We start from the raw sequence: 55,416 nt of genomic DNA on the forward strand, positions 1-55,416 counted from the left end.
GCGTGACCCGGAACGACGAGCCCGGCAGGCACCGCTCACACCCTCATCGGCTGCGGGGACTCCCGAAGCGCCGGGTCGGGGCCGTCGTACTCGCGGATGATCTCGTAGCGCGTGTTGCGTTCCACCGGGCGGAAACCCGCATCGCGGATGAGGTCCAGCAAGTCCTCGCGGGTCAGCTTGTTCGGCGTGCCGTAGTTGTCCGCGTCGTGGGTGATCTTGTACTCGACGACCGAGCCGTCCATGTCGTCCGCGCCGTGCTGCAGCGCGAGCTGGGCGGTCTGGACGCCGTGCATGACCCAGAAGACCTTGACGTGCGGGACGTTGTCGAACAGGAGCCGGGAGACCGCGAAGGTCTTCAGGGCCTCCGCGCCCGTCGCCATCTGCGTGCGCGCCTGGAGGCGGTTGCGGACCTTGCCGTCCTGCATGTCCACGAAGTCGTGCTGGTAGCGCAGCGGGATGAAGACCTGGAAGCCGCCCGTCTCGTCCTGGAGTTCACGCAGGCGCAGCACGTGGTCGACGCGGTGGCGGGGCTCCTCGATGTGGCCGTACAGCATGGTGCACGGGGTCTTCAGACCCTTCTCGTGCGCCAGACGGTGGATGCGCGACCAGTCCTCCCAGTGGGTGCGGTGGTCGACGATGTGCTGCCGGATCTCCCAGTCGAAGATCTCCGCGCCACCGCCGGTGAGCGACTCCAGCCCCGCGTCGATCAGCTCGTCGAGGATCTCGGAGGCCGACAGCCCGCTGATCGTCTCGAAATGGTGGATCTCCGTCGCCGTGAAGGCCTTCAGGGAGACGTCCGGAAGGGCTGCCTTCAGCTCCCGCAGGGAGCGCGGGTAGTAGCGCCACGGAAGGTTCGGGTGCAGCCCGTTGACGATGTGCAGCTCGGTGAGGTTCTCCGCCTCCATCGCCTTGGCGAGCTTGACCGCCTCCTCGATGCGCATCGTGTACGCGTCCTTCTCGCCCGGCTTGCGCTGGAACGAGCAGTAGGCGCAGGACGCGGTGCACACGTTCGTCATGTTGAGGTGGCGGTTGACGTTGAAGTGCACGACGTCGCCGTTCTTGCGCGTCCGCACCTCGTGCGCGAGCCCGCCCAGCCAGGCCAGGTCGTCCGACTCGTACAGCGCGATACCGTCCTCACGGGTCAGCCGCTCACCGGCCCCGACCTTCTCCTCCAGCTCGCGCTTGAGCCCGACGTCCATGCCCACACCTTTCTCCGACGACGTCTCCCACCGTACGTCTACGCCTCCTCGGGGAGCTCCCCGACCCGGTTCTCCCACTTCGTGGACAGCACGATCGTGGTACGGGTCCGGGACACGCCCTTGGTGCCGGACAGCCGCCGGATGATCTTCTCCAGGCCGTCCACGTCCGTCGCCCGCACCTTGAGCATGTACGAGTCGTCGCCCGCGATGAACCAGCAGTCCTCGATCTCCCCGAGGTCCTTCAGCCGGTGCGCCACGTCCTCGTGGTCGGCGGCGTCGGACAGCGAGATGCCGATCAGGGCGGTGACGCCGAGGCCCAGGGACGCGGCGTCGACGGTGGCGCGGTAGCCGGTGATGACACCGGCCGCCTCCAGCCGGTTGATGCGGTCGGTGACGCTGGGTCCCGACAGGCCGACGAGGCGCCCCAGCTCCGCGTACGAGGCCCGGCCGTTCTCCCTCAGGGCCTGGATGAGCTGCCTGTCCACCGCGTCCATGCGATCGAAGCCTTCCACTGAAGAGGTCTGAAGTGGTTCTGAAGTGGTTCTGAAGTGGTCTGAAGAGGTCCGGAAGTTGGTGTTGCGTGATGCTCACTCGGGGCGTTCGGGGCGGGTGCCGCCCAGTTCGCCCGCCCAGCGGCGGTACAGCCGGTGCTCGACGCCCGCCGCGTCGAGGACCCGTCCGGCGACGAAGTCCACCAGGTCCTGGATGTGTGTCGCCCCGGCGTAGAAGCCCGGCGAGGCCGGCACGACGCTCGCGCCCGCGTCGTCCAGGGTGACGAGGTGCCGCAGCGTCTGCCCGTTCAGCGGGGTCTCCCGCACGGCCACGACAAGGGTGCGCCGCTCCTTGAGCGTGACGCTCGCGGCGCGCTGCAGCAGGTCCTTGGAAAGTCCCAGCGCCACTCCGGCGACACATGCCGTCGACGCGGGCACGATCAGCATCCCCTTCGTGGGGTACGACCCCGAGGACGGCCCGGCCGCCAGGTCCCCGGCACCCCAGTGGCGTACGCCGGTGAGGTCCGCTTCGAAGCTGCCGGGCTTGCCGTCGGCTCCTCTGGACAGCCATTCGCGCAGGTCGTCCCGCCAGTGCGCGTCCCGGAACGAGATGCCGGTCTCATCGAGGAGGGTGAGCCGGGAGGCCCGGGACACCACGAGGTCGACGCTCTCGCCTGCGTCCAGGAGCGCACGCAGCACCGCGGCCGCGTACGGCGTACCGGACGCTCCCGACACCCCCACGATCCAAGGCGTGCGCTGCGTTTCTCCTGCGTTCACACCCTGAGCCTACCGGCGGGTCAGCGGACGTTCAGGACGGGCCGCCCAATACGGGTCGGCCGAATGGGACGAGAACGCTCCGGTTTCTAAGCAGGCCGGGCCAAGTCCGCTACGGTTCGGCAACGCCCTGAAGGGGCGCGGGGAACTGCGCGACCAGCCACGATGGCGCCGCAGACGGCCGACGACGCATCGCGGCACTTCCAGCGGAGCGCTTAGAGCGTCAGCCCGCGGACCAGCAGGTCCAGCAGCGCGCAGCCGAACAGGGCGATCCCGATGAACCCGTTGACGCTGAAGAAAGCCCTGTTGAGGCGGGACAGATCGTGGGGGCGCACGATGTTGTGCTCGTAGACGAACGCGCCCGCGACGATCATCAGGCCGACCCAGAAGAAGCCGCCGGCGTCGGTGGCCACCGCGTACCAGACGAACAGGGCCGTCGTCACGGCGTGGCAGGCCCGCGCGCCCCAGATTGCCGCCGGGACGCCGAAGCGCGCCGGGACCGACATCACGCCGACCTCGCGGTCGCTCTCGACGTCCTGGCAGGCGTAGATCAGGTCGAAGCCGCCGATCCAGATGCCGACGGCGAGGCCCAGGATCACCGCGTCCCACGACCAGGTGCCGGTGACCGCCAGCCAGCCGCCGACCGGGCCCATCGCCTGGGCGATGCCGAGGATGGCCTGCGGGAAGTTCGTGAACCGCTTGCCGTACGGATACACCACCATCGGGATCACCGCGATGGGGGCGAGGGCGAGGCACAGCGGGTTCAGCAGGGCCGCGGAGCCGAGGAAGATCACCAGCGCGATCAGTGCGCCCGTCCAGGCGTGTCGCACGGTCATCGCGCCGGTCACCAGCTCGCGGTGCGCCGTACGGGGGTTCCGGGCGTCGATCTCACGGTCGATGATCCGGTTGACCGCCATCGCGAAGGTGCGCAGGCCCACCATGCAGACGGTGACCAGCAGCAGCCGGCCCCAGTGGATGTTCTTGTCCCACTGGAACATCGCCGTGAGCGCGGCGATGTAGGCGAACGGCAGGGCGAAGACGGAGTGCTCGATCATCACCAGGCGCAGGAACGCCTTGGTTCTTCCCGGTTGCGGGAGAGCGGCTGACGCGCTGCTCACAGCCCGTACTCCTTCCAGCGGCGGTCGACCTTCGCCGCCGTATCGGGGTCCGACAGCACCATGTCGGGCCAGCCGCCGTCGCGCGTATAGCCCTCCTCGGGCCACTTCTTCGTCGCGTCGATGCCCGCCTTGCCGCCCCAGAACTGCTGGTAGGAGGCGTGGTCGAGGTGGTCGACGGGGCCTTCGACGACCGAGAGGTCACGGGCGTAGTCCGTGTTGCCGAGGGCCCGCCAGGCGACCTCGTGCAGATCGTGCACATCGCAGTCGGAGTCGACGACCACGATCAGCTTGGTCAGGGACATCATGTGTGCCCCCCAGATCGCGTGCATCACCTTCTGGGCGTGCTTGGGGTACTTCTTGTCGATCGAGACGATCGCGCAGTTGTGGAAGCCGCCGGCCTCGGGCAGGTGGTAGTCCACGATGTCCGGCGCGATGATCTTCAGCAGGGGGAGGAAGAAACGCTCGGTCGCACGGCCCAGCGGTCCGTCCTCCGTCGGGGGCCGCCCGACGACGATCGACTGAAGCAGCGGCCGCCGACGCATCGTCACGCAGTCGATCGTCAGGGCCGGGAAGGGCTCCTGCGGTGTGTAGAAGCCGGTGTGGTCGCCGAAGGGGCCCTCCGGGAGCATCTCGCCGGGCTCCAGCCAGCCCTCCAGGACGACCTCCGCCTGTGCCGGCACCTGGAGCGGCACGGTCCTGCAGTCGACCATCTCGATCCGCTTGCCCGCGATGAACCCGGCGAACAGGTACTCGTCGATGTCGCCGGGGAGCGGGGCGGTGGAGGCGTAGGTGACGGCGGGCGGGCACCCGAAGGCGATCGCCACCGGCAGGCGTTCCCCTCTGCGCGCCGCGACCTGGTAGTGGTTCCGGCTGTCCTTGTGGATCTGCCAGTGCATGCCGATGGTGCGCCGGTCGTGGCGCTGGAGGCGGTACAGCCCGAGGTTGCGGGTACCGCTCTCCGGGTCCTTGGTGTGGGTGAGCCCCAGATTGAAGAAGGAGCCGCCGTCCTGCGGCCAGGTGAAGAGGGCGGGCAGCGTGTCGAGGTCGACGTCGTCGCCGGTGAGGACGACGTCCTGCACCGGCGCGTCCTTCACCTTCTTCGGCGGTACGTGCGTCATCGCGCCGAGCTTCCCGAAGGCCTCGCGCACTCCGACGAACCCGTGCGGCAGCTCCGGGCGCAGCAGCCCGCCGATCTTCTCGGAGATCTCGCCGTACGACTTCAGTCCGAGGGCCTTCAGCAGCCGGCGGTCGGTCCCGAAGACGTTCATCGCGAGGGGCATCGCGGAGCCCTTCACGTTCTCGAACAGCAGCGCGGGACCGCCGGACTTCTGGACACGGTCGACGATCTCCCCGACCTCCAGACACGGGTCGACCTCGGCCTTGACGCGCTTGAGGTCGCCCTCGCGTTCCAGGGCCCTGAGCAGCGAGCGAAGATCGTCATAAGCCATGCGCTCCAGTATCGCCGAGTCCCCCGAACACCCACCCCCCACCCCACACGGACACGCCCACCGCCCTGTCGTCACTGTGCGTCTGTCGTCCCTGTGCGTCGCTCCCTCGACGTGCGGTGCGACGTTTTTTCGCCAGCCGCTACCCTGACCCCGTCCCCGGGGCCGTCCGCGTCCCGTCGCCTTCTTCTGGGGGAACCCGCCACCATGCTCCGGTATCTGCCCTTCCTGCTGGTCCTGGCGCTGTGGATCTACGCCTTCATCGACTGTCTGAACACCCCCGAGGAGGAGGTGCGCGGTCTGCCGAAGGTGGTGTGGGTGATCATCATCCTGCTCTTCGGCGAGGTGCTGGTCGGCCCGATCGCCTGGCTGGTCGCCGGCAAGATCCGCCACGCTCCCGCGAACGGCTCCACGCCCTCCGAGTGGCACCGCAACCACCGCACCGAGTACGTCGCGCCCGACGACAACCCCGAGTTCCTCAAGTCCCTCAAGGAGGACAGCAAGAAGGACGAGGCGCTCCTGAAGGACTGGGAGGCCGACCTGCGCCGCCGCGAGGAGGAGCTGCGGCGCAAGGAGAACGGCGACGACCCGAAGGCCGGCTGATGGAGCTGCGGCTGCTGGTCACCTTCGAGAAGGTCGCGACGGTGCTGAGCTTCACCCGGGCCGCGGCCGAGCTGCAGTACGCGCAGTCCAGCGTGACCAGCCAGATCCGCGCCCTGGAGTCCTCGCTCGGCACGGAGCTCTTCGACCGGCTCGGCAGCCGTATCCGCCTCACCGAGGCGGGCGAGCGGCTGCTGCCGTACGCCCGGCAGATCATCGAGCTGACGGAGGAGGCGCGGGCGGCGGTCGTGGCCGCGGAGGAGCCGTCCGGCACGCTCACCGTCGGCACGATGGAGTCGCTGACGTCCTATCGTCTGCCGCCGCTGCTGGAGTTCTTCCACCACCGCTATCCGAAGGTGCGGCTCGCGCTGCGCACCACCCTCGGTGACGAGACCCGGCAGGCGCTGCTCCAGGGGACGTACGACCTGGGCTTTCTGATGGAGGCCGGGACGGAGCACGCGGGGCTTCAGAGCACGGTCCTTGCGGTGGAGCCGCTGGCGCTGGTCGCGTCCCCTCAACACGCCCTGTCCGGCGTGGAGTTGGCCACGGACGATCTCCTCGGACAGCCCCTCCTCGCGACCGAACCCGGCTGCGCCTACCGGGACTTGTTCGAGCGGGAGCTCGACTCGCTCGGCGGGCCCGTGGAGTTCATGGAGTTCGGCACGATCGAGGCCACCAAACGCGCGGCGGCGGCCGGCCTCGGGATCTCGCTGCTGCCCGAGGTGACGGTCGCCGCCGAACTCGCGGAGGGTTCTCTCGTACGACTGCTGTGGGAGCCGCCGTTCACGCTTCGCACGCAGCTGGCGTGGCGGGCCGGGAAGCGGCTTCCGGCACACGCGCGGCTGTTTCTGGAGCAGGCGCGGAGGCTGGTGTCCGAGCAAGGGTGACCTTCAGGCTCGCCGTCACGATCAGCGGAACGCCCAGCGCCTGCACCAGCCCGATGTGGTGGCCGTACACCGCCCAGTCCATGACCATCGCGACCGCCGGATAGGTGAAGGCGAGGACGGCGATCTTCGAGGTGGGGAGCTGGGCGTAGGCGGCGTACATCAGGACGTACATCAGGCCCGTGTGGATGACCCCGAGCCCGACCAGCCATCCCCAGTCCGCGCCCGTCCCCCGCATCGCGCCGAAGTCGGCGAAGGGCAGCAGGAGGGGGATGCCGACGAGGACCTGGACCAGCGCGATCAGGTGCGGACGGACGCCGGTGATGCGCTTGGTGACCAGGGTGGACAGGCCGTACAGGAGCGCGGCGAGCAGCGCCTGACCGACACCGGTGACATACGATCCGCCGCTCGCGAAGTCGCCGGGCGTGACGCCGGAGACCAGGACCAGCCCCGCGAAGGCGACCACGATCCAGCCCACCTTGGCGGCGGTCAGCCGCTCGCGGAACAGCAGGGCGCCCAGCAGCACCACATAGAACGGCTGTGTGTGGTAGACGACCGTGGCGACGGAGATCGACGTGTTCTCGTACGACTGGAACAGGAACACCCAGTTGAAGACGATGAAGACGCCGCCCAGCACGGCCAGTCCGAGCGTGCGCGGGGTGAAGCCGTGACCGCGCAGCCAGCCCCGGGCGACGATGTACGCGCCCAGCGCCAGGGCGCCGAACAGGACGCGGAAGAACACGACGTCGAAGGGCGGGGCGCCCGACTCGACGACGAAGACCCCGAGGGTGCCGGAGAGCACCATCGCGGCTGTCAGCTGGGCTGTTCCCTTGCGGTCCGTTGTCATACCCAGGACGCTACGAGCGCCCACCGGGCCCGGTCCACGTGCCAGTGGGGCGTCCTGCCGATGGGGGTATCGGCACCGCCGATGGACGGGTCCGCCTGATCAAGAGCTGGCGGGGCACATTGCCCTCCCGTTCCGTCCGCCCCAGAGTGGGAGGCATGCAGCGCATGGATCAGGCACAGGCGCGTGGCCGGCTCGCCGCCGCCGTCGAGGAGGCCCGCGCCGGTCTGGCCGAGGGCGGCATTCCCATCGGCGCCGCCCTCTACGGACCCGACGGCACCCTCCTCGGCCGCGGCCGCAACCGGCGGGTCCAGGACGACGACCCCTCGATGCACGCGGAGACGGCGGCGTTCCGGGCGGCGGGACGGCAGCGGTCCTACCGTGGGACGACCATGGTCACCACCCTCTCGCCGTGCTGGTACTGCAGCGGTCTGGTCCGTCAGTTCGGCATCGGCCGGGTCGTGATCGGCGAGGCGTCCACCTTCCACGGCGGGCACGACTGGCTGGCGGAGCACGGCGTGGAGATCGTGCTCCTCGACGACCCGGGGTGCGTCGAGATGATGCGCGACTTCGTCAAGAACAATCCGGCCCTGTGGAACGAGGACATCGGTGAGTGACCCCAGCATCCCGACGATCGATCTGCGGCCCTGGCCGGACGGTGACGAGCAGGCACGCAGGGCCATCGCGCGCACCGTCGACGAGGCCCTGCAGACCGCCGGATTCCTCCTGGTCACGGGGCACGGCGTGGACCCGTCCCTCCGCGCGCGCATCCGGGAGGCCGCCCGTGCCTTCTTCGCCCTCCCCGAAGCCGTCAAGCAGCCGTACGCCGCCAAGGTCGGCGGCCGCGGCTGGCTCGGCCCCGGCGCCGAGGCGAACGGGTACGCGGAGGGGACCGAGACGCCGCCGGACCTGAAGGAGTCGCTGACCTTCGCGACGCACGAGCCGTTCGAGGACCCGGTGATCAACGCGGAGTGGTACGCGCCGAATGTCTGGCCGGCCGAGGTGCCGGAACTCCGGCCGCTGTGCGAGGAGTACCTGGGGAGGATGGGCGAGCTGGAGAACCGGCTGCTCGCCCTGCTCGGCGAGGCCCTCGGCCTGGAACCCGACTTCTTCTCACGGCACATGGACCATCCGACGTACGGCTTCAACATCAACTGGTATCCCGGCATGGAGGTCATCGGCGCGCCGCAGCCGGGGCAGTTCCGCATCGGCCCGCACACCGACTTCGGGACCGTGACGATCCTCGACCGGCAGGCCGGCAAGGGCGGGTTGCAGATCTGGACGGACGAGGGCGGGTGGGAGGACGCGCCGTACGATCCCGAGGCCTTCACCATCAACATCGGTGATCTGATGGCCCGTTGGACCGGCGACCGCTGGCGGTCGGGACGCCACCGGGTGCTGCCGCCGCCCGCCGACGCGCCCGCCGAGGAGCTGATGTCCCTCGTCTACTTCGGCGAGTGCACCCCGGGCACACTCGTGGAGTCCGTCCCGGCTCCGGTGGGACGCGTGGCGTACGAATCCGTCGACTCGCATGTGTATCTGCGCGAGAAGCTGAACTCGATCACGGTCGGCTGACATCCGGAAATTTTCGTGACCCAACGGACATCACCCCGCGACGCCGGCATGATCCAAACGACACCCCCTAGTCCGAAACAACTCCCCCTACCTACCCTGAAGTTGGGTACCACGGTCGCAGGGGGGAGACGCGGTGGGCAGACGGTTGCACGGACGCGGGGCGCTGTTCGACACGGATCCGGCCGGTCTTGCTCCGCGACTCGTGGGACTGCGCCCGCACCAGCATCGCGCCCATCAGGTCGAGCACGCCCAGGAGCTCCCCTTCGTCGTGCTCACCGGCGGCCGGGGGCTCGGGAAGAGCGCCGTGCTCGTCGAGTTGCGGGACGCGTACCAGGGGCACACCCCGGTCGCGCTGATCGACTGCGAGGACGCCCAGTTCGCGGCGCCGCCGAGCGGCCGGCCCGCCGAGGCCTGGTCGCCCGTGGCGCAGGCGCTGCTGGTGATCGCCGAGCAGCTGGCCGAGCCGGTGACCGGCGCCGGCCGCATCCAGTTCCCGCGGCTGATGTCGGGGCTGGTCGCGGTGGCCGCGGGCGGCTGGGGCGACGCCGACTCCGAGCGCATCCGGCGCGAGGTCGAGCGGATCCTGCTGCTGAACGAGAGCGGATCGTGGATCGCCCACTTCGCCGGGAGGTGGGCGGGGCGGGTCGCCGCCAACGTTGTGGCCGCCGCCACCGGCACCGGGGCGCTGGTGTCGTCGGCCATCGAGGCGACCCTGGAGTCCATCTCGGACAGCTTCGTGCACCGGCGCCACCAGAAGGCCGCCACCTGGTGGCGCGACCACCCCAACGCGGGCGGCAACGCCCGGCGCGGACTGATGCTGCTGTCTGGGCACTTCAGGGCCGAGGGCAGCTCGCGCGAGCACGCGGAACGGTATCTGGTGCGGGCGCTGCTCGCCGACCTGGCCGAGGCCTACGCCGGAATGCTGCCGCGTATGCAGCGCCTGGGGCGCCCGCTCGTCCTGCTCGACAACTCCCAGACGGCGCCCGGTCCCGGTCTGACCGACGCGGTGCTGCGCGACCGTGCCGACGGCATCGCCGACCGGGTGGCGTTCATCGCCGCCCTGCGCGGCGACTCGCGCCCCGCCCTGCGCAACGCCGTACGGCGCACCCTGCCCGAGGTGGCCCGGCGCAGCGAGTGGGCGCCGGACCCGGCGGCCTGGTCCTCGCGGGCGCTGCTGGTGTCGCTGCCCCGGCTCGGCCCCGACGACACCCTGCACCTCGTGGGCGCCGCCTGCGCCGGGACACCGGCGCCGGCCCGGCTCCCGCCCGCCACACACCGGTTGACCGGCGGCAACCCGCTGGGGATCACCCTGCTCGCGGAGGCCGCCGCGCAGCACTTACCGGGCGCCGCCTCGCTGGGCGAGCTGCTTGTGGCGGACGTACGGCTGCACGCCGAACGCGACAGGACGCCCGCCTATCTGGAGCTGCTGGACCGGCTGGTGCCCGCCGAGCACCTCGACGAGCTGACCGTGCTGGCCGCCGCCCACGACCACGACTCGGCCTGCGCGCTCGCCGCCGCCCTGCTCCCGGACGACTTCGGCCCGGCGGACATTCGGTCCCTTCAGACCCGGCTCCGCCAGGAGGGACTGCCCGCCGTGCCCGGCCGGTTCGTCGGCGACCCCTTCGTGCGGACGCTGCTGCTGCTCAGGCTGCACCACCGCGACCCCGACCACACGCAGTGGCGCACGGCGCACGAGACGCTCGTCGAGCACTACGCGCCCACCTGCGACGAGACCGACGCCCCGGCGCGTGCCCGCTGCCGGCTGCACCACCAACTCGCCCTGGGCACCACCGACCCGGCGGTGGACCATCTGCGCGACACCTTCCCCACGCTGGACACCCGCACCTGGCTGCGGTCGCTGCGCTTCATCGCGTCGGCGCCCTACTTCCACGCGCACGACGACCAGGGCCGTGACTTCGACGGGCAGGACGACCGGCGGGCCGCGGTGGCGCTCGGCGGCACGGACGCCGCAACCCGGCCGCCGGACGGCGTGGACCCCGCACTGCATCTGCGGATACGACGGCTGCTGCACGCCGTGTGGCAGCTGACCGATCCGCTGGCGCTGCCCGACCCGACCGTGTGCCACCGGCTGCGGTTCGAGCTGGAGCAGTTGTCCAACCTGCGGCCGGCCGGCAACGCGCTGCTGTGGCGGGCCTCGCGCGACTGGCCCGAGGACGCGCTCGCCGGGCGGCCGCTGCGCATACCGGACGACGACGAGGACGGTGAGGCGTGATGGCACGCGGACCGGGCGGGTGGCTGCGGGAGAGCGTCTGGGAGATCCCTCTGCGCCGCTATCTGGCCCTGCTGCTCGGCCTGGCGTTGGTGACCGGCCTGTTCTTCACCGTCCGCGCGCTGGCCCACGACGACCGCTCGTGCGCGCCCGGAGTCGTACGGCCCGAGAACAGTGAGGAGTGCGTGGGCGTCGCGACGACGGCGTACGACTTCGGGCATCCCCAGCTGCGGGACGCGGTGCAGGCGATCGACCGTGAGAACGACCGGCTCAGGCCCGGGAGTTATGTGACCGTCGCGCTGATGCTGCCGTACACCGCGACCACCCCGTCGACGCTGAGCGACATTCAGCACGAGCTCCAGGGCGCGTATCTGGCGCAGTACGAGGCCAACCACAGCTCCAACGGTCAGTCCCCGGCGATCCGGCTGGTGCTCGCGAGCCCAGGGGCGACCGGCGCCCACTGGGTGCGGATGGTCGACCAGCTGGAGCGGATGACGAAGAGCGCGGACCGGCTGCGGGCGGTCGCCGGCGTCGGCATGAGCACGGACGGCAACAAGGCGGCCGTCCAGGAGCTGACCGGGCGCGGTATCCCGGTGGTGGGCAGCTCCATCACCGCCGACGACCTGGCCAACGGCCACCAGGGCAAGGACCCCTTCCCGGGGCTCGCCCGGGTCTCCCCCACCAACACCGACGAGGCCCGTGCGCTGGCCTCCTTCGCCAAGGTGACGGCGGGCAAGGCACTGCTGGTGTACGACAAGCCGGGCGACCCGTACACACGGACGCTCCAGATGTCCTTCGCCAAGCTGATCAAGGGCTCCCCCTACGAGCCGCAGCCGTTCACCCCGCCCGCCGACCGCAGCCAGGAGGGCACGACCGCCAACACCTTCCGGCAGATCACCCACCTCGTGTGCGACACCTCCCCCGAGACCGACACGATCCTGTTCGCGGGACGGCACACCCAGCTGCGGCAGTTCATCAACGCGCTCGGCGGCCGCGGCTGCCAGGAAAGGAAGTTCACGCTGCTGACGGGCGACGAAGGCTCGTACCTGACCGGGGAGAAGGACCTGGACCGCAGCGCTCTCGAACACAACCTCTCGGTGCGGTACACGGCCCTCGCCCACCCGGACGCCTGGGTGAAGGACCCGGCGAGGACGGGCGGCTCCGCCGAGGACGCGCGGGTCCTCACCGATCTGCTGGCGAAGAGCGGGCGCGCACCCGTCGGCCCCATCGGTTCGGTCGGTCTGGAGGACGGCCAGCTGATCATCGCCTACGACGCCATGCGGCTGGCCGTGCACGGTATCCGCGAGGCCACCGCCGAGGGCAGGGTGGTCCCGCCGCTCGCCGACGTCGGACTCCAGTGGCCGCAGGTCAAGGGCTCACTGCGGGTGAGCGGGGCGAGCGGCTGGATCTGCCTGGACGTGCACGGCAACCCGTACGACAAGGCCGTGCCGATCGTGGAGCTCACCCCCGAGGGCCGCTCCCGCTTTGTGAAGATCGCCTGGCCGGAAGGGAAGGCCCCGGGGAAGGAGTGCTTGCCGCCTTCCTGAGGCCCATGCCTGGTCCCTGCCTGGTCTAAGCCCCCAGGAAGGCGATCATCCGCTCGAAGCGCGCCCGCCAGCGTGCCTCCGTCTCCTGCTCGCCCTGGAACTCGTGGGTGAACCGTAGGATGCTCGCGTCGTCCCCCTCCCGCTCCAGATGGAAGCGGAGGCGACCGGCGTCGTCCATCGTGTACTCGGCGACCCGGTCCACGTCCCACGCGGTGACCCGTCCCGCGCCGAGATCACGCAGGGTGACCGCACCGCCGAGCCGGGGTTCCAGGACGTCGACCGAGGTGAACCAGGCCTCAAGCCCCTCCGGGGTGGACAGCACCGGCCAGACCGTCTCCATGGGCCGCGGGATCCGCACCAGGAAGTGGAGGATGTGCGTGCTCCCGTGGACCTGGCTGGCGCCCTGCTCGATGGAACCGGTCATGACACCAGCGTGACGCGGGACGGAGGGTTGTGCACGCGGTTACGGCAACCGTCTGGCCAGGTCCTTTTCAGAACCCGACGGACTGGAGCGCGCCCAGGCCCACGTCGGCGTAGGAGTGCTTGCCGGAGACGAAGATGTTCACGCCGTAGTAGTTGAACAGCCAGCAGCCGAAGGCGATCAGCGCCAGGTAGGCGGCCTTGCGGCCCTTCCAGCCGGCGGTGGCGCGGGCGTGCAGATAGCAGGCGTAGGCGACCCAGGTGATGAAGGCCCAGGTCTCCTTGGGGTCCCAGCCCCAGTAGCGGCCCCAGGCGTCGCCCGCCCAGATCGCGCCCGCGATGATCGTGAACGTCCACAGCGGGAAGACGGCGGCGTTGACGCGGTAGGAGAACTTGTCGAGGGACGCCGAGGCGGGCAGCCGCTCCAGGAACGAGGTGGCGAACCTGCCGGGCCTGCCGCCGCTCGCGAGCTTGTTCTCGTACGAGTCCTTGAAGAGGTAGAGCAGCGTGGAGACGGCGCCCACGTAGAAGACGGCGCCGCACAGGATCGCGGTCGAGACGTGGATGTACAGCCAGTACGAGTGGAGGGCGGGAACCAACTGGTCGCTGGCGGTGTACAAGACAGTGACGGCGACGCCGAGATCGAGGAGGACCGTCGTGACCAGGAACAGGCCGAGCCAGCGGACGTTCTTCTTCAGCGCGAGCAGCGTGAGGTACACACCGACGGCGACCGTGGAGAACGTGATGTTGAACTCGTACATGTTGCCCCACGGCGCCCGCTCCACCGAGGCCGCGCGGGCGGCGACCCCGCCGAACTCGACGAGGAAGGCGAGCACGGTGAGGGACACGGCGATACGCCCGTAGAGGTCGCCCCGCTCGTCACCCCCATGGGCGCCGGGCCCGTCGGGCACGTCACGCGCACCGGCCGCGGACCGCACCACGACCTTCGGCCGCTCCAGCACGGCGGTCGCCCCGGCCTTTCTGACCGTGACGGCCGGCGCCTCGGCCTCCTTCGCCCCGGGGGTGAGCGCGGCGGCGGTGCGGCCGATCTTGCTGCGGCTGCCGAAGATCCATTCGGTGATGTAGGCGAAGAAGGCCAGCGTGTAGACGGCCATCGCCGAGTAGATCAGCGTGTTGCTGATGTTCGCGAGGTTTTCGTTGGTCGCGGCGGCGAGATCGGTTGCGGCGGCGAGAGTCACTGCTTCTCAGCCCCTTCGGCAGGTACGGCTTGGGGGTCGGGGGAAGGGTCGGGGGAGTCTGAAGGATCTGCGGAGTCGTCCTCGGGGTCGGGCGCGCCCGGCGCCTGGTCGTACAGGATTCCGGCGAGGTCGCCGAGTTCCTCGGGCACCTTGGCGGACTCGCTGCGGCCGAGCCCGGCCATCTCGACGACGGTGACTCCGTCGGCGCCCTTGACCGCCCGCACCCACACACGGCGGCGCTGGATGAACAGGGAGGCGGCCAGACCGAAGATCGCGGCGAAGGATCCGGCGAGCGCCCAGCCGCTGCCGGGCTGCTGGGTGACCTGGAAGCCGGCCCACTCCTTCACCCCGTCGAAGGTGACCGAGCCGGCGCCGTTCGGGAGTTTCATGGTCTCGCCGGGGTTCAGGTTCTCCCTGAACTGTGCGCCCTTGGAGTCCTTGAACATCGTGAGGTTCTTCTTGTTGAGCTGGTAGACGCTCTGCGGGATGCCCGAGTCGACGCCGAGGTCGCCGTGGTAGGGCTCCAGGTTCAGCACCGGGTTCATCAGCGCCGGGAACTGCGAGACGACCGAGGTGCCGCCGCCGTAGGTCGGCAGGAAGGCGGCCTGGAGGCCGAGCTGTTCCTTCTCGCCCTTGGCGTTGCGGTAGCCGTCCATGACCTTGATCGCACCGGAGGAGGTGACATTGGAGTCGAGCGGCAGCAGCGGCACGGGCTGGTGGTCCATGACGACATTGCCCTGGGCGTCCTTGACGGTGACGACGGGCGCGTAGCCGTGGCTGACGAGGTAGACCTTGGAGTTGCCGATCCGCAGTGGCTCGTTGACCTTGACGGTGGTCCTCTTGTCCTTGCCGAAGGCGCCTACGCTGTAGGTGAGGTCCGCCTGGAAGGTGCGCGGGGTGCCCCGGTTCGGGCCGGTCGGCTCGTAGGTGCCGGTGAAGCTGTTCAGGGAGAAGCTGAACGGGTCCAGGTCGTCCTGGGTGAAGAGGTTGCCGGACTTGAAGTCGTCGTACTGGGTGAGGGTGTTGGAGAAGCCGCCGCCCTCCACGATCAGTTTGTTGCCCTCGGACTTGTAGAGCTGCCCCCAGGCGAAGGCGACCAGCATCACGATCAGCGCGATATGGAAGGCGAGGTTGCCGGCCTCGCGCAGATAGCCCTTCTCGGCGGCGACGGCATCACCGGTGACCCGGGCACGGAAGCGGCGCTTCTTCAGCAGCGTGAGCGCCGCATCGCGGACCTGCTCGGGGTCGGCCCCGGTGCGCCACGTGGTGTAGGCGGGCAGCCGGGTCAGACGCCTGGGCGCACCCGGTGGGCGGCCGCGCAGCTGGCCCACGAACTGCCAGGTGCGGGGCACGATGCAGCCGATGAGGGAGACGAACAGGAGGATGTAGATCGCGGAGAACCACACCGAGCTGTAGACGTGGAAGAGGCCGAGCTTGTCGTAGATCGGTGCGAGGGTCTGGTGGGCGTCCCGGAACTCGGCGACCTTCGTCGCGTCGACCCCGCTCTGCGGGATCAGCGAGCCGGGGATCGAACCGAGCGACAGCAGCAGGAGCAGCAGCAGCGCGACGCGCATGGAGGTGAGCTGCCGCCAGAACCAGCGGGCCCAGCCGATGACGCCCAGGGAGGGCAGATGGGGCGGCTCCTCCTGGGGCGCGGTGGTCAGCTGGGAGCCGGCGGCGCCCAGGTCCTGGTCGTCCGTCCGGTCCGGGGTCGTGTCGGTCCCCGTCTTGGAAGTCGCGCTCATCGATTCAGATCCCCACAGTGAAGCCGTCGGACCAGACCTGCATCTCCTGCACGATGCGGTCCCAGGCACCGGTCAGGAGCAGCACGCCGGTCACGACCATCATGGTGCCGCCGATGCGCATGACCCAGACGTAGTGGCGCTTGACCCAGCCGAACGCGCCGAGGGCCTTGCGGAAGGCGACCGCCGCGAGCACGAACGGTACGCCGAGACCCAGGCAGTACGCGATGGTCAGTATGGCCCCGCGGCCCGCGCTGCCCTCGTTGAAGGAGAGCAGCTGCACGGAGGCGAGGGTCGGACCGATGCAGGGTGTCCAGCCGATCCCGAACAGTGCGCCGAGGAAGGGGGCGCCGGCCAGTCCGGCCACCGGCTTGCGGTGGAAGCGGAACTCGCGCTGGGTGAGCCAGGGCATCAGGCCCATGAAGAACACGCCCATGAGGATCATGAGCACGCCGAGCACCTTGGTCAGGACGTCCTTGTGTTCCTGGAGGTTCTGCCCGAAGTAGCCGAAGAAGGCGCCGCCCGAGACGAACACCGCGGTGAAGCCGAGGACGAACAGCGAGGCGCCGGCGACCATACGTCCCCGGCGGGCGTCGGCCAGGTCGGTGCCGCTGACTCCGGTGACATAGGAGAGATAGCCGGGGACGAGCGGCAGGACGCACGGCGAGAAGAAGGAGACGAGGCCGCCGAGCAGGGCCACCGGGACGGCCACCAGCAGGGCCCCGTTGAGGACCGTCTGGTTCTCCGCGGCGAGCGTGGAAAGACCGGTCACGTCACTTCTCCGCGACGACCGGCTCGACCATGCTGCGCAGCTTCTCCTCGGAGAGCGGCTGCAGCGCACGGGCCGCGACCTTGCCGTCCCGGTCGATGACGAGCGTGGAGGGGATCAGCTGCGGGTTGAGCGTGCCCTTCTTGAAGCGGAGCATCAGCTTGCCCGTCGGGTCGTACAGGCTCGGGTAGCTGATCCCGTAGTCCTTCTCGAAGGCCTTGGCCGGACCGGTGCTGGTGTCGCGGGTGTTGATGCCGACGAACTCGACGCCCTGGTCCTTGACGTCCTGGTAGACCTTCTGGAAGTTCTTGGCCTCGGCGCGGCACGGCGGGCACCAGGAGCCCCAGACGTTGACGACGACGACCTTGCCCTGGTAGTCGCCGATGTCCAGCTGGGTGCCGTCGACGGTCTTGCCGGACAGTTCGGGGGCGGAGTCCCGGTCGCCCTGCTTGGCGGTGGCGATGCCGTTGGAGCCGGTGACGAAGTTGGTGTCGCCGCCTCCGCCGGAGGTGCCGCCGGACGTGCACGCCGCCAGGGTCAGCGCGGCGGCCGCGGCACCCGCGACGAGCAGGGCGGCGCGGCCGCGGTCGCGTGTCGTGCGGTTCCTGCTGTCCGTGCGGTTGGAGCGCTGGGGGGCGCGGCTGGCGGCACACATGTGAAAAGTTTCGCATGCCCGTTCTGGGGATCTTGCGCACCCCCCTTGCGGGTGGAGACCCGCGTTTCAGGCGGCCTGCCCGGAGGCCGTGGAGCTGTCCGCGGCGGGGTCCGCCAGGAACTCCTTCCAGCCCCCGGCCGGCTGCTGCCCCACCTCGAGAGTGCGCAGCTTGGCGAGCACCTCGGGCTTCTGTACGTCCATCCAGTCGACGAACTGCCGGAAGGAGACCAGGCGTACGTCCTCGCCCTTCTCCTTCTCCCGCGCGATGTGCTTGAAGGCCTCCTCGACGGCGTCCATGTAGATGCCGCCGTTCCACTGCTCGAAGTGGTTGCCGACGAAGAAGGGTGCCCGGTTTGTCTTGTATGCCCGCTTGAAGCCGGCTATGTAGGAACCCGCCGCCTGCTGCCGCCAGCCCGGGTAGTTGTGGGCGGGCGCGTTGGTCGAGTTGATCGACTGGTTGGCCAGCATGTTGTAGTCCATCGAGAGGACCTCGAAGCTGTGCCCGGGGAAAGGTATCTGCTGCAACGGCAGGTTCCAGATGCCCTGCTTCTTGTCCGGCCAGATCTGGCGGCCGCCGGGCGAGGAGGCGTCGTAGCGCCAGCCGAGGTCACGGGCGGTGGGCAGCAGATTGTCCTGGCCGAGCAGACAGGGCGTGCGTCCGCCGACGAGTTCCTTGTCGTAGTCGAAGGGCAGCGACGGCAGATCGGTCCAGCCGGTGTTGGTCCGCCACTTCTTCACGAAGGACTTGGCCTGGTCGATCTCGCTGCGCCACTGCTCGGGCGTCCACTTGCCGACGGAGCCGGAGCCGTCGCCGCAGAAGTGGCCGTTGAAGTGCGTGCCGATCTCATGCCCCTCCAGCCAGGCGCGGCGGATGTTCTTCAGCGTCTCCTTGATGTGCTCGTCGGTGAGGTAGCCGATGTCGGAGGCGCCGCGCTGGTTGTTCGGGGGGTCGTACAGGCGCTTCTTCGACTCGGGCAGCAGATACAGCCCGGAGAGGAAGAAGGTCATGTGCGCGTCGTGCTTCCGGGCGAGGTCGAGGAAGCGGGAGAAGAGACCGTTGCCGACCTCGCCGGCGCCGTCCCAGGAGAAGACCACGAACTGCGGCGGGGTCTGTCCCGGCTCCAACGGCTCCGGCTTTGCGGGCTGGTGGGGCTGCTTGCCCGTGAAGGAGGTGGACCCGTCACCGAGGGGACGCGCGGGACGGGACCTCTTCGGGCCGCCCTTGGCGGAACCTCCGGCACCGGACGACCCGTCTGACGGCATGAGGGTGCCGCATCCCGAAAGTCCTACGGCGGCCGCGGCACCCGCACCGAGACCGAGCATTCCCCTACGAGTGAGAGCGCGCATTGCCTCCCCCTTCGTCACGTTCCTCGATTGGTCACCCAGTCAGAGGACGCGACGAAGGGGCAGGTTCCTGATCATTACCTCTGTTTCGCAACAAATGTCACGAACGTGTCATAGCGCAGCAGTGTGCGTGATACAGGCGGGAGTTACGCGCCGAACGCCTTGCCCTGCCCCTTCACCGGCTTGGCGCCGGCGAGGAGATGCGGGGGGACGAGGTCGCGGGCCGGCTCGGTGTAGCCGACGGACACGATCTTGTCGCCCTGGTAGGTGAAGGTCGTCAGGGACGCCAGCGTGCACTGCCGCTTGCGCGGGTCGTGCCACAGCCGCCGCTTCTCGACGTACGACCGCACGATCCAGATCGGCAGCTGATGGCTGACCAGCACGGCCTCGTGTCCGCGGGCCGCCTCCTTCGCCGCGTCCAGCGCCTGCATCATGCGGACGACCTGGTCGACGTACGGCTCGCCCCACGACGGCCGGAACGGGTTGACCAGGTGCTTCCAGTTCCCGGGCTTGCGCAGCGCCCCGTCGCCGACGCCGAAGGTCTTGCCCTGGAAGACGTTGCCGGCCTCGATCAGCCGCTCGTCGGTCGCGAGGTCCAGGCCGTGCGCCTTGGCGATCGGCGTCGCCGTCTCCTGCGCCCGCTCCAGCGGGGAGGCCACGACATGGGTGACATCGCGGGGGGCGAGGTGCTCGGCGACCCGGTCGGCCATCTGGCGGCCCAGTTCGGAGAGGTGGTAGCCGGCGAGACGGCCGTAGAGGATCCCGTCCGGGTTGGCCACTTCGCCGTGCCGCATGACATGGACGACGGTGATGTCGCCGTTGGCCGAGGTGATCACGCGGTCGCCTCCGCTGCCGCTCGGGCCGCCGCCGGAAGGGCGTCGGCGATCCTCTGGACGGCCCGCTCGTCGTGAGCCGTGGACACGAACCAGGACTCGAAGGACGAGGGCGGCAGATACACGCCCTGCGCCAGCATCGAGTGGAAGAACGCGGTGAAGCGGAAGGAGTCCTGCTTCTTGGCGTCCTCGTAGTCACGGACCGCGCGGTCCGTGAAGAACACGGAGAACATGTTGGAGGCGTTCTGCATCCGGTGCGCCACGCCCTCCTTGGTGAGGGCCTCGGTGACCAGCGCCTGGATCTGCGCGGAGACGGCGTCGACCCTGTCGTACGCGGCCTCGTCGAGGAGCCGCAGCTGGGCGAGCCCGGCGGCGGTGGCGACCGGGTTCCCGGAGAGGGTGCCGGCCTGGTAGACGGGCCCGGCGGGCGCGAGGTGCGCCATGACGTCGGCGCGGCCGCCGAACGCGGCCGCGGGGAAGCCGCCGCCCATCACCTTGCCGAAGGTCATCAGGTCGGGCCCGACCCCGTCGATGCCGTACCAGCCGGCGCGGCTGGTACGGAAGCCGGTCATGACCTCGTCGGAGATGTAGAGGGCGCCGTTCCTCTCGCACGCGTCCTTGAGCCCCTGGTTGAACCCGGGCAGCGGCGGCACGACCCCCATGTTCCCGGGCGAGGCCTCGGTGATCACACAGGCGATCTCGCCCGGGTGCCGGTGGAAGGCCTCCTGCACGGCTTCGAGGTCGTTGTACGGCAGCACGATCGTGTCACCGGCCTGGGCACCCGTGACGCCGGGCGTGTCGGGCAGGGCGAAGGTGGCGACACCGGAGCCCGCGGCGGCGAGGAGGGAGTCGACGTGACCGTGGTAACAGCCTGCGAACTTGATCACCTTGGTGCGCCGGGTGAACCCGCGCGCGAGCCGGATGGCCGACATGGTGGCCTCGGTCCCGCTGGAGACGAGCCGCACCTGCTCCAGGGGCTCGATCCGGCCGGTCATCTCCTCGGCGAGCGCGACCTCGCCCTCACCGGGCGTACCGAAGGAGGTCCCGCGCGAGACGGCCTGCTGCACGGCGGCGATCACCTCGGGGTGCGCGTGCCCGAGGATCATGGGCCCCCAGGAACACACCAGGTCGACGTACTCCCGCCCGTCCGCGTCGGTCAGGTACGGGCCGCTGCCGGAGACCATGAACCGGGGCGTGCCGCCGACGGCGCGGAAGGCCCGCACTGGGGAGTTCACACCACCGGGTGTGACGGCCGCCGCACGGTCGAACAGTGACTGCGACCCTGGTGCTTCATATGCATATGGCAGTTCGCTCATGACCTGCGACTTCTCCGACTTCTCGGACTCCGGTTGCCAGTGACCTCCTCAGGGTAGGCCAGCGCTGCCGGGCCGCCGGGGGCGGTGGCGGGCCGCCTTGCTGACCGGACGGACAGTTCCGTTCCTCCGCTATCTGCGAAACTGGATCCGATAAGCACAGCTCACAGGGACCATGGTGATCGCGGACTCGTTCAGAGGCTGCGAAGATCCTGCGGACACGTGTTTCAACGCACGTTTCGGCGCGTGGCCGTGGGGGAGGTCACTGACACGATGATCGGGTTGCGCGGCGGGTGCCACGCGTCCTAGAAAAGCAGTCGGGTGGAGATATGCATCGCGGTGGCGGACTGGGCGAGGGGACTGATGACCTGGGTCCTCGACGTGCCCGGCGGGGAAGGCACCGGCGCGACGCGGAAGAAGCCGCCGAAGCACGTCATGGACACGGTGTACCGAGCGAGTCCGAGCGGCTGGACCGACGGGTCGAGCGGTTCAGGGCCGAGAGCAGGAATGGTGGTCGGGTGGGGGTGACGTACAAGTACTTCGGCGCGCCGGACGGCGCGACCGCGGCCCGCGTCCCGATCTCGATGCGCCCCGAGGAACTCGGCGGCGACGAGCTCGGCATGAACGGCATGTTCACCAAGATCAAGCCGGAGACGATGGCCGCCATGGTCCTGACCGGCATAGAGGGCGTGCCCCTGCACAAGGTGCCCCCGCTCGAACTGGTCGTCCTGCACCCCGACTACGCCGTGGTCAAACTCCCGATGACCGTCGTCGACCCCCTCCGCGGCATCGGCGAGGAGGCGGTGGGCGCGGCGGCCTTCATCTGGTCGACGGTCCCGGACCGCGGCGGACCGCGGGACGCGTTCAATGTGTACCAGTTGCTGCACGAGTGGCAGGACTTCAGCCATCGGTTGCATGAGGCGGGGCATCAGCCTTATTGCTTGGTTTGGCCCTGATCCGGGGTTTCACGTGTTCGGGCGGGGCTTTCGGGCTCCGCCCTTGTCATGCGCCGGGTGGGCCGTCAGGCGGCGGGGCACATTACGCCCACCACCTGCAGCAGGCGGGTCCCGGCACGCGAAAGCATCTTGACCCACCCCGCCTTGGGGTGCCCTGGCCACGGTGCTCGACGAGTCGGAAGCTGCCGGCGACCGCGATCCTCACCGAGCCCTCGCCCAGCGCACGCTGGGCGACGCCCACAGCCCCACACCCCTGACCTGGCGCATCCGCCGCCTCGGCGAAAGACACGCGCCCGGCCCACGCGCTCAGGCAGCCAATGCGCCCTGCGTCGAGGGGCACCCCGCCGCTCCGCGCCCGCAGCAGCCTCAGGCGCGGCGGCGTTGATCACCTCTGTGCGCGGCCGCCACCTTCCGTCCTGGGCGCCTGGGGTTTGCGGTGCTTGCCGGTGCCGGAGCCGAGCGGCTTCGGCACCGTCCCTGGGGGTGAGGGCTCGTTGGCCTCCGGGTACAGGATGGCTTGAGCCTCGGCCAGGCTCGCGGCGAACCCGTACGGCTCCCATGTGTGCCCGTTCCAGCGCTCGATAGCGCGCGGCGCCTCCGGATTCAGATGCGATGCCCTGGGCCCGTCGCCGGGCACGACAGGCACGGCGCGAAGTCGGCCGATCTTCGCGTCACGGCGTTCCGCCCAGTCCTTCAGCGGTTCGTCGTCCATCCTCGCGTTCCTTGCGTCGGTGGCGGCTGTCTCAGGAGGGTAGCGGCCACTCCGGCCCGTCCGGGTTCCCGAGCCAGACGGCCTGCTGGTCGCGGGAGACGGTCACGCCGAACGCCGCGGTGTTCGGTGAGCCGTGCTCCTCCCAGGTGGCCACCGCCGACTCGATCGCGTCCCCGTGCGGGAAATCGTCACCGAGTACGAGGCGAAGGAGTCCGCCGAGGCGCTCTGCGCCCGGGACGCCGACAAACTGGAATGAGCAACTCCATCGGCCTTCTGCAGATGGACAAGGGCCAGAGATGGACAAGGGGCCGGTCCGGTCGGCAGGACGCTGCGCCCCAGGTCCCACCGACGCCGGACGTGCTGGACACCTTGACGCCGGACCCCTCAGACCACCCCCAGGTCCAGCATTGTGTCCGCCACCTTGAGGAAGCCCGCGATGTTCGCGCCCATGACGTAGTTGCCCGGGGCCCCGTACTCCTCCGCCGTCGCGAGGCAGGTGGTGTGGATGCCGGTCATGATGGCCGCGAGGCGGCGGTCGGTGTCCTCGAAGGTCCACGCGTCGCGGGTGGCGTTCTGGCGCATCTCCAGTGCGGAGGTGGCCACGCCTCCGGCGTTGACCGCCTTTCCCGGGCCGAACGCGACGCCGGCTTCCTGGAGCAGTCGTACGGCCTTCGGGGTGGTGGGCATGTTCGCGCCCTCGGCGACCGCCACGACTCCCCCGGCCAGCAGGCTCCGCGCCGCGTTCTCGTCGAGTTCGTTCTGGGTGGCGCAGGGCAGCGCGACCGAGCACGGTACGTCCCAGACGCAGCCGCCCTCGACGTACCGGGCCGGGGTCGCGGTGCGGGCGTACTCCTCGATCCGGCCGCGGCGGACCTCCTTGATGTCCTTGACCAGTTCGACGTCGATGCCGGACTCGTCGACCACATAGCCGCCGGAGTCGGACATCGCGACGACCTTCGCGCCGAGTTCCTGCGCCTTCTGGGCGGCGTGGACGGCGACGTTGCCGGAGCCGGACACGACGACGCGCATGCCGTAGAGGTCCTGGCCGCGTTCGGCGAGCATCGCGGAGACGAAGTAGACGGTGCCGTATCCGGTGGCCTCGGTCCGTACGTGGGAGCCGCCCCAGTTCAGGCCCTTGCCGGTGAGCACCCCGGCCTCGTAGCGGTTGGTGATGCGCTTGTACTGGCCGAACAGGTAGCCGATCTCGCGGGTGCCCACCCCGATGTCGCCGGCCGGTACGTCGGTGTGCTCGCCGAGGTGGCGGTGGAGCTCGGTCATGAACGACTGGCAGAACCGCATGACTTCGCCGTCGGAACAGTCCTTGGGGTCGAAGTCGGCGCCGCCCTTGCCGCCGCCGAGGGGCAGGCTGGTCAGCGCGTTCTTGAAGATCTGCTCGAAGCCGAGGAACTTTACGATGCCGAGGTCGACGGACGGGTGGAAGCGCAGGCCGCCCTTGTACGGTCCCAGCGCGGAGTTGAACTCCACCCGGAAGCCCCGGTTGACCCGCACCTGCCCGGCGTCGTCGACCCAGGGGACGCGGAAGACGAGCTGCCGCTCCGGCTCGCACAGGCGCTCCAGGACGTGGTGGCGTGTGTACTCGGGGCGGCGGGCGAGGACGGGTTCCAGGGACTCCAGCACCTCGCGCGCGGCCTGGTGGAACTCGGACTGTGCGGGATCGCGCGCCTGTACGGCGGCGTAGACCCCGGCGGTCAGGCTCAGATCCGCGGCCGGAACGTGCTGGACGGTCATGGACGTACCTCTTCCGTGTACGGCCCGTTGCGTGACGGGTACTCGGGAAGAGAACGAGGCAGACGGAGCGGAGGGTGCGCGGCGTCCAAGGGGAGGGTGCACGGCGTCCCAGCGGAGGATGCACGGCGTCCGCGCGCCGTCCGCGTGGCGTCCACGCCGCCCTCCGCCGAGCCGCGCCGCCCATTGTCCCTACGCCCCGCCGCCCCCTCCGCCGCGCCGCACCTACACCCCGCCGCCCCCCTCGCCCGCGCCACCCCCGGGCACTGGCACCGGCACCGGCACCGGTGCCGTAGTCGCCCGGGGAATCACATGCGTCGGCAGGACCACGTGCCGCGTCTCGTCCGTCTCGGGGTCGTTGATGAGTCTGAGGGCCAGTTCGCCGGCCTCGCGGCCTATGTCCGAGGGGGACTGGGCCACCGTGGACAGGTCGAACCACTCGGCCAGCGGCTGGTCGTCGAAGCCGAGGACGGACATCCGCTCGGGCACCTCGATCCGCGTCTTGCGCAGGGCCCGCATGACGGAGGCGGCGACCTCGTCCCACTCGGTGAACACGGCGGTGGGCGGCTCACGCAGGCTCAGCAGCGTGCCGAGCGCTTCGGCGACGCCGCGTTTGTCGCCGAAGCGGGTGGCGACCACCAGGTCGTCGTCCAGGGCGATGCCGGCCTCGGTCAGGGCCTGCTGGTAGCCGAGCAGCCGCTCCTGCGAGCTGAAGGAGAAGCCGCTGGCGCCGACCGTCTTGACGAAGGCGATCCGGCGGTGACCGAGGTTGAGCAGGTGCCGGGTGCCGTGCCGGGCGCCCGCCACATCGTCGACGTACACGCTGGGGCGCCCCTCGACGTGCTGGCTGACGTAGACGACCGGCATCCCGAGGTCGTCCAGCCGGGCCATCTCCTCGTCGGTGAGGTCGAAGGAGAACACCAGCAGCGCGTCGGCGTTCCGCCGGGCCGGGAGACGGTCGAAGAACGCCTCACGCTCGGCCATGTCGGGGATCACGTAGATGTTCATCTCCATGCCCGCCGCCCGCAGCACCGGGCCCAGGCTGGTCAGGGCCGCGCCCATGAACCAGGAGGTGAGCGTGGGCACCATCACCGCCACCACCCCGGTCCGGCCGGTGACCAGGCTCGCGGCCTGCCGTGAGACCGCGAAGTCCAGTTCGCGAGCCGCCTGTTCGACCCGTGCGCGGACCTCCGGCGAGACGGTGGACAGACCGCGCAGGGTGCGGGAGACGGTGGATGTCGAGACCCCGGCCCGTTCGGCGACGTCGGCCATCGTCGGGTGTCGCTGAGCTGGTGGCATGAGCGGACGGTAGCACGAATGCCACCCTCTGCGCGGGCCTCCGTGACAGCGCTGCCACGAGGTCGGACCAACTCATTACCAGGAAGTAACGCATTGACTTCCCCTGGGTGCATCCCTACGGTGCAAACGTTGTCCCAGCGGAGTCGGAGCTGTCCCTGTGGAGTAACCCTTCAGCACTTTGACCTGCGACATTGATCTACCCATCGTCGTGACAACGCAGTCTCACACCAGAGTCTTCTCAGAGTTCGGTTCCGCACGACCAGGAGAGACAGTGAAGATCCAGACCGCCAGAGCCCTTCCGTGCTCGGCCGCGCTCGTCGCCGCCGGGCTCCTGCTCACCGCCTGCGGCTCGTCCGGGAGCGACTCCGGACAGCAGGCCGGGAACGCATCCTTCGAGGGCCGCGGCCCGATCACCTTCGTGGCAGGCAAGGACAGCACCGGTGTCGTCCAGGCGGCGCTCGACCGCTGGAACGAGCTGCACCCGGAGGAGAAGGTCACCTTCGTCCAGCTGCCCACGGACGCGGACTCGCAGCGGCAGCAGATGATCCAGAACGCGGAGACGAAGTCCGACGCCTACACGGTGCTCTCCCTGGACGTCGTGTGGACGTCGGAGTTCGCCGCCCACCAGTGGATCGACCGCCTGCCCGAGAACCGGTTCCCGTTGCAGAAGATGCTGAGGCCCGTGGTGGAGACGGCGAAGTACCGGGGCAACCTGTATGCGGCTCCTGGCAGTTCGGACGGCGGCATGCTGTACTACCGCACCGATCTGCTGAAGAAGGCCGGCATCACCGAGCCCCCGGCCACCTGGTCGGAGATGACGGCCGACTGCGCCAGGGTGAAGAAGCTTCCCGAGGCCGGGGACATGTCCTGTTACGCCGGGCAGTTCCAGAAGTACGAGGGCCTGACCGTGAACTTCGCCGAGGCGGTGCACTCCGCGGGCGGCCAGGTGGCCGACGCCGACGGCAAGCCGGACGTCGACACCCCCGAGGCGAGGAAGGGCCTGGACTTCCTCGCCGGGTCCGTCGAGGACGGCACGATTCCCAAGGAGGCCATCACCTACCAGGAGGAGGACGGCCGTCAGGCGTTCGAGGCCGGCAAGCTGATATTCCACCGCAACTGGCCGTACGTGTACTCGCTGGCCCAGAAGAGCAAGGTGGCGGGGAAGTTCGCGGTCGCGCCGCTGCCCGGTCTGAACGGTCCCGGTTCCTCCAGCCTCGGCGGTCACAACCTGGCGCTGTCGTCCTTCGCCAAGAACAAGGCGACGGCACTGGACTTCATGAAGTTCTTCTCCAGCGAGGACAGCGCGAGCACGTTCCTGAAGGACGCTTCCCTGGCCCCGCCGTACGCGGACCTGTACGACGATGCGTCGCTGGTCGAGCAGTACCCGTACCTGCCCGTCCTCAAGGAGTCGATCCTGCGTGCCGTGCCGCGTCCGCGGGTCGTGCAGTACGGCGATGTGACCTCGGCGATCCAGCGGGAGGCCTACGCCGCTCTGGCCGGCGGCAAGAGCAGCGCGCAGGCGCTGAAGGACCTTCAGGCGGCCCTGCAGAAGTCGGCGGCGCAGTGAGGGGCGGAGCCATGGCCGGCACGAGGACTCCGCCCGGAACCCCTGCGTACGGTCCCGGCAGCGACGCCGGGCAGCCCTCCACACCGCCGGCCCCCCGGCGCGGGCGGGCCCGCGCCACCGCGGGCTCGGGGCGGATGGCGGCGCTGCTGGTGTCCCCGACGCTCCTGGTGCTGACGATCGTGGTGCTCTATCCGACGCTGATGGCGCTGAACGAGTCGCTGCACGGTCCGAAGGGCCTCGATCCCGCGACGGGTTTCATCCGAACCACCGAGCCGTTCGTCGGGCTGAAGAACTACGCCGACATCTTCGGCGCGGCCGGGGAGCGGTTCTGGAACGCCTTCTGGAACACCACGTTCTTCACCGTCGTCACCGTGGGTCTGGAGACGGTGATAGGTGTGGCCATGGCCCTGATCATGCACAAGGCCTTCCGGGGCCGGGCCCTGGTCCGGGCCGGGATCCTGGTGCCCTGGGCGGTGCCCACGGCCATCTCCGGCCTGCTGTGGCGGTGGATCTTCAACAGCAACGGCATCGCCAACGCCCTCGTCGGCCACCAGATCCTGTGGACCACCGAGGGCTTCCACGCCAAGGTCGCGGTCATCGTCGCCGAGGTGTGGAAGACAGCCCCCTTCATCGGACTGCTCGTCCTGGCAGGCCTCCAGGTGATCCCGAAGGAGGTGTACGAGGCGGCCCGGATCGACGGGGCGAGCGCGCTGCGCCAGTTCTGGCACATCACCCTGCCCCTGGTGAAGCCGGCGCTGCTGGTGGCGGTCCTGTTCCGCTGCCTGGACGCACTGCGCATGTTCGACCTGCCCTACATCCTGATCGGCGCCCAGAAGAACTCCGTGGAAACCCTGTCCATGCTCGCCCAGAACGAGGCGTCCAACGTCCGCTTCGGACCGGCCGCCGCCTACGCCGTGCTCCTCTTCCTCTACGTCCTCCTCATCGCGCTCGCCTTCGTCCGGCTGCTCGGCGCCGATCTGGTCGGCGACGGTGCTGCGGCGGGCCGGCGCCGCGGCAACAAAGGCGGGCGCCGGCGCATCCCGGCGCCGCGCCGTGCGGAGGTGTCCGCATGAGCACGACGGCGAAATGGCGCACCTGGCTGCCGTACGCGGGTGTCGTCGCGGTGGTGGGGTACTGCCTGGCCCCGTTCTACTGGATGCTGGTCTCCAGCCTGCGGCGCACCTCCGACATCTTCGACACCTCGCTGCTTCCCTCACCGGTGTCCTTCGAGAACTTCGGGGCGGTGTTCGACCCCTCCCAGGGGTTCACACGGGCGCTGCTCAACAGCCTGATCGTCGCCGGCATCACCACCTCGCTGGCGCTGCTGCTGGCCACGTTCACCGCCTACGCGATGGCCCGACTGGAGTTCCGGTTCAAGCGGCTGATCCTCACCCTGGTCATCGCCACCTCGATGTTCCCGGTCGTGTCGATCGTGGTCCCGCTGCTGCAGCTGTTCACGGACATCGGCTGGATCAACACCTACCAGGCCATGATCGTGCCCAGCATGTCCTTCGCCCTGCCGCTGGCGGTGTGGAACCTGACCACGTTCTTCCGGCAGATGCCCGACGAGCTGGAGCACGCCGCCATGATCGACGGCTGCACCCGCGGCCAGGCGTTCCGCAAGATCATCGTCCCGCTCGCGGCACCGGGCATCTTCACCACGGCGATCATCACCTTCATCGCCGCCTGGAACGAGTTCCTCATCGCCCTGACGATGACGAACAAGCCCGAGATGCAGACGGCGCCGGTCGCCATCTCCAAGTTCTCCGGCGCCACCCAGTTCGAGACCCCCTTCGGCAGCCAGATGGCGGCGGGCGTGCTCGTCACCGTGCCGCTGGTGGTCATGGTGCTGTTCTTCCAGCGCCGCATCGTCGCCGGACTCACCGCCGGCGCAGCGAAGTAGACACCGTGCCTTCCCCGAACCCTGAAGGAGAATCACCCCCCATGTCCCGGAACGCACCCTGGTGGCGCAGCGCCGTCATCTACCAGGTCTACATCCGCAGCTTCGCCGACGGGAACGGCGACGGCGTCGGCGACATCGCCGGCCTCCGCTCCCGTCTGCCGTATCTGAAGGACCTCGGCGTCGACGCCCTCTGGATCAACCCGTGGTACAAGTCGCCGATGGCGGACCACGGTTACGACGTGGCCGACTACCGCGAGATCGACCCGCTGTTCGGCACCGTGGCCGAGGCCGAGCAGTTCATCGAGGAGGCGCACCGGTACGGGCTGCGCGTCATCCCCGACATCGTGCCCAACCACACCTCCGACCAGCATGCCTGGTTCCGGGCGGCGCTGGCCGCCGGGCCCGGCAGCCCGGAGCGGGCGCGCTACGTCTTCCGGCCCGGGCGCGGGCCCGACGGCGCCGAACCGCCCAACGACTGGGTGTCCTGCTTCGGCGGCCGGGCCTGGACACGGCTGCCCGACGGGGAGTGGTACCTGCATCTGTTCGCCCCGCAGCAGCCCGACCTCAACTGGGAACACCCCGACGTCCGGGACGAGTTCGAGTCCATCCTGCGGTTCTGGTTCGGGCGGGGCGTCGACGGGTTCCGTATCGATGTCGCGCACGGACTGATCAAGCATCCCGAGCTGCCCGATCTGCCGCCCCGTCAGGCGCCGGCGGTGCTGGGTCCGCTCGCCTCCCGGGACCCCGCGGACGAGGGGCCCCGGCAGCACGTCGACCACCCCCACTGGGACCGCGACGAGGTGCACGACATCTACCGCGCATGGCGCAAGGTGGCCGACGAGTTCCCCGGTGACCGCTCGTTCGTCGCCGAGGCCTGGGCGGACACGCCCGACCGGCTCGCCGCCTACGTCCGGCGGGACGGGCTGCACACCGCGTTCAACTTCGACTTCCTGATGTCCAGTTGGAACGCGAAGGACCTGCGGACGGTCATCGACGACTCGCTCGCCCTGCTCGGTGCGGTGGGCGCGCCGGCCACCTGGGTGCTCTCCAACCACGACGTCATGCGCCACGCCAGCCGCTACGGCCGTACGACCGTCAAGCGGTGGCTGGCCAACGAACGCTACGAGCCCACCGGCCCCCTGGACCTCCGGCTGGGCACCCGGCGGGCCCGCGCGGCCGCCCTGCTCATGCTCGCCCTGCCCGGCGGCGCGTACATCTACCAGGGCGAGGAGCTCGGTCTGCCCGAGGTCGAGGATCTGCCCGAGTCCGTCCTCCAGGACCCCACCTGGGAACGCTCGGGACACACCGACCGCGGCCGCGACGGCTGCCGGGTGCCGATCCCGTGGTCCGGGCAGACCGCCCCGTACGGCTTCAGCCCCGAAGGCGCCTCCGCCGCACCGTGGCTGCCGCAGCCCGGGGACTGGGGCGGGCTCAGTGTGGAGGCGCAGCACGGGGACGAGACGTCGATGCTGGAGCTCTACCGCACGGCCCTGCGCCTGCGACGCGAGCAGCCCGCACTGGGCGACGGCACGCTCACTTGGCTGGACGCCCCGGAAGGAGTCCTCGCCTTCCGCCGCGCCCCCGGCTTCGTCTGCGTGATCAACCTGTCGACCGAGCCGTACGAGCTGCCGGAACACGACGCGATCCTGCTGACCAGCGGCCCCGTGGAGGACGGCCTGCTGGCACCGGACCAGGCGGCGTGGCTCACCACGCACTGAGCCCGGCCAACCCCCGAGGAGGGCCGGGGTTTTCACACCCCGCCCCTCCTCCTGCGCCGCCCCTCTGCGGGCATTCGTGCCGCCGGGGCGGCACGGGTGGCCGCAGGCGGCACCCCGCCGGCGCCGGGCCGCGCGACCCACCCGCCCCGCAAAACGACGGCCGCCAGCACGGCAACGGGCACACCCGCCCGCCCCACTGCGGATATTCGCGCCGCCAGGCCAGCAAGGGTGGCCGCAGGCGGCACCCCGCCGGCGCCGGGCCGCGCGACCCACCCGCCCCGCACCCCCCGCAGAAGCGACAGCCGTCAGCTGCCCCGCGGGCCCGGCCAGACGGCCGACGCGTCATCGCGGTCGGGGTCCGGCAGCCGCACCGGACGGACCGGGATCGTCCACTCCCGCCCCTCCGACACCGCGGTCCACGGCACCGGCCGCCCCGTGTAGCACAGCGTCGTCAGCACGAAGACCCCGTCCGCATAGACCTCGACGTACTCCCCGATCGTGAGGATCCGCAGGCGCCCCGCCGGCTCCGTCAGCGCGGTCTCCGCAAGCCGCTCCCCACCCGGACCGGTGACCCAGAGATCCTTCCCGTCGCAGGCGACGACCAGCGCAGGGCCGCCCGCCTCCCCCCTCCGCAGAGTGATCTCAACCGGTCCCGGAACGCCGACATCCCCGACCGCGTGCAGAACGGCCCGCTCGGTCTCCTCCCCGAGCCACCCGTCCACACCACCCCACCATTCGAGCCGAGGGGCGGAATCACCGGGCACCACAAGGGACTTGGGCTGACACAGCATCCCCCGGCAGCGTTCCCCGGAGTCGGAGAGACCGACGCGACGCGGCGTGGTGTGCAGAACAACCCGCGAGCCGTCCGGGGCAGCGATCACACGCGGCGCGTACGCGCCGGCAGGCCCGAGCGGACCACGCCGCGTCCACGGCCCCCGCAACCGCGGCGCGGTCCACGCCTCGACCCCCCGCGTGGCCCCGATCGACCCCAGCAGCAGCCAACTGCCGTCGTCGAGACGCTCCAGCACGGGGCACTCCAACTCGTCGACGTCCCCCGGTGAGACGAGCGGCGGCTGCACGGTCCAGTGCTCGAGATCGTCCGACGTCGCCCACGCGACACACCCGCTCGCCTCGACCGGCAGCGAGGCGTCCGCGGCGCAGACGACCATCACCCACCCGTCCGACTCGTCGTCGCGTACGACGAACGGGTCCCGCCAGCCCATGTGTTCCCCGGTCAGGTACCAGCGCGCGTCCGCCTCGACCACCGGCCCCGTGCCATGTCGCCGCCAGCCGGTCCCGTCGGTGCGCTCGGAGTACGCCAGCCCGACCGACTGCAACGGCCGGCCCCCCTCCGTCAATCCGCTCACGCCGGTGTAGAACATCGCCATTCCGCCGCCGCCGACGCCGCCGCCGGAACCGGCGTCGCCCTCACCGAGCCGCACCGGATGCATCGTCCACACCGCCTGCTGGTCGAACCGCCCGGGCAGCCCGTTCCCGAACACGCTGCCCTCCGGCTGCCAGCGGACCAGATCGGCGGAGGTGGCCCGGCCGTAGGACGTCTCCATCCGCAGATGGTCGAACTCGGCCGTCCACGGGCCCTGAAGATGCAGCACCGCGTAGGTGCCGTCGTCGTCGAGGAGCACGGCGAAGTCGTTCAGACAGAGGCCGGGCGGGGCGTATCGCATGCACATTCCTGTCGGCTCGCAGCGCTCAAACGCGTGCGCTGACCAGTGACATCAAAGGTCCAGCTGGAGAATCGGCCCAAGTAAATCTGAACGCAAACGCTTGCGCAACCAAGAGGCCGGGTCTACGGTCACGACACCCACAGAACGCACAGACGTGAAAACGACGGGAGAAAAGTGTCGTGACGGTCAGCATCAACGACGTCGCCCGCGCAGCCGGAGTCTCGGCGTCCACCGTGTCCCGCGCCCTGCGCGGCCGGCCGGGCGTGTCCGACGAGGTGCGGGCACAGATCACGGCCGTCGCCGCACGACTCGGCTATACGGCGTCCCGCTCGGCGTCCAGCCTGGCCAGCGGCCGCACGTACACGATCGGCGTCGTCGCCCCGTACATCGGCCGCTGGTTCTTCGGCACCGTGCTGGACGCCGCCGAGCAGGTGTTCAGCGCCGCCGGATACGACGTCCTGCTGTACAACCTCGGTTCACCGGAGACACGCAAGCGTTTTTTCACCAAGCTCCCGGTCCGCAAGCGCGTGGACGCCGTGCTGTCGCTGCTCATCCCCGACGAGGACGAGTCGGCCGCTCTGCGCTCGCTGGGCGTGCCGCTGGCCGCCGCGGTCGGCGGCCCCCGGCCCGGCTTCACCGTCGTCGGTATCGACGACCGCGCCGGCGCCGAGAGCGCCGTACGGCATCTGGTGAACCTCGGCCATCGCCGTATCGGCATGATCAGCGGGACGAGCGGGCCGCTGCACTGGACCACGCCCGTCGCGCGTCGCCAGGCCTATCTGGACGTGCTGGCCGACGCCGGGATCGAGCCCGATCCGGCCCTGGAGGCGGACGGCGAGTACACCGTCGAGGGCGGCGAGCGGGCCATGACCGAGTTGCTGGCCGCGTCCCGGCCGCCCACCGCCGTGTTCGCGCAGTCCGACGAGATGGCGATGGGCGCGCTGCGTGCCCTGCGCCGGCACCGGCTGAGGGTGCCGGACGACGTGTCCGTCGTCGGCTTCGACGATCACGAACTCTCCGACGTCGTCGGGCTGACCACCGTCGCCCAGCCGGTCGCGGGCCAGGGTACCGAGGCGGCCCGGCTGCTGCTGCGGCAGCTCGACGAGCCGGGCACCGAGCCGCCCGGGCACGTCGAGATGCCGATCCGTCTCGTCCTGCGCGAGACGACCGCGCCGCCGCGCCCGCGCGGCGTTCAGTGACCTCTCGATCGACCCCTCGATCGAATCCTCGATCGAATCCTCGATCGACTCCTTGTACGGCCGTCAGGCCGCACGTCCGCGTACCCCCACGCCGGAAACCACCACCGCAGTCCGCACCCCGCACCGCACGGAGGCACAGACCATGAGCTCGACCAACAGAAGGTTCCGCCGCGCCGCTTGTTCGGGCGCCGCCCTCGTCCTGCCGCTCGCGGCCCTTGCCGCCTGCGGCGGAGGCAACGGCAGCGGTACCGACACGTCCGCGGACGCAGGCAGCGGCAAGGGCACGATCAGCGTCTGGGCCCATCAGGGGCAGAAGAGCGAGGACGCCGCCCTGCAGAGCGCGGTGAAGTCCTTCAACTCCTCCCAGGACAAGATCAAGGTCGAGCTGAAGCTGATACCCGGCAACGACTACACCAAGACGATCACCGCGACCGACGCCGCCCAGCTGCCGGACGTGCTGGAGTTCGACGGTCCGACGATGGCGAACTTCGTCTACAACAAGAAACTCGCCCCGGTCGACGGGTACGTCTCCCTCAAGACCATGGCCAACGCCACCGACGCCATCAAGGCGCAGGGCGAGATCGGCGGCAAGCACTACGGCCTGGGCATGTACGACTCCGGGCTCGGCATCTACGGCAACAAGAAGCTGCTCGACGCGGCGGGGGTGAAGTACCCGACGAGCCTCGCCGACGCCTGGACCGCGGAGGAGTTCACCGCCGCGCTCAAGGCGCTCAAGGCGAAAGACTCCGACGGCAAGCCCCTCGACCTCCAGGAGAACAACGGCTACGCCAACGAGTGGGGCACCTACGGCTTCGCCCCGGTCGTCTGGTCGGCCGGCGGTTCGCTGCTGAAGAACGGCAAGGCGCAGGGCGCGCTCGACACCCCGGCCGTGGTCTCGGCGCTGAGGACCTTCCAGTCCTGGAAGCGGTACGTCGATCCGAACACCGACGGCAACGCCTTCGCCAAGGGCCGTGTCGCACTCAGCTGGGTCGGCCACTGGATGTACCCGGCCTACAGCGAGGCCCTCGGCGACGACCTCGTCGTACTGCCGCTGCCCGACTTCGGCAACGGCCCCAAGACCGGCCAGGGTTCCTGGGCCTGGGGCATCGGCGCGGGCTCCGAGAACGGCAAGGCCGCCGGCGCCTTCCTCGACTACCTCCTGAACGACACCAACGTCACCGCGATGACGAAGGCCAACGGCGCCCCGCCCGCCACGAAGTCCGCGCTCGCCGCGAGCGCCCTCTACCAGCAGGGCGGCCCGCTCCAGCTGTACGCCGACCAGCTCACCAAGCCCTGCGGCGCGAGCAGCGTCGACACGTCCTGCGTCGCCGTCACCCGCCCGGTGACCGCCGGATACCCCACGGTCACCGCCAAGTTCAGCGAGGCCCTCAGCTCGGTCTACGGCGGCGCCGACCCGAAGGACGCCCTGGCGAAGGCCGCCCGCGCCATCGACCGGGACTTCTCGGACAACGCCGGCTACCAGATCCCGTAAGGGGACTCACCCGTGAAAACCGTGGAACCCGCGCCCGCCGCGGCCCCTGACCGGGAGCAGACCCCGCCCATGACGGCCGTGGGATCCGCCCGGCCTGCGCGCAGGAGCCGCGACGGGGTGCACGGACTGCTGATGTCCGCCCCCGCCGTCGCCGGGCTGATCGCGTTCGTCGGCATCCCGTTCGGGTACGCCGTCGTCCTCTCCTTCTCCAACGTGCGCCTCGGTTCACCGCTGGCTCCGAGCTTCTTCGGCGTGGAGCAGTACCGGCGGCTGTTCACCGACCCCGACCTGTCCGGTCCGTTTCTGCGGGCCCTGCTCAACAACCTGACCTTCGCCGTGGTCGTCGTACCGCTGCAGACGGGTCTGGCGCTGGCCCTGGCGATCCTGCTGAACCGGAAGCTCAAGGGTATCGGGCTGTTCCGGTCCCTGTTCTTCATGCCGGTCGTCTTCCCGATGACGCTGGTCGCCGTCATCTGGCGGCTCATCCTCGCCCGCAGCGACCAGGGCCTGCTCAACTCCGCGCTGCACGCGGTGAGTTTCGGCAAATGGGGCGCGTTCGACTGGCTCGGGGACGCCGCCACCGCCATGGCCTCGATCATCGTGCTGTCCGTGTGGCAGGGCGTCGGCTTCCAGATGGTGATCCTGCTCGCCGGCCTCCAGCAGATACCGGGCGAGCTCTACGAGGCCGCGCAGCTCGACCGGGCCACGCGGTGGCAGCAGTTCCGGCATGTCACCCTGCCCGGCATCCGCGGCACCCTGGTGTTCGTCGCCATGCTGACCTCGGTGCTGTCCTTCCGTGTCTTCGACCAGGTCTACGTGCTCATCCACGGCGGCGGCCTCGACGAGGACGCCACCCGGACCGTGATGTACCAGGCCGTCACGACCGCCTTCGACCAGAACAACATCGGCCAGGCGTCCGCGATCACCGTCGTCTTCTTCGCGATCGTCGTCGCCCTGACCCTCGTCCAGCGCCGCGTCGTCCGGCCCGACAACCCCGACAGCCCCGATAACTAGGACGGACATCCCCATGGCCACGACCCGCGCGCCCCTGCGCCGCTTCGCCGACTACACCGTCCTCGGCGTCCTGTCGTTCGTCTTCGTCCTGCCCGTGCTGTATCTGTTCCTGGGCAGCCTCAAGCCCTCCGACGAGGTGCTCAGCGGCCTCTCCGGCTTCCTCCCCACGCATCTGTCCTTCGACAACTACGCGCAGGTCCTCGACGCGCTCGACTCCGACAGCAGCGGCTACTTCTGGCGCTTCATGGGCGTCTCGCTGCTCGTCGCGTTCGTGGTCGTCACCGGGGGACTGTTCGTCAACTCGATGGCCGCGTACGGCCTGTCACGGCTGAAGTGGCGCGGCAGGGAAGCCGTCTTCACGCTCGTCCTGCTGCTGATGCTGGTCCCGTTCGAGTCGGTGGCCGTGCCGCTGTTCTACCTGTTCAACGACCAGCGCAACACCCTCTACATCCAGGCGCTGCCGTTCATCGCCAACGCCTTCTCGGTCTACCAGTTCCACACGTTCTTCCGCTCGGTCCCGCCGAGCATCGAGGAGGCGGCCCGGCTGGACGGCGCGGGGCCCTGGCGCACCTTCTTCGCGATCATCGTCCCGATGTCGAAGCCGGTGTTCGCCTCGGTCGCGATCCTGACCTTCCTCACCCAGTGGGGTTCGTTCCTGTGGCCGGTCCTGATGGTCTCCGACCCGTCGGTGCGTCCCCTCCCGCTGGAGATGAGCGTCTTCCAGGGACAGCAGCCCCCGGACTGGGGCCAGATCCTCGCCTTCGGGGTGCTGCTGGTGCTGCCCGTGCTGGTGGTCTTCGCCTTCTTCCAGCGCTGGTTCGTGCAGGGGGTGGCCGGCTCGGCGGTCAAGGGCTGACCGGAGGCAGGGGCCTGGCCGACCCCCCGCCCACCGTGAACCCGATGACGGTCCCGCCCCCGTCCCGCCGGAAGGCGAACGGTGCTCCGCCGTGGGCGAGGGCCACCTCGCGGACGATGGACAGGCCGAGGCCGGAGCCGGGGAGGGAGCGGGCGCCGGCGGCGCGGTAGAAGCGGTCGAAGACGCGGACGAGGTCGCCGTCGTCGATGCCGGGGCCGCGGTCGAGGACCTCGACGCGGACCGTGCCCGGCCGGGCGGGCCCGGCGACGCCGATCTCGATGGGCGCGGTGCCCTCGCTGTCGAACTTCGCCGCGTTCTCCACGAGGTTGGAGACCGCCCGCTGGAGCAGGCCCGGCCTGCCGTCGGTCGTCGTGTCGCCGCTCGCGCGGACCAGGATCTCCCGCCCGGTACGGCGCCGGGCGAGGCCGGCGACGTCCTCGGCGATGTCGGCGAGGTCGACACGCTGCGGCGGCTCGTTGTCGGACTGCCCTGCCGCGAGGTCGACCAGCTCGTTGACGAGGTCGGTCAGTTCGCGGGCCTCCTGGCCGAGGTCGGCGACCAGTTCGTCACGGCCGGCCGGGGGGAGTTCGTCGATACGGCGCAGCAGCGAGATGTTCGTCCGCAGGGAGGTCAGCGGCGTACGCAGCTCGTGTCCCGCGTCCTGGACCAGGCGCCGCTGGTCCTCCTCGGACTGGGCGAGGCGGCCCAGCATGCGGTCGAAGGCGCGGCCGAGGCGGCCCACCTCGTCGTAGCCGGTGACGGGCACCTCGATGCCGAGGCGCCTGGTGCGGGCGACGTCCTCGGCGGCGGACGTGAGGATGATCAGCCGGCGGGTGATGCGCCGGGCCAGCCACCAGCCGAACAGGCCCGCGGCGACCACGACCGCGGCCATCAGGATCAGCGTGCGCTGCTGCAGCGCCCGCAGCAGGTCCTCGGTGTCGCTGAACTCCTGCGCGACCTGCACCGCGCCCTGGCCGTCGCCGAGAGAAACGGTCGCGATGCGGTAGACATCGCTGCCGACGTCCACGTCCTTGTGCACGGTCATCCGCCCGGACGGGGCGGCGTGCGCGATCGTCCGGTCGGCGTCGGTGACCGGCAGTCCCGGGCTGCCGGGGTCTACGACCGTGCCGTCCGGTCCGAGCACCTGCACGTCCGTGCGGGCGGGCCGCACGATGTCGTGGCCCGGCGCCACCGAGGAGAAGTCCCCCGGCGCCATGGGCTGCTGCCGCACCTCGGCCCGCAGGTCCTGCACGACCTCGTCGAACACGGACTCCTGGTCCACCCGGACGAGCCGCGCGGCGGCCGAGTACGACAGGACGCCGACCAGGACGGTGACGACGGCGGTCACGGCCGCGAACGACACCGCGAACGTGGTCCGCAGGGACAGGAGCCGAGGCCGCCGTCTGGCCAGCAGCCGCCTCAGGCGGCCCACTCAGTCCTCCCGCAGCACATAACCCACACCGCGCACCGTGTGGATCAGCTGCGGCGCGCCCGGCTCGTCGAGTTTGCGGCGCAGATAGCCGACGTAGACCGCGAGGTTCTTGGAGCCGGGTCCGAAGTCGTAGCCCCAGATGCGGTCGTAGATCGTGGAGTGGTCGAGGACGATGGCCGCGTTGCGCACCAGCAGTTCCAGCAGCTCGAACTCGGTGCGGGTCAGCTCCAGCTCCCGCCCGCCGCGCCAGGCCCGGCGCGCCTGCGGGTCCATCCGCACGCCGGCCGCCTCCAGACACCGCTCGGGCGGCGGTGCCTGCCTCGGCACGTGTACGTGTACGTGGGCGTCGGGGGAGGCGTCCTTCGTGACCGGGTCGGTGCGGCGCAGCAGCGCACGCAGCCGGGCGAAGACCTCCTCGACGTCGAACGGCTTGACGACGTAGTCGTCGGCGCCCGCGTCCAGTCCGGCGATCCGGTCCGCGGTCTCCACGAGCGCCGTCAGCATCAGGATCGGCGTGCGGTCGCCCTCCGCGCGCAGCACCCGGCAGACCTGGAGGCCGTCGATCCCCGGCATCATCACATCGAGGACCAGCACGTCCGGCGGGGTGCGGTGGGCCTGCGCCAGCGCCTCGACTCCGTCGGAGACCGCGGTGACCCGGTAGCCCTCCAGGGTCAGGGCGCGCTCCAGGGCATGACGGATGGCGCGGTCGTCTTCGGCGAGCAGCACGGTTCGGGACACGGGCCCAGTGTGCCAAGGCCTCCGGTGGTGGGGCCGGGCCGAGCAGTCGTACCGGGACCCTTCTTACTGGGCTCTCACCGTCACATCGGGCCTGCTGGAGTGCCACGCCCCGGAAACCTGTTGGTGAAGTGGTGCGCGATTCCGCCGGCTGTCAGTGGCCCGCCTTACGATCCCTTCATGGCCGCCCCACGCCGTGACACCAGAGGGATCGTCGACGCCGCGGAGCTCTTCGCGCGCGTGGACTTCCGACGGCGCGAGCCCGCCGAGCCGCTCCGCCCCTACCTGGAGCACTACTGGCTGATCGACTGGGAGCTGACCCAGCCGTACGCCTCCCATGTCGTCCCGCACCCGTCCGTGAACATCGTCTTCCAGCGGTTCGAGGGGCAGGAGCCCTTCGCCGAGGTCTCCGGCATCGGGCTGGAGCTGTTCACGCAGAAGCTGGAGGGCCGGGGCCGGGTCTGCGGGATCCAGTTCCGCCCGGGCGGCTTCCGGCCCTTCGCGCCCGGCCACCCGGTGTCGGACTGGACCGGCCGCCGCGTCCGCTTCGACGACTCCCCCGCGCTCTACCCGGGCACCGACCCCGCCGCGATCCTCGACCCGGACGAAGAGGATGTCCGCGTAGCCGCCCTGGACACCTTCCTCCTGTCCCTCGCCCCCCGCCCCGACCCGCAGGCCGACCTGGCAATGGCCCTGGTGGACCGCATCCGCTCCGACCGCACGATCCGCCGCGTCGCCGACTTCGCCCGCGCGGAGGGCATGTCCGTACGACTGCTGCAGCGCCTCTTCGCCGCATACGTCGGCGTCGGCCCGAAGTGGGTCATCCTGCGCTACCGCATCCACGAGGCCCTGGAGCACGCCCAGTCCGAGGAGAAGGTGGACTGGGCAACCCTGGCCACCACCCTCGGCTACGCCGACCAGGCCCACCTGATCCGCGACTTCACAACAACGGTGGGCGTACCCCCGACGACGTACGCACAGGGCCTGCACTGACACACACTTCACCCAAGCCGCAGGCGGCCGTGCCCGCGCCGCCATCCGCGGGCGGCCGTACCAATGGCCGCGGGCAGCCGCGCCACAGCCGCACCAGCAATCCGCGGGCGGCCACGCCGCAAGCCTCGGGCGGCCGGCCTGCCGCTCGCCGCGGGCAGTCGTGCCGCTGGGGCGGCACGGGTGGGCGCGGGCGGCACCCCGCCGGCGCCGGGCCGCGCGACCCACCAGGCGGCACCACCAACCCCGCAAGCCACTCCCACGCCGGAACGGCACACGTGGGCGCGGGCGGCACCCCGCCGGCGCCGGGCCGCGCGACCCACCCCCGCGCACCAACACCGCACGACCAACCCCGGACCACCCACACCACCCGCCCGACGGAGTCCCTAGACCTCCCCCGCCCGCAACCGCGCCACCTGCCCCGCGCTGAACTCCGTCGTGCGTCTCATGTGCTCGACGATCACCGCGAGTTGGGAGTCGTCCAGGTCGTCGAAGAGGGCGACCCAGCCGCCGCCCAACCGCTCCCACATCCGCCCGAACTCGGCGGCCTTCTCCGGCACGGTCCGCACGAGCACCTTCCGCCGGTCGGCGGCGTCCCGTTCCCGTACGACGTAGCCGGCGCGCTCCAGCCGGTCCACCAGCCGTGTCGCCGACCCGGTCGTCAGCCCCGTCAGCTCGGCGATCCGGCCCGTCGTCACCGGCCCGCCCTCCAGGGTGAGCAGGTTCAGGCACTGGAGGTCGGTGGGGTGCAGGCCGAGGTGGTCGGCGACGGCCTGGTTGAACAGGGCGTACGCGGCCATGTAACGGCGGGAGACCGTGGACAGTTCGTCGAGCAGTCGCTCACGTGCCGTACCGGCCATACCGCCGCCCTCCCACTGCTTTCCCCTGCGCCGAGCCGTCGTCAGAAGTAGTACGTGTCACCGGTGTCCAGGACCAGCACCCGCTGCCGGTCGTTCTGCCGGTTGCGGTCCACCGCCCCGCCGCTCCACACCGTGTCGATCTCCAGCACCGCCTCCGAGGGTGCACTGCGCAGCCGTACCCGCAGAGCGAGCTGCTCGCCCAGCCCGTCCGCGGCCAGCGCACCGATCCGGCACAGCACCACCCGCTGCCCCGACCGCGCACAGCCGCCCGGCAGCGCCTGCCGGTCGGCCAGCGGCTCCGACCAGCGCATGCGCACCGTCATGTCCGGCGCGGCGGCCGGACCGTGATTGCGCGGGGTGAGCCGGAGATCGGCCCACCCGGCGGCCAGCGACACGGCGCCGTGATAGGCCAGGTCGGCCTCGGGACCCACGCCCGCCGCACGGGCCGGCAGCGCGGTCCCGCCCGCGCAGGCCAGCGCGGCACCCCACACCGCAAAAACCCGAAGCACCCGCTTGCGCATGCCACCCACTCCTCGGACCGCCGTGGTCGTACGGGGACGTCTTCCGGATGTATCCCACAGTGAGCGCGGGGCAGTCGCCCTCCATCAGGTGACGCGGACGGCAGCGAGGTGACACCGCGGGAGGGCATGCGAAGCTTCCCGCATGCCCGTTCTCCGCTCCGCCGCCCTGTTCGTCGTCGCCGCGCTCTTCGAGATCGGCGGCGCGTGGCTGGTCTGGCAGGGCGTGCGCGAACAGCGGGGCTGGCTGTGGGCCGCGGGCGGCGTCCTCGCCCTCGGCGCATACGGTTTTGTCGCCACCCTCCAGCCGGACGCCCACTTCGGCCGCATCCTCGCCGCGTACGGCGGGATCTTCGTGGCCGGTTCGATCCTGTGGGGCGTGGTCGCGGACGGCTATCGCCCCGACCGCTGGGACATTGCGGGCGCACTGATCTGCCTCGCGGGCATGGCCGTGATCATGTACGCGCCGCGGGGTGACTGAGCAGCTCTTTCACAGCGGCATCTCGGGGAGCAGCCCCAGCTGCTCCAGGAACTCCATCTGGTCGAAGTAGAGCCGGTAGCTGACGATATGGCCGTCCTCGACGGTGGCGAAGTCCACCCCGCGAATCCGGATCTCCTTCTGGGTCGCGGGCAGCGACTCCCCGGAGGGCAGCTGCAGCGGACCCGTGTTCTTCCCGTGGAAGAACCCCTCGTCGATCGCTGTGTCGTCGACCTCGTACGAGTACACCGGCTCGTACGTCGCCTCGGGAACCGCCGCCGTCATCTGCCGCCAGTACTCGACGATGCTGTCGCGCCCGTGGATCTCCCCGCCGTCGGGGGTGATCGCGACCGCGTCCGGCGCGAACAGCTCGGCGACGATCTTGAGGTCCGGGTTCGTGGTCAGCGCCTCCGTGAGCCGGTCCATGACCTCACGCGCCTGTCCCATGATCCACCTCCGCTCGGGAAAGGATCACCCACCTCATTTTCCCACCGAGTCCCCGCGGGAGCCGACCGGTGGACGAGGCGGACATCCCGCCCGCCTATCCTGGCGGACAGACTTTCGACCACGTCCGAGGAGAGCCATGGCCACCGCCGCACCGTCCGCCGCCTCCCGCATCGCCGTCGTCACGGGTGCGAGCAGCGGAATCGGCGCCGCCACGGCACGCCGGCTCGCCGCTGCCGGATACCGCGTCGTCCTCACCGCCCGCCGCAAGGACCGTATCGAGGCGCTGGCGGAGGAGATCGACGCGGCGGGCCACCAGGCGACCGCGTACGCCCTCGACGTCACCGATCGCGCCGCGGTCGACGAGTTCGCCACCGCCTTCAGGACGATCGGCGTGCTGGTGAACAACGCGGGGGGCGCGCTGGGCGCCGACCCGGTCGCGACCGGCGACCCGGCCGATTGGCGCACGATGTACGAGACGAACGTCATCGGCACCCTCAACCTCACCCAGGCCCTGCTCCCCAAGCTGGTGGCGAGCGGCGACGGCACGGTGGTGGTCGTGTCCTCGACCGCCGGGCATGGCACGTACGAGGGCGGCGCGGGCTATGTCGCCGCCAAGCACGGCGCCCACGTCCTGGCCGAGACCCTGCGCCTGGAGATCGTCGGACAGCCGGTCCGGGTCGTCGAGATCGCGCCCGGCATGGTCAGGACGGACGAGTTCGCCCTCACCCGCTTCGGCGGCGACACGGAGAAGGCGGCCCGGGTCTACGAGGGGGTGGCCGAGCCACTGACCGCGGACGACGTGGCCGACACGATCACCTGGGCGGTCAGCCGCCCCAGCCACGTCAACATCGACCTCCTGGTCGTCCGCCCGCGTGCGCAGGCGTCCAACACCAAGGTCCACAGGGAGCTGTGATGGCAGACACCGACCGGGAGCGGAAGCGCCTGAAAGAGGAGAAGAGAAACGAACGCCAGATGTGGATGTGGCTCGCCTACTTCCTCTTCGGCATCCACGTCGTGGCGTTCGTGATGATCTACGCGGTGACGCACGCGCCGAAGAAGTAGGCAGCGAGCGCCGCCCCGGTGCGGGGCGGTCAGCCCTTCACGCAGACGACCTGCTTCAGCTTCGCGACGACCTCCACGAGGTCCCGCTGCCGCTCGATGACCTGCTCGATCGGCTTGTACGCGCCCGGGATCTCGTCCACGACGCCGGAGTCCTTACGGCACTCCACGCCCTGGGTCTGCTCCTCCAGGTCCTTGGTGGAGAAGCGCCGCTTCGCCGCGTTGCGGCTCATGCGCCGGCCCGCGCCGTGGGACGCCGAGTTGAAGGCCTTCTCGTTCCCGAGGCCCTTCACGATGTACGAACCCGTGCCCATCGAGCCCGGGATGATCCCGTACTCGCCGGAGCCCGCGCGGATCGCGCCCTTGCGGGTCACGAGCAGGTCCATGCCCTCGTAGCGCTCCTCGGCCACGTAGTTGTGGTGTGCGCTGATCTCCGGCTCGAAGGCCGGCTTCGCCTTCCGGAACTCCTTGCGGACCACGTCCTTCAGGAGCGCCATCATGATCGAGCGGTTGTACTTCGCGTACTCCTGCGCCCAGAACAGATCGTTGCGGTACGCCGCCATCTGCGGGGTGTCCGCGATGAACACGGCGAGGTCGCGGTCGACCAGGCCCTGGTTGTGGGCCAGCTTCTGGGCGACGCCGATGTGGAACTCGGCGAGTTCCTTGCCGATGTTCCGGGAACCGGAGTGCAGCATCAGCCAGACAGAACCGTCCGTATCGACGCAGACCTCTACGAAGTGGTTGCCCGATCCGAGCGTTCCCATCTGCTTCGTCGCCCGCTCCTCACGGAACTTCACCGCGTCCGCGATCCCGTCGAACCGGCCCCAGAAGTCGTCCCAGGGTGCGGTCGCGAAGCCGTGCAGCCGGTCCGGGTCGACGGGGTCGTCATGCATCCCGCGTCCCACCGGAATCGCCTGCTCGATCTTCGACCGCAGCCGCGACAGGTCCCCCGGGAGATCGTTCGCCGTGAGGGACGTCTTCACGGCCGACATCCCGCAGCCGATGTCCACGCCCACCGCGGCGGGGCACACGGCACCCTGCATCGCGATGACCGAGCCGACCGTGGCGCCCTTTCCGAAGTGCACGTCCGGCATCACGGCCAGACCCTTGACCCACGGCAGGGTCGCCACGTTGCGCAGCTGCTGGAGTGCCACGTCCTCGACCGTCGCGGGGTCGGCCCACATACGGATGGGCACCTTCGCGCCCGGCATTTCCACGTACGACATATCGTCCTCATTCCCCCGGAAAGCAAACAGAAGTCTCAATTCGCAATACCGGCGCCAAGGTCAACGAAAAGGGACAACGGACCGGCGGCCACGGCAGTGCGTGCGATACACATTGTCTCCAGGGGACGCCCCCGCACAGCAAGCGAATAACCAGCGGGGACACCGAGTGACCGGCACCGAGAGACCCTCGAGAGGAGCCCGACCGTGCAGCGGAAGGCCCATGGATCCGGCGTCGTCGCGCTGCTCGCGGCGCTGCTGCTGGCCGGCTGCACCGGCAGTCCCGGAGACGACGGCAGGACGGACGCCGCGAACCCCGGCAGCGCCGGTACGGCGACCCCGGCGGCCGAACCGGGCAAATACCGCACCCTTCCGGAGCCCTGCGGCGCGGTCGCCCGGAGCACCCTCGACTCGCTCCTGCCCGGCATCAAGCAGCTCACGGACGAGGAGCAGCGCGAGAAGGCATACGCGGGCGAGCCGACACTGACGTACGACACCGACCGCAAGGTCGGCTGCCGCTGGAAGGTCGACTCGGCGGACGCCACGAACCGTCTGCTGATCGACTTCGAGCGGGTCGTGTCGTACGAGGGCTCCGTGAGCGACGACAGCCAGGCCGAGCTGATCTTCGCGGAGAAGCAGGCCGCGGCGGACCTCCCGGAGCCGACCGCCTCCGGCACGGTCACCGAGACCTCTTCCCCGACCCCCGGCAACTCCCCGTCCTCGACCGCCTCCTCAGCGTCCTCCGCATCCGCGTCCCCCTCCACCGCCGCTTCCGGTCTCCAGCCCCGCGTCCTCGACGATCTCGGCGACGAGGCGTTCCTGGACGACGCGTTGAGCACCGCGGGTTCGACGGCCCAGCAGCGCACGGTGACTGTGGCGTTCCGCACGTCGAACGTGATCGTGGCGATCGTCTACGAGGAGCAGCCGGCGACGGTCGGCGCGGTCCCGGACAGTGCGGAAATGCAGGACAGGGCCCGGAAACTGGCCGCTCAGCTGGACGACACACTCACCGGTTAGCGCGCCTTGGGCGCCCCGGCGCTCCCGTACGCGAAGCCGACGAAACGAGACCGCACTGCTCCCTCACCGCGTACCGTGGCCCCTCGGACCCGATCCGACGGCAGGAACCACTAGCGTCATGAGTGAAGGAACCATGCAGCGAGCAGACCATCGAGACCAGCCCGACCAGCGAGCGAAGCGCCTGAACCGCGTCCTTGTCTGCGCGGCAGCCGTCCCCGTGGTGCTTCTCGCGGCCGGCTGCTCCTTGGTCTCCGACTCCGAAGACGCCGGAAGCAAGAGCTCGGCCGGCAACGAGACGAAGGCATCCGCGAGCCCGTCGCCGACGGTGCAGGCGGCGGCGTACCAGGAACTCCCCAAGTCCTGCTCGGTGCTGTCGAAGAAGACTCTGGGCGATCTGGTACCGAAGGGGGTCAAGTCCGGCAAGGAGGGCGCTTCGGACGACACGGCCTCGCGTGCCAGCTGCTCCTGGAACAGCCTCGACAACAACGGTGTGGCCGGCTCGCAGTTCCGCTGGCTGAACGTCTCCCTCCTGCGTTTCGACTCGGATGTCTCGCGCGGCTCGGGCGACGAGCAGGCGCAGGCGTACTACGAGAAGCAGGTGCAGGACGCCAAGGCGGTGGCCGGCGCGAAGAACACCAAGTCGGCGCCGGTGGCCGGGACCGGCGACCAGGCGACGCTGGTGCAGTACGACCTGAAGAAGAAGGAAGGCGCCTTCAAGCAGCAGACGATCGTGGCACGCGTCGAGAACGTCGTCGTCACCGTCGACTACAACGGTGCGGGCCTGGCGGGCGAGAACACCCCGGACGCGGGCACGCTGAAGAAGGCCGCCGAGAAGGCGGCCAAGGAGGCCGTGGCCGCGGTGACGTCCGCGAACGACAGCGGCTCGGATTCCGGTTCGGCCACGGCGTCTCCGTCCAAGTCAGCGTCGAAGAAGAGCTGACTGTCACACCGGAGCGGTAACCAGCAGCTCAGCCAAGCTGTTTGACGGAGCCCGGCCCCCTGGGGGACCGGGCTCCCGGCGTACCGGCGACGCGTCCGCCGTACACATGTGCCACCCTGTTGCGCGCAACAGCACGCAAGGGGAGGGGAGTACCGGTGGCCGCGCCACTGCAGCTGACTCGGACACACCGCATTCTCATCGGCGTGGTCGTGGCGGGCGCCGTGATCATCGCCGGCATCGGCTTCGCCGGTTCGTACGCGGCCGTCCGCGAGCTGGCCCTCAAGAAGGGCTTCGGGAACTTCTCCTACGTCTTCCCGATCGGCATCGACGCGGGCATCTGCGTCCTGCTCGCCCTGGATCTGCTGCTGACCTGGATCCGCATCCCCTTCCCGCTGCTGCGCCAGACGGCGTGGCTGCTGACGGCCGCGACGATCGCGTTCAACGGCGCGGCGGCCTGGCCGGACCCGCTGGGCGTGGGCATGCACGCGGTGATCCCGATCCTGTTCGTGGTCTCCGTCGAGGCGGCCCGGCACGCGATCGGCCGTATCGCCGACATCACCGCCGACAAGCACATGGAGGGCGTCCGCCTCACCCGCTGGCTGCTCTCCCCCATGCCGACGTTCCTCCTGTGGCGCCGCATGAAGCTGTGGGAGCTCCGCTCCTACGAGCAGGTCATCAAGCTGGAGCAGGAGCGTCTCGTCTACCAGGCCCGCCTCCGCTCCCGCTTCGGCCGGGCCTGGCGCCGCAAGGCCCCGGTGGAGTCCCTGATGCCCCTGCGCCTGGCAAAGTACGGCGTCCCCCTGGGCGAAACGGCCCCGGCGGGCCTGGCGGCGGCGGGAATCGAGCCGGCGTTGCTCCCACCGGCACCCGATCCAGCTGCGGGCATTCGTGCCGCTGGGGCGGCTCCCGTCCCACAGAGAGCGGCACCCCTCAGCGGGCAGCGCCACGAACTGGTCGGCAACCACAACGCCGGGCAACCGGAATACGTACCCGACGAGGACCAGAGCCCCTGGTTCCACCTGCCTCAGCAATCCGCGTACCACGGCGACTACGACCCCACGTACGACCCGGAGCAGTACGCCCAGTGGTACGCGGAACAGCAGCAGTACGAGGCCGAGGCCCAGTACGAGGAGCAGCACCAGGAACCCCCGGCCCAAGAGGAACCCTCCCCGGAGGAAACCGGCAGCTTCCCCATCCCGGTGGGCCCCAACCGCACCCGAGAGCTCGGCGAAGGCGGCGGCATCCCCACCCCCGAGCCGGACGAGGACGCCCTCTACCAGGTCTTCAAGCAGTCGATAGACGGCACCGGCTACCCGACGCCCCGCGAGTTCAGCAGCAACGTCGAGGCGACCTACGGCCTCCCGGTCCTGGACGCCGAGGCGAAGCGCATGGTCCTCCGCTTCCAGAACCGCCACACGGCGGAACTGGAAGACGACCACATCGCGTGAAGGAGGACGGCCTGAAGAAGGACAGGGGGCGGGGGGCGACCCCTACTCCCCCAGCAGCGTCCGGACCCGCTCCTGCCCCACAGCCAACAGCAGCGTAGGCAGCCGCGGCCCCGTGTCCCGCCCCACCAGCAGGTGGTACAGCAGCGCGAAGAACGACCGCTGTGCGGTCTTGATCTCCGGCGGCAGCTCCTTGGGCGTGGCGTCGGCTGAGAACCCGGCCTGAACCTTGGGCACGCCGTAGACGTGGTGGGTGAGCCCGTCCAGCGACCAGTTGTCCGCGAGCCCGTCGAGCAGCAGCCGCAGCGACTGCTGCGCCTGCTCGTCGAGGGACTTCAGCAGCTCGGTGTCGGGCTCGTCGCGGACGATGGTGCGCTGGTCGGCGGGGACGTGGGTGTTGATCCACGCCTCGGCCTTGTCGTACCGCGGCCGTACCTCGTCGAGCGCGCCGAGCGGATTGTCCGGGTCGAGCTCGCTGAGGATGCGCAGGGCCTGGTCCTGGTGCCCGGCGGTGATGTCGGCGACGGAGGCCAGCGTGCGGTACGGCAGCGGCCGGGCCGTGCGCGGCAGCTCGCCGCCCGCCGTCCGCACCGCACGCGCGTGCGCGGCGATGTCGGCCGGCAGGGCGGTGCCGTCGGCGACCTTGGCGTCCAGTTTGTCCCACTCGTCATAGAGACGCTGGATCTCCTGGTCGAAGGCGATCTTGAAGGACTGGTTGGGCCTGCGGCGGGCGTACAGCCAGCGCAACAGCTGCGGCTCCATGATCTTCAGCGCGTCGGCGGGGGTGGGGACTCCGCCGCGGCTGGAGGACATCTTGGCCATGCCGCTGATGCCGACGAAGGCGTACATGGGCCCGATGGGCTGCTTGCCGTCGAAGATCCCGACGATCTGCCCGCCGACCTGGAAGCTGGAGCCGGGAGAGGAGTGGTCGACACCGGAGGGCTCGAACACGACCCCCTCGTACGCCCAGCGCATCGGCCAGTCGACCTTCCACACCAGCTTGCCGCGGTTGAACTCGTTCAGCCGGACGGTCTCGGAGAAGCCGCACTCGATGCATGCGTACGTCAGCTCGGTGGTGTCGTCCTCGTAGGAGGTGACGGTGGTGAGGTCCTTCTCGCAGTTGCCGCAGTACGGCTTGTACGGGAAGTAGCCGGCGGAGCCGGAGCTGCCGTCGTCCTCGCCGGCCGCGCCCGAGCCCTCCTCGGCCTCCCGCTCGGCCTCGTCGACCGGCTTCTGCTGCTGCGGCTTCTTCGCCGGGGCCTTCTTGGTGCGGTACTGGTCGAGGATCGCGTCGATCTCGCCGCGGTGCGCCATGGCGTGCAGGATCTGCTCGCGGTACACACCGGAGGTGTACTGCGCGGTCTGGCTGATCCCGTCGAACTCGACGCCCAGCTCGGCGAGCGACTCGATCATCGCGGCCTTGAAGTGCTCCGCCCAGTTCGGGTGCTGCGAGCCCGCGGGCGCCGGGACCGAGGTCAGCGGCTTGCCGATGTGCGCGGCCCAGGCCTCCTCGTCGACGCCGGCGATGCCCTTGGGCACCTTGCGGTACCGGTCGTAGTCGTCCCAGGAGATCAGGTGCCGGACCTGGAGACCCCGCCGGCGGATCTCGTCGGCGACGAGATGCGGCGTCATCACCTCACGCAGGTTGCCCAGGTGGATGGGGCCGGAGGGAGAGAGTCCGGACGCGACGACGACCGGTTTGCCCGGGGCCCGACGCTCCGACTCCTCGATGACCTCATCCGCGAAACGGGAGACCCAGTCGGTCGTCTCGGTGCTCTGAGCCACGATCGGCACGTCCTTCTTTCTCAACGGGGTGACACCCCATTCTCACAGACCGACTTGCGACCGGGAAAACCGCTTTACGCCCCATGGGATACTGGGCAGGTCTATCGATCCCCACGAGGAGAACGGCACCCATTCCTATGGCCCCGGTCACGTCCCTCAGCGACTCCGTCAACCAGCGCCTCGCGTCCGCCCTCTCGGCAGCCCTGCCGGAGGCCGGCTCCGCCGACCCGCTGCTGCGACGTAGCGACCGGGCCGACTTCCAGGCCAACGGGATCCTCGCGCTGGCGAAGAAGGCGAAGGCCAATCCGCGGGAGCTGGCGACCGAGGTCGTGGCGCGGATCGAGTCGGGTGAGGTGATCAAGGACATCGAGGTGTCCGGCCCCGGCTTCCTGAACATCACGATCAGCGACAAGGCGATCATCGAGAACCTCGCCGCGCGGTACGCGGACGCGGCCCGCCTCGGCGTGCCCGTCGCCGAGCACCCGGGCACGACGGTCATCGACTACGCCCAGCCGAACGTGGCGAAGGAGATGCACGTCGGCCATCTGCGGTCCGCGGTGATCGGTGACTCGGTGGTCCAGCTGCTGGAGTTCACCGGCGAGACCGTCGTCCGCAGGCACCACATCGGCGACTGGGGCACCCAGTTTGGCATGCTCATCCAGTACCTGGACGAGCACCCGCACGAGCTGGACCACAAGGCCGCCGCGGATCTCCAGGCGTCCGGCGAGGAGGCGATGTCGAACCTCGACCGCCTCTACAAGGCCGCGCGGAAGCTGTTCGACGCAGACGAGGAGTTCAAGACGCGGGCCCGGCGCAGGGTGGTCGACCTCCAGGCGGGCGACCCGCACACCCTCGCCACCTGGCAGAAGTTCGTCGACGAGTCGAAGCTCTACTTCTTCTCCGTCTTCGAGAAGCTGGACATGGAGATCCGGGACGAGGACATCGTCGGCGAGTCGGGCTACAACGACATGCTGGCCGAGACCTGCCGCCTCCTGGAGGAGTCCGGCGTGGCGGTCCGCTCCGAGGGCGCGCTGTGCGTGTTCTTCGACGACATCAAGGGCCCGGAGGGCAACCCGGTCCCGCTGATCGTGCAGAAGTCGGACGGCGGCTACGGCTACGCGGCGACGGACCTCTCGGCGATCAGGGACAGGGTCTTCAACCTGAAGGCGAGCAGCCTGATCTACGTCGTGGACGCCCGGCAGTCGCTGCACTTCAAGATGGTCTTCGAGACGGCACGCAGGGCGGGCTGGCTGAACGAGGACGTGAAGGCGTACCAGCTGGCCTTCGGCACGGTCCTCGGCAAGGACGGCAAGCCGTTCAAGACGCGTGAGGGCGAGACGGTCAAGCTGGTCGACCTCCTCGACGAGGCGGTCGAGCGGGCCTCGGCGGTCGTACGGGACAAGGCGCAGGACCTCTCCGAGGAGGAGATCGCCGAGCGGGGCGCCCAGGTGGGCATCGGCGCGGTGAAGTACGCGGACCTGTCGACGTCGGCGATCCGGGACTACAAGTTCGACCTGGACCAGATGGTCTCGCTGAACGGCGACACGTCCGTCTACCTCCAGTACGCCTACGCCCGTATCCAGTCGATCCTCCGCAAGGCCGGCGAGGTACGCCCGTCCGCCCACCCGGAACTCGAACTGGCCGAGGCGGAGCGGGCGCTGGGCCTGCACGTGGACGCCTTCGCGGAGACGGTGGCCGACGCGGCGACGGAGTACGCGCCGCACAAGCTGGCCGCGTACCTCTACCAGCTGGCGTCCCTGTACACGTCGTTCTACGACAAGTGCCCGGTCCTGAAGGCCGAAACGCCGGACCAGGTGGAGAACCGGCTGTTCCTGTGCGACGTGACGGCCCGCACCCTGCACCAGGGCATGGCCCTGCTGGGCATCAGGACGCCCGAGCGGCTCTGACGGCGCGCGGCGGGAGCTCGAACTCGCACCACACCACCTTTCCGAGCTCCCGCTGCCCCACCCCCCACTTGTCGCTGAGCGCCGCCACGAGCAGCAGCCCGCGACCGCCCTCGTCCGCCTGGGCGGCGATACGCGGCACACCGGGACCGCTGTCGTGCACCTCCACCCGCAGTACCTGGCCGTCGTAGCGCAGGAACACGCGATAGAACCGGCCGGGCGGCACCCCGTGCTGCAGCGCGTTCGTGGCCAACTCGCTGACGCACAGCACCACGTCGTCGCCACGCTCGCCTCCGGCCAGCCCCCAGCCGGCCAGGGTCTCGCACGCGAAACGCCGGGCAGCGGGGACGGACCTGCGGTCCCGGCGGAAGAACCTCTCGCGCAGGGGCGGAAGTTGGATCGTCTCGTTCACGGGACGAGAGTTGCGGAGAGTGACTACCGTGGATCACTGCGTGAACCCGTACAGATTTTTTGTACGGGTTCGCACGGGGTCGCGTACGGGCAGCGTGGGGAGTTGGACCAGCATGAACTCCAGGAAGCTTCCGCGAAAGAAGAACCTCTCGGCCATGAAGATGCTGGGCGTGCAAGTGGGTACGGCACGCCGTGCGGCGGGCTACACGCAGCGCGCGCTCGCGGAGGAGCTGATGCTCGACGAGGAGACGGTCGCGTCGATCGAGCAGGGCAGAAGGCCGCTGAAGCCGGATCTGGCGGAGTCGCTGGATCAACTTCTTGAGACGAAGGGCCTGTTGAGCGCGGGAGTCGCAAACCTCCCCGAGATCGACCAGTTCCCCATGTGGGCCGAGCTGTACATGGAACACGAGCGTGAGGCGATCGCCCTCTCCTCGTACGCCAACCAGGTACTGCCTGGTCTCCTCCAGACAGAGGGGTACGCACGCGCGGTCCTGCGGGAACGCGTCCCCGCGTACAACGAGGACGACGTCGTGACGAGGACGGCCGCTCGGGTGGGCCGCCAGGACATCCTGCACCGCAAAGTCCCGCCGACCGTCAGTTTCGTCGTGTGGGAGCCGGTCCTGCACCTTGAGGTCGGCGGACATGAGGTGCGAAGCCGGCAGCTGCTCCACTTGCGCGAGTGCGCTGAACTACCAGGCCTTGCCTTGCAGTTCCTGCCGATGGACACGCCCGCCCACGCCGGTCTGGACGGCCCCTTCATCCTCTTGGAAACCCCCGACCACCAGCACCTGGCCTACATCGAAGGCCAGCGCGGCAGCCAGTGGGTTTCTGACCCAGATGAGGTGTCCATCCTCGCGCACAAGTATGCGATGCTGCGGGCACAGGCCCTGACCCCGCAGGAGTCCAGGCGCCTCCTCGACGGTCTGCTAGGAGAACAATGAGCACCGCACTTCAGTGGTTCAAGTCGACCTACAGCGGCAGCGAGGGCGGCGAATGCCTGGAAGTCGCCGCCACCCCCCAACACATCCACATCCGCGACTCCAAGCACACCCCGGAAGACGCCCCCACCCTCCAGGTAACCCCCGCCACCTGGACGGCCTTCACCAAATTCGCGGCCCGTTAGCCCCCATGGCCACCCTCCCCAACCCCCTCCCGAAGCTCGCCGACCTCGGCCTCGCACTCCCACCCGGGAAGCTCATCGACGCGACCGACGACGGCCCTTGGCACGAGCCCTTGCTGTGGCATGCGGACGCTCCCACCGCCCCCGGCGGCTGGACGGCGCTGGAGCCCGCGCGGCGCACCGCGGGGCTGCTGCCGGTGCTCATCGACGTCGGTGGCAGCCAGGGTGGGCCGGAGGACTGGGAGTTGATGCCCGGGGAGACGTCGTACCCCGGGGATCACGATGCCGAAGACGTCCTCGCGGAGTTCTGGGAGGAGTGCGCGGCGGAGGAGGACGGCGAGTGGCCTGGCCTCGCACCCGCCGCCCACGACCTCGGCAGCGACCCCGACGAGCTGGCCGCCGACATCGCCGACACGCTCGTACGGGACCGCTCCTGGCTGAAGGAGCCGCGCCTCGCGCTGGTCCCCGCGCGCCGCAGCGCCGACATCCCCGCGGTGATCGGCTGGTCGGGGCCGATGAACCACGAGAACGACGTCGCCCGGCTCTGCGCGGTGCTCCGTTCCTGGGAGGACCGCTTCGGGACACGGGTCGTGGCACTCACCTTCGACCAGCTGGTCGTCTCGGTCGCGGCGCCGCCCGCCGGCCTGGCCGCCGCCGAGGACGTAGCGGCGGAGCACTTCGCGTTCTGTCCGGACAACATCCTCCAGAGCGGCGACAGTTCGCTGCGGTCGTACGCGGAGCGACTGGTCGGCCTGGAGGTCTGGTCCTTCTGGTGGGACTGAGGGATCAGCGGCCCCGCAGTCCTCTCCCCAGCCGCCGCAGGCCCTCCCGGATCTGTTCCGGTGTCTGCGTCACGAAGCACAACCGCAGTGTCGAACGGTCGGGCTCACCGGCGTAGAAGGGTGCGCCCGGGACGTAGGCGACATCGTGCCGTACGACCTCCGCGAGCAGGGCTGTCGTGTCGTACGACTCCGGCAGCCTCGTCCACAGGAACATCCCGCCCTCCGGCCTGTTCCACACCGACCCCTCGGGCAGCGCCTCCGCGAGTCCCGCGAGCATCGCGTCCCGGCGCTCGCGGTACACCCCGGCGACCCGCGCGACGTGCGCGTCAAGGTCCCGGTCGGCCAAGTACCGTGCCGCCGCCAGCTGGTTGACGGTCGGTGTGTGCAGATCCGCCGCCTGCTTGGCGACCGCGCAGGCCCGGCGGAGTTTGGCGGGTGCCCGCAGCCAGCCGAGGCGCAGGCCCGGTGCCATGACCTTGGAGAAGGAGCCGAGCAGCACGACCCGGTCCCAGGCTCCCTCGTGGGAGGCGATCCACGGCACGCGTTCGCCCTCGAAGCGGAGTTCGCCGTACGGGTCGTCCTCGATGATCCACAGGCCCCGGCGGGCGGCGACGGACGCGACGGCGGCCCGGCGTTCGGCGGGCAGGGTGCGGCCGGTCGGGTTCTGGAAGCTGGGGACGGTGTAGAGAAGCTTCGGCCGCTCGCGCAGCACCAGTTCCTCCAGCGCGTCGGGGTCGACGCCGTCCTCGTCGCCCGGCACGGGCACGACCCGTGCGCCCGTGAAGCCGAAGGCCTGGAGCGCGGCCAGGTAGCAGGGGTTCTCGACGAGGACCGTGTCTCCGGGTTCCAGCAGCGCGGTGGCCAGCAGCGACAGGGCTTGCTGCGAGCCGGTGGTGACCAGGACGTCGTCGGCGTCCGTGGGCAGACCGCGCGCCGACATCCGTCCCGCGAGCGCGCTCCGCAGGGCCGGCTCGCCCTCCGTCGTGGAGTACTGGAGCGCCTGCGCGGGCGCCTGAGCGAGGACGGCGCGGTAGGCGGCCGTGATCCCCTCCGCATCGAACAGCTCCGGCGCCGGCAGCCCGCCCGCGAAGTTGATGACCTCGGGGCGTGCGGTGACGGCCAGGATGTCCCGTACCGGCGA

54 protein-coding genes and 1 pseudogene (1 of these 55 cut by a window edge) are annotated in these 55,416 nt (G+C 70.1%); 27 read left to right on the top strand and 28 right to left on the bottom strand.

What is annotated here, in order from left to right; translation table 11 throughout:
- Positions 1-35: 35 nt before the first annotated feature.
- The 5 genes from mqnE to F7R91_RS22925 all read right to left on the bottom strand — a co-directional run bounded on the left by mqnE (position 36) and on the right by F7R91_RS22925 (position 5,030).
- The gene (gene mqnE, locus F7R91_RS22905; RefSeq protein ID WP_150950973.1) at positions 36-1,199 is read right to left on the bottom strand and encodes an aminofutalosine synthase MqnE; all 1,164 of its coding nucleotides are present in this window, start codon (positions 1,197-1,199) and stop codon (positions 36-38) included.
- Positions 1,200-1,237: 38 nt separating this feature from the next.
- Entirely contained in the window at positions 1,238-1,693 is a 456-nt protein-coding gene (locus tag F7R91_RS22910; protein ID WP_150950974.1) for an Lrp/AsnC family transcriptional regulator, read from the bottom strand.
- Positions 1,694-1,786: 93 nt separating this feature from the next.
- Entirely contained in the window at positions 1,787-2,467 is a 681-nt protein-coding gene (locus F7R91_RS22915; protein WP_150950975.1) for a UbiX family flavin prenyltransferase, read from the bottom strand.
- 212 nt (positions 2,468-2,679) lie between these two features.
- Entirely contained in the window at positions 2,680-3,582 is a 903-nt protein-coding gene (gene mqnP, locus F7R91_RS22920) for a menaquinone biosynthesis prenyltransferase MqnP (protein ID WP_150950976.1), read from the bottom strand.
- Positions 3,579-5,030: a menaquinone biosynthesis decarboxylase gene (locus tag F7R91_RS22925; protein WP_150950977.1), complete on the bottom strand. Its 1,452-nt coding sequence runs from the start codon at positions 5,028-5,030 to the stop codon at positions 3,579-3,581. The genes mqnP and F7R91_RS22925 overlap by 4 nt, the downstream gene beginning before the upstream one ends.
- A 204-nt stretch (positions 5,031-5,234) precedes the next feature.
- Here F7R91_RS22925 and F7R91_RS22930 point away from each other — a divergent pair, with 204 nt between their 5' ends.
- On the top strand, positions 5,235-5,630 hold the full coding sequence (locus F7R91_RS22930; RefSeq protein ID WP_150950978.1) for a PLD nuclease N-terminal domain-containing protein: 396 nt from the start codon (positions 5,235-5,237) through the stop codon (positions 5,628-5,630).
- A complete protein-coding gene (locus tag F7R91_RS22935) occupies positions 5,630-6,514 on the top strand; it encodes a LysR family transcriptional regulator (protein WP_150950979.1) in 885 nt (294 codons plus the stop codon). The genes F7R91_RS22930 and F7R91_RS22935 overlap by 1 nt, the downstream gene beginning before the upstream one ends.
- Here the strand turns inward: F7R91_RS22935 and F7R91_RS22940 are convergent.
- Positions 6,411-7,358 (bottom strand): DMT family transporter, encoded by a 948-nt coding sequence (locus F7R91_RS22940; protein WP_150950980.1) that lies wholly within the window; start codon positions 7,356-7,358, stop codon positions 6,411-6,413. The genes F7R91_RS22935 and F7R91_RS22940 overlap by 104 nt on opposite strands.
- Positions 7,359-7,513: 155 nt before the next feature.
- On the opposite strand from F7R91_RS22940, the gene F7R91_RS22945 reads away from it, so the two are divergent.
- The 4 genes from F7R91_RS22945 (at position 7,514) to F7R91_RS22960 (ending at position 12,707) form a co-directional block, all read left to right on the top strand.
- The gene (locus tag F7R91_RS22945) at positions 7,514-7,972 is read left to right on the top strand and encodes a nucleoside deaminase (RefSeq protein ID WP_150950981.1); all 459 of its coding nucleotides are present in this window, start codon (positions 7,514-7,516) and stop codon (positions 7,970-7,972) included.
- Entirely contained in the window at positions 7,965-8,930 is a 966-nt protein-coding gene (locus F7R91_RS22950) for an isopenicillin N synthase family dioxygenase (RefSeq protein WP_150950982.1), read from the top strand. Before F7R91_RS22945 ends, F7R91_RS22950 begins: the two co-directional genes overlap by 8 nt.
- A gap of 133 nt (positions 8,931-9,063) precedes the next feature.
- Entirely contained in the window at positions 9,064-11,163 is a 2,100-nt protein-coding gene (locus F7R91_RS22955) for a hypothetical protein (RefSeq protein WP_150950983.1), read from the top strand.
- Positions 11,163-12,707, top strand: a complete 1,545-nt coding sequence (locus F7R91_RS22960) for an ABC transporter substrate-binding protein (RefSeq protein WP_191971593.1) — start codon at positions 11,163-11,165, stop codon at positions 12,705-12,707. The genes F7R91_RS22955 and F7R91_RS22960 overlap by 1 nt, the downstream gene beginning before the upstream one ends.
- 25 nt (positions 12,708-12,732) lie before the next feature.
- On the opposite strand, the gene F7R91_RS22965 is transcribed toward F7R91_RS22960, so the two are convergent.
- The 8 genes from F7R91_RS22965 to hemL form a co-directional block, all read right to left on the bottom strand.
- Complete coding sequence (locus F7R91_RS22965; RefSeq protein WP_150950985.1) at positions 12,733-13,131, bottom strand: SRPBCC family protein; 399 nt, start codon at positions 13,129-13,131, stop codon at positions 12,733-12,735.
- Positions 13,132-13,198: 67 nt separating this feature from the next.
- A complete protein-coding gene (ccsB, locus tag F7R91_RS22970; RefSeq protein WP_150950986.1) occupies positions 13,199-14,326 on the bottom strand; it encodes a c-type cytochrome biogenesis protein CcsB in 1,128 nt (375 codons plus the stop codon).
- Positions 14,323-16,071, bottom strand: coding sequence for a cytochrome c biogenesis protein ResB (gene resB / locus F7R91_RS22975; protein ID WP_150950987.1), 1,749 nt, complete (start codon positions 16,069-16,071; stop codon positions 14,323-14,325). Before resB ends, ccsB begins: the two co-directional genes overlap by 4 nt.
- A 4-nt stretch (positions 16,072-16,075) precedes the next feature.
- On the bottom strand, positions 16,076-16,840 hold the full coding sequence (locus tag F7R91_RS22980; RefSeq protein ID WP_150950988.1) for a cytochrome c biogenesis CcdA family protein: 765 nt from the start codon (positions 16,838-16,840) through the stop codon (positions 16,076-16,078).
- Between the two features lies 1 nt (position 16,841).
- A complete protein-coding gene (locus F7R91_RS22985) occupies positions 16,842-17,492 on the bottom strand; it encodes a TlpA family protein disulfide reductase (RefSeq protein ID WP_150950989.1) in 651 nt (216 codons plus the stop codon).
- Between the two features lie 66 nt (positions 17,493-17,558).
- On the bottom strand, positions 17,559-18,839 hold the full coding sequence (locus F7R91_RS22990) for a polysaccharide deacetylase family protein (protein WP_150950990.1): 1,281 nt from the start codon (positions 18,837-18,839) through the stop codon (positions 17,559-17,561).
- A gap of 143 nt (positions 18,840-18,982) precedes the next feature.
- Positions 18,983-19,630: a histidine phosphatase family protein gene (locus F7R91_RS22995; protein ID WP_150951050.1), complete on the bottom strand. Its 648-nt coding sequence runs from the start codon at positions 19,628-19,630 to the stop codon at positions 18,983-18,985.
- Positions 19,631-19,668: 38 nt separating this feature from the next.
- Positions 19,669-20,985, bottom strand: a complete 1,317-nt coding sequence (gene hemL / locus F7R91_RS23000) for a glutamate-1-semialdehyde 2,1-aminomutase (protein WP_150950991.1) — start codon at positions 20,983-20,985, stop codon at positions 19,669-19,671.
- 326 nt (positions 20,986-21,311) lie between these two features.
- Between hemL and F7R91_RS23010 the strand changes: the two genes are divergently transcribed.
- Positions 21,312-21,938, top strand: a complete 627-nt coding sequence (locus F7R91_RS23010) for a hypothetical protein (protein ID WP_191971594.1) — start codon at positions 21,312-21,314, stop codon at positions 21,936-21,938.
- Between the two features lie 385 nt (positions 21,939-22,323).
- Here the strand turns inward: F7R91_RS23010 and F7R91_RS23020 are convergent, their stop codons facing one another.
- Complete coding sequence (locus F7R91_RS23020; RefSeq protein ID WP_150950993.1) at positions 22,324-22,650, bottom strand: DUF6087 family protein; 327 nt, start codon at positions 22,648-22,650, stop codon at positions 22,324-22,326.
- Between the two features lie 31 nt (positions 22,651-22,681).
- Positions 22,682-22,804: a hypothetical protein gene (locus tag F7R91_RS43835; RefSeq protein WP_269144752.1), complete on the bottom strand. Its 123-nt coding sequence runs from the start codon at positions 22,802-22,804 to the stop codon at positions 22,682-22,684.
- A gap of 21 nt (positions 22,805-22,825) precedes the next feature.
- Between F7R91_RS43835 and F7R91_RS42870 the strand changes: the two are divergent.
- Positions 22,826-22,903 (top strand): annotated as a pseudogene (locus F7R91_RS42870) (HD domain-containing protein); the annotation flags it as partial.
- A 131-nt stretch (positions 22,904-23,034) separates the two neighbouring features.
- Here the strand turns inward: F7R91_RS42870 and gdhA are convergent.
- Together gdhA and F7R91_RS23040 are read right to left on the bottom strand one after the other, a co-directional pair.
- On the bottom strand, positions 23,035-24,399 hold the full coding sequence (gdhA, locus tag F7R91_RS23035) for an NADP-specific glutamate dehydrogenase (RefSeq protein WP_150950994.1): 1,365 nt from the start codon (positions 24,397-24,399) through the stop codon (positions 23,035-23,037).
- A 222-nt stretch (positions 24,400-24,621) separates the two neighbouring features.
- Positions 24,622-25,695 carry a LacI family DNA-binding transcriptional regulator gene (locus F7R91_RS23040; protein ID WP_331000592.1) on the bottom strand — a complete coding sequence of 358 codons (1,074 nt, stop codon included), beginning with the start codon at positions 25,693-25,695 and terminating at the stop codon, positions 24,622-24,624.
- A 271-nt stretch (positions 25,696-25,966) separates the two neighbouring features.
- Here F7R91_RS23040 and F7R91_RS23045 point away from each other — a divergent pair, with 271 nt between their 5' ends.
- Genes F7R91_RS23045 through F7R91_RS23060 form a run of 4 tightly spaced genes read left to right on the top strand, consistent with a single transcriptional unit; the run spans position 25,967 to position 30,883 of the window.
- Positions 25,967-27,262: an ABC transporter substrate-binding protein gene (locus F7R91_RS23045; protein WP_150950995.1), complete on the top strand. Its 1,296-nt coding sequence runs from the start codon at positions 25,967-25,969 to the stop codon at positions 27,260-27,262.
- Between the two features lie 11 nt (positions 27,263-27,273).
- Positions 27,274-28,335, top strand: a complete 1,062-nt coding sequence (locus F7R91_RS23050; protein WP_150950996.1) for a carbohydrate ABC transporter permease — start codon at positions 27,274-27,276, stop codon at positions 28,333-28,335.
- Positions 28,332-29,165, top strand: a complete 834-nt coding sequence (locus F7R91_RS23055) for a carbohydrate ABC transporter permease (protein WP_150950997.1) — start codon at positions 28,332-28,334, stop codon at positions 29,163-29,165. The genes F7R91_RS23050 and F7R91_RS23055 overlap by 4 nt, the downstream gene beginning before the upstream one ends.
- A 41-nt stretch (positions 29,166-29,206) precedes the next feature.
- Positions 29,207-30,883, top strand: coding sequence for a glycoside hydrolase family 13 protein (locus tag F7R91_RS23060; RefSeq protein WP_150950998.1), 1,677 nt, complete (start codon positions 29,207-29,209; stop codon positions 30,881-30,883).
- Positions 30,884-31,188: 305 nt separating this feature from the next.
- Here F7R91_RS23060 and F7R91_RS23065 read toward each other — a convergent pair whose 3' ends face one another.
- Positions 31,189-32,568 carry a glycoside hydrolase family protein gene (locus tag F7R91_RS23065; RefSeq protein WP_150950999.1) on the bottom strand — a complete coding sequence of 460 codons (1,380 nt, stop codon included), beginning with the start codon at positions 32,566-32,568 and terminating at the stop codon, positions 31,189-31,191.
- A gap of 179 nt (positions 32,569-32,747) precedes the next feature.
- Here F7R91_RS23065 and F7R91_RS23070 point away from each other — a divergent pair, with 179 nt between their 5' ends.
- The 4 genes from F7R91_RS23070 to F7R91_RS23085 all read left to right on the top strand — a co-directional run bounded on the left by F7R91_RS23070 (position 32,748) and on the right by F7R91_RS23085 (position 37,129).
- Entirely contained in the window at positions 32,748-33,767 is a 1,020-nt protein-coding gene (locus F7R91_RS23070; protein ID WP_150951000.1) for a LacI family DNA-binding transcriptional regulator, read from the top strand.
- 142 nt (positions 33,768-33,909) lie between these two features.
- Positions 33,910-35,259: an ABC transporter substrate-binding protein gene (locus F7R91_RS23075; RefSeq protein ID WP_150951001.1), complete on the top strand. Its 1,350-nt coding sequence runs from the start codon at positions 33,910-33,912 to the stop codon at positions 35,257-35,259.
- Positions 35,260-35,271: 12 nt separating this feature from the next.
- On the top strand, positions 35,272-36,273 hold the full coding sequence (locus tag F7R91_RS23080; RefSeq protein ID WP_150951002.1) for a carbohydrate ABC transporter permease: 1,002 nt from the start codon (positions 35,272-35,274) through the stop codon (positions 36,271-36,273).
- A gap of 13 nt (positions 36,274-36,286) precedes the next feature.
- Positions 36,287-37,129, top strand: coding sequence for a carbohydrate ABC transporter permease (locus F7R91_RS23085; RefSeq protein ID WP_150951003.1), 843 nt, complete (start codon positions 36,287-36,289; stop codon positions 37,127-37,129).
- Here the strand turns inward: F7R91_RS23085 and F7R91_RS23090 are convergent.
- Positions 37,119-38,561 (bottom strand): HAMP domain-containing sensor histidine kinase, encoded by a 1,443-nt coding sequence (locus F7R91_RS23090; protein WP_150951004.1) that lies wholly within the window; start codon positions 38,559-38,561, stop codon positions 37,119-37,121. The two genes, F7R91_RS23085 and F7R91_RS23090, sit on opposite strands and share 11 nt — an antisense overlap.
- Complete coding sequence (locus F7R91_RS23095) at positions 38,562-39,299, bottom strand: response regulator transcription factor (RefSeq protein WP_150951005.1); 738 nt, start codon at positions 39,297-39,299, stop codon at positions 38,562-38,564.
- Between the two features lie 177 nt (positions 39,300-39,476).
- Between F7R91_RS23095 and F7R91_RS23100 the strand changes: the two genes are divergently transcribed.
- Positions 39,477-40,289: a DUF6597 domain-containing transcriptional factor gene (locus F7R91_RS23100; protein ID WP_150951006.1), complete on the top strand. Its 813-nt coding sequence runs from the start codon at positions 39,477-39,479 to the stop codon at positions 40,287-40,289.
- 383 nt (positions 40,290-40,672) lie between these two features.
- Here the strand turns inward: F7R91_RS23100 and F7R91_RS23110 are convergent, their stop codons facing one another.
- The gene (locus tag F7R91_RS23110) at positions 40,673-41,146 is read right to left on the bottom strand and encodes a MarR family winged helix-turn-helix transcriptional regulator (protein WP_150951007.1); all 474 of its coding nucleotides are present in this window, start codon (positions 41,144-41,146) and stop codon (positions 40,673-40,675) included.
- Between the two features lie 41 nt (positions 41,147-41,187).
- Positions 41,188-41,667, bottom strand: a complete 480-nt coding sequence (locus F7R91_RS23115) for a hypothetical protein (protein ID WP_150951008.1) — start codon at positions 41,665-41,667, stop codon at positions 41,188-41,190.
- Between the two features lie 142 nt (positions 41,668-41,809).
- Here F7R91_RS23115 and F7R91_RS23120 point away from each other — a divergent pair, with 142 nt between their 5' ends.
- The gene (locus tag F7R91_RS23120) at positions 41,810-42,145 is read left to right on the top strand and encodes a YnfA family protein (RefSeq protein ID WP_150951009.1); all 336 of its coding nucleotides are present in this window, start codon (positions 41,810-41,812) and stop codon (positions 42,143-42,145) included.
- A 9-nt stretch (positions 42,146-42,154) separates the two neighbouring features.
- On the opposite strand, the gene F7R91_RS23125 is transcribed toward F7R91_RS23120, so the two are convergent.
- The gene (locus F7R91_RS23125) at positions 42,155-42,589 is read right to left on the bottom strand and encodes an ester cyclase (protein WP_150951010.1); all 435 of its coding nucleotides are present in this window, start codon (positions 42,587-42,589) and stop codon (positions 42,155-42,157) included.
- 136 nt (positions 42,590-42,725) lie between these two features.
- Here F7R91_RS23125 and F7R91_RS23130 point away from each other — a divergent pair, with 136 nt between their 5' ends.
- The gene (locus tag F7R91_RS23130; RefSeq protein WP_150951011.1) at positions 42,726-43,502 is read left to right on the top strand and encodes an SDR family NAD(P)-dependent oxidoreductase; all 777 of its coding nucleotides are present in this window, start codon (positions 42,726-42,728) and stop codon (positions 43,500-43,502) included.
- Positions 43,502-43,651: a hypothetical protein gene (locus tag F7R91_RS42115; RefSeq protein ID WP_191971595.1), complete on the top strand. Its 150-nt coding sequence runs from the start codon at positions 43,502-43,504 to the stop codon at positions 43,649-43,651. Before F7R91_RS23130 ends, F7R91_RS42115 begins: the two co-directional genes overlap by 1 nt.
- Before the next feature lie 29 nt (positions 43,652-43,680).
- Here the strand turns inward: F7R91_RS42115 and F7R91_RS23135 are convergent, their stop codons facing one another.
- A complete protein-coding gene (locus F7R91_RS23135) occupies positions 43,681-44,874 on the bottom strand; it encodes an RtcB family protein (protein WP_150951012.1) in 1,194 nt (397 codons plus the stop codon).
- A gap of 204 nt (positions 44,875-45,078) precedes the next feature.
- On the opposite strand from F7R91_RS23135, the gene F7R91_RS23140 reads away from it, so the two are divergent.
- The 3 genes from F7R91_RS23140 (at position 45,079) to F7R91_RS23150 (ending at position 48,276) form a co-directional block, all read left to right on the top strand.
- On the top strand, positions 45,079-45,888 hold the full coding sequence (locus tag F7R91_RS23140) for a DUF3558 domain-containing protein (RefSeq protein WP_150951013.1): 810 nt from the start codon (positions 45,079-45,081) through the stop codon (positions 45,886-45,888).
- Positions 45,889-46,006: 118 nt separating this feature from the next.
- Positions 46,007-46,828 (top strand): DUF3558 family protein, encoded by an 822-nt coding sequence (locus F7R91_RS23145; protein ID WP_150951014.1) that lies wholly within the window; start codon positions 46,007-46,009, stop codon positions 46,826-46,828.
- 155 nt (positions 46,829-46,983) lie between these two features.
- Positions 46,984-48,276, top strand: coding sequence for a DUF2637 domain-containing protein (locus F7R91_RS23150; RefSeq protein ID WP_150951015.1), 1,293 nt, complete (start codon positions 46,984-46,986; stop codon positions 48,274-48,276).
- Positions 48,277-48,318: 42 nt separating this feature from the next.
- Here the strand turns inward: F7R91_RS23150 and lysS are convergent, their stop codons facing one another.
- A complete protein-coding gene (lysS, locus tag F7R91_RS23155; protein ID WP_150951052.1) occupies positions 48,319-50,067 on the bottom strand; it encodes a lysine--tRNA ligase in 1,749 nt (582 codons plus the stop codon).
- Between the two features lie 128 nt (positions 50,068-50,195).
- Here lysS and argS point away from each other — a divergent pair, with 128 nt between their 5' ends.
- A complete protein-coding gene (gene argS, locus F7R91_RS23160) occupies positions 50,196-51,965 on the top strand; it encodes an arginine--tRNA ligase (protein ID WP_150951016.1) in 1,770 nt (589 codons plus the stop codon).
- Here argS and F7R91_RS23165 read toward each other — a convergent pair.
- The gene (locus tag F7R91_RS23165; protein WP_150951017.1) at positions 51,943-52,374 is read right to left on the bottom strand and encodes an ATP-binding protein; all 432 of its coding nucleotides are present in this window, start codon (positions 52,372-52,374) and stop codon (positions 51,943-51,945) included. The genes argS and F7R91_RS23165 overlap by 23 nt on opposite strands.
- A 112-nt stretch (positions 52,375-52,486) precedes the next feature.
- Between F7R91_RS23165 and F7R91_RS23170 the strand changes: the two genes are divergently transcribed.
- From F7R91_RS23170 to F7R91_RS23180, 3 genes are read left to right on the top strand one after another with little or no spacing between them, the layout of a single operon-like run.
- Positions 52,487-53,314, top strand: a complete 828-nt coding sequence (locus F7R91_RS23170; RefSeq protein WP_150951018.1) for a helix-turn-helix domain-containing protein — start codon at positions 52,487-52,489, stop codon at positions 53,312-53,314.
- Positions 53,311-53,496 carry a DUF397 domain-containing protein gene (locus F7R91_RS23175; RefSeq protein ID WP_150951019.1) on the top strand — a complete coding sequence of 62 codons (186 nt, stop codon included), beginning with the start codon at positions 53,311-53,313 and terminating at the stop codon, positions 53,494-53,496. Before F7R91_RS23170 ends, F7R91_RS23175 begins: the two co-directional genes overlap by 4 nt.
- Before the next feature lie 5 nt (positions 53,497-53,501).
- Positions 53,502-54,275, top strand: a complete 774-nt coding sequence (locus F7R91_RS23180) for a DUF4253 domain-containing protein (protein WP_150951020.1) — start codon at positions 53,502-53,504, stop codon at positions 54,273-54,275.
- A gap of 4 nt (positions 54,276-54,279) precedes the next feature.
- Here the strand turns inward: F7R91_RS23180 and F7R91_RS23185 are convergent, their stop codons facing one another.
- Positions 54,280-55,416, bottom strand: the 3' portion of a protein-coding gene (locus tag F7R91_RS23185) for an aminotransferase-like domain-containing protein (protein ID WP_150951021.1). It continues 81 nt past the right edge of the window; only the last 1,137 of its 1,218 coding nucleotides appear in the window; its start codon lies beyond the right edge, outside the window; it ends in the stop codon at positions 54,280-54,282.

Source organism: Streptomyces luteolifulvus (genome assembly GCF_008806595.1).
Taxonomy (GTDB): Bacteria; Actinomycetota; Actinomycetes; order Streptomycetales; family Streptomycetaceae; genus Streptomyces; species Streptomyces luteolifulvus.

What these genes read in the sequence shown, in the direction of transcription:
- F7R91_RS22930 (WP_150950978.1), top strand. Translation starts at nt 5,235, where the DNA reads ATGCTCCGGTATCTGCCCTTCCTGCTGGTCCTGGCGCTGTGGATCTAC.
- F7R91_RS22925 (WP_150950977.1), bottom strand. Translation starts at nt 5,030, where the DNA reads ATGGCTTATGACGATCTTCGCTCGCTGCTCAGGGCCCTGGAACGCGAG.
- F7R91_RS23085 (WP_150951003.1), top strand. Translation starts at nt 36,287, where the DNA reads ATGGCCACGACCCGCGCGCCCCTGCGCCGCTTCGCCGACTACACCGTC.
- F7R91_RS23050 (WP_150950996.1), top strand. Translation starts at nt 27,274, where the DNA reads ATGGCCGGCACGAGGACTCCGCCCGGAACCCCTGCGTACGGTCCCGGC.
- F7R91_RS23055 (WP_150950997.1), top strand. Translation starts at nt 28,332, where the DNA reads ATGAGCACGACGGCGAAATGGCGCACCTGGCTGCCGTACGCGGGTGTC.
- F7R91_RS23060 (WP_150950998.1), top strand. Translation starts at nt 29,207, where the DNA reads ATGTCCCGGAACGCACCCTGGTGGCGCAGCGCCGTCATCTACCAGGTC.
- F7R91_RS22990 (WP_150950990.1), bottom strand. Translation starts at nt 18,839, where the DNA reads ATGCGCGCTCTCACTCGTAGGGGAATGCTCGGTCTCGGTGCGGGTGCC.
- F7R91_RS23110 (WP_150951007.1), bottom strand. Translation starts at nt 41,146, where the DNA reads ATGGCCGGTACGGCACGTGAGCGACTGCTCGACGAACTGTCCACGGTC.
- F7R91_RS23170 (WP_150951018.1), top strand. Translation starts at nt 52,487, where the DNA reads ATGAACTCCAGGAAGCTTCCGCGAAAGAAGAACCTCTCGGCCATGAAG.
- F7R91_RS22945 (WP_150950981.1), top strand. Translation starts at nt 7,514, where the DNA reads ATGCAGCGCATGGATCAGGCACAGGCGCGTGGCCGGCTCGCCGCCGCC.
- resB (WP_150950987.1), bottom strand. Translation starts at nt 16,071, where the DNA reads ATGAGCGCGACTTCCAAGACGGGGACCGACACGACCCCGGACCGGACG.
- F7R91_RS23180 (WP_150951020.1), top strand. Translation starts at nt 53,502, where the DNA reads ATGGCCACCCTCCCCAACCCCCTCCCGAAGCTCGCCGACCTCGGCCTC.
- F7R91_RS22960 (WP_191971593.1), top strand. Translation starts at nt 11,163, where the DNA reads ATGGCACGCGGACCGGGCGGGTGGCTGCGGGAGAGCGTCTGGGAGATC.
- F7R91_RS22910 (WP_150950974.1), bottom strand. Translation starts at nt 1,693, where the DNA reads ATGGACGCGGTGGACAGGCAGCTCATCCAGGCCCTGAGGGAGAACGGC.
- F7R91_RS23175 (WP_150951019.1), top strand. Translation starts at nt 53,311, where the DNA reads ATGAGCACCGCACTTCAGTGGTTCAAGTCGACCTACAGCGGCAGCGAG.
- F7R91_RS23130 (WP_150951011.1), top strand. Translation starts at nt 42,726, where the DNA reads ATGGCCACCGCCGCACCGTCCGCCGCCTCCCGCATCGCCGTCGTCACG.
- F7R91_RS23010 (WP_191971594.1), top strand. Translation starts at nt 21,312, where the DNA reads ATGCATCGCGGTGGCGGACTGGGCGAGGGGACTGATGACCTGGGTCCT.
- F7R91_RS23135 (WP_150951012.1), bottom strand. Translation starts at nt 44,874, where the DNA reads ATGTCGTACGTGGAAATGCCGGGCGCGAAGGTGCCCATCCGTATGTGG.
- F7R91_RS23125 (WP_150951010.1), bottom strand. Translation starts at nt 42,589, where the DNA reads ATGGGACAGGCGCGTGAGGTCATGGACCGGCTCACGGAGGCGCTGACC.
- argS (WP_150951016.1), top strand. Translation starts at nt 50,196, where the DNA reads ATGGCCCCGGTCACGTCCCTCAGCGACTCCGTCAACCAGCGCCTCGCG.
- F7R91_RS23040 (WP_331000592.1), bottom strand. Translation starts at nt 25,695, where the DNA reads ATGCCACCAGCTCAGCGACACCCGACGATGGCCGACGTCGCCGAACGG.
- F7R91_RS23120 (WP_150951009.1), top strand. Translation starts at nt 41,810, where the DNA reads ATGCCCGTTCTCCGCTCCGCCGCCCTGTTCGTCGTCGCCGCGCTCTTC.
- gdhA (WP_150950994.1), bottom strand. Translation starts at nt 24,399, where the DNA reads ATGACCGTCCAGCACGTTCCGGCCGCGGATCTGAGCCTGACCGCCGGG.
- F7R91_RS22965 (WP_150950985.1), bottom strand. Translation starts at nt 13,131, where the DNA reads ATGACCGGTTCCATCGAGCAGGGCGCCAGCCAGGTCCACGGGAGCACG.
- F7R91_RS22995 (WP_150951050.1), bottom strand. Translation starts at nt 19,630, where the DNA reads ATGCGGCACGGCGAAGTGGCCAACCCGGACGGGATCCTCTACGGCCGT.
- F7R91_RS23075 (WP_150951001.1), top strand. Translation starts at nt 33,910, where the DNA reads ATGAGCTCGACCAACAGAAGGTTCCGCCGCGCCGCTTGTTCGGGCGCC.
- F7R91_RS23100 (WP_150951006.1), top strand. Translation starts at nt 39,477, where the DNA reads ATGGCCGCCCCACGCCGTGACACCAGAGGGATCGTCGACGCCGCGGAG.
- F7R91_RS22940 (WP_150950980.1), bottom strand. Translation starts at nt 7,358, where the DNA reads ATGACAACGGACCGCAAGGGAACAGCCCAGCTGACAGCCGCGATGGTG.
- F7R91_RS22985 (WP_150950989.1), bottom strand. Translation starts at nt 17,492, where the DNA reads ATGTGTGCCGCCAGCCGCGCCCCCCAGCGCTCCAACCGCACGGACAGC.
- F7R91_RS23065 (WP_150950999.1), bottom strand. Translation starts at nt 32,568, where the DNA reads ATGCGATACGCCCCGCCCGGCCTCTGTCTGAACGACTTCGCCGTGCTC.
- F7R91_RS23020 (WP_150950993.1), bottom strand. Translation starts at nt 22,650, where the DNA reads ATGGACGACGAACCGCTGAAGGACTGGGCGGAACGCCGTGACGCGAAG.
- F7R91_RS42115 (WP_191971595.1), top strand. Translation starts at nt 43,502, where the DNA reads ATGGCAGACACCGACCGGGAGCGGAAGCGCCTGAAAGAGGAGAAGAGA.
- mqnE (WP_150950973.1), bottom strand. Translation starts at nt 1,199, where the DNA reads ATGGACGTCGGGCTCAAGCGCGAGCTGGAGGAGAAGGTCGGGGCCGGT.
- F7R91_RS22935 (WP_150950979.1), top strand. Translation starts at nt 5,630, where the DNA reads ATGGAGCTGCGGCTGCTGGTCACCTTCGAGAAGGTCGCGACGGTGCTG.
- hemL (WP_150950991.1), bottom strand. Translation starts at nt 20,985, where the DNA reads ATGAGCGAACTGCCATATGCATATGAAGCACCAGGGTCGCAGTCACTG.
- F7R91_RS23115 (WP_150951008.1), bottom strand. Translation starts at nt 41,667, where the DNA reads ATGCGCAAGCGGGTGCTTCGGGTTTTTGCGGTGTGGGGTGCCGCGCTG.
- F7R91_RS23145 (WP_150951014.1), top strand. Translation starts at nt 46,007, where the DNA reads ATGAGTGAAGGAACCATGCAGCGAGCAGACCATCGAGACCAGCCCGAC.